Source organism: Kitasatospora sp. NPDC093550 (assembly GCF_044764985.1).
In the GTDB taxonomy this organism is placed as follows: Bacteria; Actinomycetota; Actinomycetes; order Streptomycetales; family Streptomycetaceae; genus Kitasatospora.
Genome location: NZ_JBIWJF010000003.1, coordinates 396,515 through 447,466 on the forward strand (window position 1 = coordinate 396,515; position 50,952 = coordinate 447,466).

42 protein-coding genes, 3 pseudogenes and 1 riboswitch (1 of these 46 running past the window's edge) are annotated in these 50,952 nt (G+C 73.4%); of the genes and pseudogenes, 22 read left to right on the forward strand and 23 right to left on the reverse strand.

Translation table 11 applies throughout. From position 1 onward, the window contains the following. Positions 1 to 470, reverse strand: partial view of an ATP-binding protein gene (locus tag ACIRD3_RS07115; RefSeq protein WP_402212778.1) — the 5' end (the start) only. 1,930 nt of this gene lie to the left of the window's left edge; the window shows 470 of its 2,400 coding nt (coding positions 1-470); the start codon lies at positions 468 to 470; its stop codon lies beyond the left edge, outside the window. Positions 471 to 865: 395 nt separating this feature from the next. Here ACIRD3_RS07115 and ACIRD3_RS07120 point away from each other — a divergent pair, with 395 nt between their 5' ends. The 3 genes from ACIRD3_RS07120 to ACIRD3_RS07130 all read left to right on the forward strand — a co-directional run bounded on the left by ACIRD3_RS07120 (position 866) and on the right by ACIRD3_RS07130 (position 5,160). Beyond that, positions 866 to 2,926: a phosphocholine-specific phospholipase C gene (locus ACIRD3_RS07120; RefSeq protein WP_402212780.1), complete on the forward strand. Its 2,061-nt coding sequence runs from the start codon at positions 866 to 868 to the stop codon at positions 2,924 to 2,926. 197 nt (positions 2,927 to 3,123) lie between these two features. Continuing rightward, positions 3,124 to 4,326 carry an MFS transporter gene (locus tag ACIRD3_RS07125; RefSeq protein WP_402212781.1) on the forward strand — a complete coding sequence of 401 codons (1,203 nt, stop codon included), beginning with the start codon at positions 3,124 to 3,126 and terminating at the stop codon, positions 4,324 to 4,326. Positions 4,327 to 4,440: 114 nt separating this feature from the next. Beyond that, the gene (locus ACIRD3_RS07130) at positions 4,441 to 5,160 is read left to right on the forward strand and encodes a class I SAM-dependent methyltransferase (protein ID WP_402212783.1); all 720 of its coding nucleotides are present in this window, start codon (positions 4,441 to 4,443) and stop codon (positions 5,158 to 5,160) included. Between the two features lie 100 nt (positions 5,161 to 5,260). Here ACIRD3_RS07130 and ACIRD3_RS07135 read toward each other — a convergent pair whose 3' ends face one another. From ACIRD3_RS07135 to ACIRD3_RS07145, 3 genes are all read right to left on the reverse strand, one after another. Beyond that, a complete protein-coding gene (locus tag ACIRD3_RS07135) occupies positions 5,261 to 5,662 on the reverse strand; it encodes a pyridoxamine 5'-phosphate oxidase family protein (RefSeq protein WP_402212785.1) in 402 nt (133 codons plus the stop codon). Positions 5,663 to 5,740: 78 nt separating this feature from the next. After that, positions 5,741 to 6,376 carry an MBL fold metallo-hydrolase gene (locus ACIRD3_RS07140; RefSeq protein ID WP_402212786.1) on the reverse strand — a complete coding sequence of 212 codons (636 nt, stop codon included), beginning with the start codon at positions 6,374 to 6,376 and terminating at the stop codon, positions 5,741 to 5,743. Beyond that, the gene (locus ACIRD3_RS07145; protein ID WP_402212788.1) at positions 6,373 to 7,458 is read right to left on the reverse strand and encodes an S-(hydroxymethyl)mycothiol dehydrogenase; all 1,086 of its coding nucleotides are present in this window, start codon (positions 7,456 to 7,458) and stop codon (positions 6,373 to 6,375) included. The genes ACIRD3_RS07140 and ACIRD3_RS07145 overlap by 4 nt, the downstream gene beginning before the upstream one ends. Positions 7,459 to 8,059: 601 nt before the next feature. Between ACIRD3_RS07145 and ACIRD3_RS07150 the strand changes: the two genes are divergently transcribed. The 3 genes from ACIRD3_RS07150 to ACIRD3_RS07160 all read left to right on the forward strand — a co-directional run bounded on the left by ACIRD3_RS07150 (position 8,060) and on the right by ACIRD3_RS07160 (position 10,931). Next, positions 8,060 to 9,280: a cytochrome P450 gene (locus ACIRD3_RS07150; protein WP_402212790.1), complete on the forward strand. Its 1,221-nt coding sequence runs from the start codon at positions 8,060 to 8,062 to the stop codon at positions 9,278 to 9,280. Further along, positions 9,277 to 9,534 (forward strand): ferredoxin, encoded by a 258-nt coding sequence (locus tag ACIRD3_RS07155; protein ID WP_402212792.1) that lies wholly within the window; start codon positions 9,277 to 9,279, stop codon positions 9,532 to 9,534. Before ACIRD3_RS07150 ends, ACIRD3_RS07155 begins: the two co-directional genes overlap by 4 nt. 140 nt (positions 9,535 to 9,674) lie before the next feature. Further along, entirely contained in the window at positions 9,675 to 10,931 is a 1,257-nt protein-coding gene (locus ACIRD3_RS07160; protein ID WP_402212793.1) for an MFS transporter, read from the forward strand. A gap of 6 nt (positions 10,932 to 10,937) precedes the next feature. Here ACIRD3_RS07160 and ACIRD3_RS07165 read toward each other — a convergent pair whose 3' ends face one another. Next, positions 10,938 to 11,849 (reverse strand): LysR family transcriptional regulator, encoded by a 912-nt coding sequence (locus ACIRD3_RS07165; protein WP_402212795.1) that lies wholly within the window; start codon positions 11,847 to 11,849, stop codon positions 10,938 to 10,940. A gap of 22 nt (positions 11,850 to 11,871) precedes the next feature. Next, positions 11,872 to 13,434, reverse strand: a complete 1,563-nt coding sequence (locus ACIRD3_RS07170; protein ID WP_402212797.1) for a phosphotransferase — start codon at positions 13,432 to 13,434, stop codon at positions 11,872 to 11,874. 63 nt (positions 13,435 to 13,497) lie between these two features. Here ACIRD3_RS07170 and ACIRD3_RS07175 point away from each other — a divergent pair, with 63 nt between their 5' ends. Next, positions 13,498 to 14,010, forward strand: coding sequence for an AAA family ATPase (locus tag ACIRD3_RS07175; RefSeq protein WP_402212799.1), 513 nt, complete (start codon positions 13,498 to 13,500; stop codon positions 14,008 to 14,010). A gap of 24 nt (positions 14,011 to 14,034) precedes the next feature. On the opposite strand, the gene ACIRD3_RS07180 is transcribed toward ACIRD3_RS07175, so the two are convergent. After that, positions 14,035 to 14,961 carry a PhzF family phenazine biosynthesis protein gene (locus tag ACIRD3_RS07180; RefSeq protein ID WP_402212801.1) on the reverse strand — a complete coding sequence of 309 codons (927 nt, stop codon included), beginning with the start codon at positions 14,959 to 14,961 and terminating at the stop codon, positions 14,035 to 14,037. A gap of 50 nt (positions 14,962 to 15,011) precedes the next feature. Further along, positions 15,012 to 16,106 carry a DUF5937 family protein gene (locus ACIRD3_RS07185; protein ID WP_402212803.1) on the reverse strand — a complete coding sequence of 365 codons (1,095 nt, stop codon included), beginning with the start codon at positions 16,104 to 16,106 and terminating at the stop codon, positions 15,012 to 15,014. A 205-nt stretch (positions 16,107 to 16,311) separates the two neighbouring features. On the opposite strand from ACIRD3_RS07185, the gene ACIRD3_RS07190 reads away from it, so the two are divergent. The 5 genes from ACIRD3_RS07190 to ACIRD3_RS07210 all read left to right on the forward strand — a co-directional run bounded on the left by ACIRD3_RS07190 (position 16,312) and on the right by ACIRD3_RS07210 (position 21,118). After that, positions 16,312 to 17,598, forward strand: coding sequence for an MFS transporter (locus tag ACIRD3_RS07190; protein ID WP_402212805.1), 1,287 nt, complete (start codon positions 16,312 to 16,314; stop codon positions 17,596 to 17,598). Positions 17,599 to 17,664: 66 nt separating this feature from the next. Continuing rightward, the gene (locus ACIRD3_RS07195; protein WP_402212807.1) at positions 17,665 to 18,234 is read left to right on the forward strand and encodes a hypothetical protein; all 570 of its coding nucleotides are present in this window, start codon (positions 17,665 to 17,667) and stop codon (positions 18,232 to 18,234) included. Between the two features lie 186 nt (positions 18,235 to 18,420). Next, entirely contained in the window at positions 18,421 to 19,224 is an 804-nt protein-coding gene (locus ACIRD3_RS07200; protein ID WP_402212809.1) for an MBL fold metallo-hydrolase, read from the forward strand. A gap of 7 nt (positions 19,225 to 19,231) precedes the next feature. Beyond that, positions 19,232 to 19,663, forward strand: coding sequence for a nuclear transport factor 2 family protein (locus ACIRD3_RS07205; protein ID WP_402212810.1), 432 nt, complete (start codon positions 19,232 to 19,234; stop codon positions 19,661 to 19,663). 147 nt (positions 19,664 to 19,810) lie between these two features. Further along, the gene (locus ACIRD3_RS07210; protein WP_402212811.1) at positions 19,811 to 21,118 is read left to right on the forward strand and encodes an NAD(P)/FAD-dependent oxidoreductase; all 1,308 of its coding nucleotides are present in this window, start codon (positions 19,811 to 19,813) and stop codon (positions 21,116 to 21,118) included. Between the two features lie 177 nt (positions 21,119 to 21,295). Here ACIRD3_RS07210 and ACIRD3_RS07215 read toward each other — a convergent pair. The 9 genes and pseudogenes from ACIRD3_RS07215 to ACIRD3_RS07255 all read right to left on the reverse strand — a co-directional run. Further along, positions 21,296 to 21,550: pseudogene (locus ACIRD3_RS07215) on the reverse strand (restriction endonuclease); the annotation flags it as partial. Between the two features lie 209 nt (positions 21,551 to 21,759). Then, complete coding sequence (locus tag ACIRD3_RS07220; protein ID WP_402212813.1) at positions 21,760 to 22,827, reverse strand: acyl-CoA dehydrogenase family protein; 1,068 nt, start codon at positions 22,825 to 22,827, stop codon at positions 21,760 to 21,762. Further along, positions 22,824 to 23,972, reverse strand: coding sequence for an acyl-CoA dehydrogenase family protein (locus tag ACIRD3_RS07225; protein WP_402212814.1), 1,149 nt, complete (start codon positions 23,970 to 23,972; stop codon positions 22,824 to 22,826). Before ACIRD3_RS07225 ends, ACIRD3_RS07220 begins: the two co-directional genes overlap by 4 nt. A 79-nt stretch (positions 23,973 to 24,051) precedes the next feature. Further along, positions 24,052 to 25,245, reverse strand: coding sequence for a CaiB/BaiF CoA transferase family protein (locus ACIRD3_RS07230; protein ID WP_402212816.1), 1,194 nt, complete (start codon positions 25,243 to 25,245; stop codon positions 24,052 to 24,054). 161 nt (positions 25,246 to 25,406) lie between these two features. Further along, positions 25,407 to 26,852: a CoA transferase gene (locus tag ACIRD3_RS07235; protein WP_402212817.1), complete on the reverse strand. Its 1,446-nt coding sequence runs from the start codon at positions 26,850 to 26,852 to the stop codon at positions 25,407 to 25,409. 69 nt (positions 26,853 to 26,921) lie between these two features. Further along, on the reverse strand, positions 26,922 to 27,659 hold the full coding sequence (locus ACIRD3_RS07240) for a helix-turn-helix domain-containing protein (protein ID WP_402212819.1): 738 nt from the start codon (positions 27,657 to 27,659) through the stop codon (positions 26,922 to 26,924). Positions 27,660 to 27,808: 149 nt separating this feature from the next. Next, positions 27,809 to 28,540 (reverse strand): DUF4232 domain-containing protein, encoded by a 732-nt coding sequence (locus tag ACIRD3_RS07245; RefSeq protein WP_402212821.1) that lies wholly within the window; start codon positions 28,538 to 28,540, stop codon positions 27,809 to 27,811. 127 nt (positions 28,541 to 28,667) lie between these two features. Then, entirely contained in the window at positions 28,668 to 29,474 is an 807-nt protein-coding gene (locus ACIRD3_RS07250; protein ID WP_402212823.1) for a hypothetical protein, read from the reverse strand. Then, positions 29,405 to 31,336 (reverse strand): BTAD domain-containing putative transcriptional regulator, encoded by a 1,932-nt coding sequence (locus ACIRD3_RS07255; protein WP_402212825.1) that lies wholly within the window; start codon positions 31,334 to 31,336, stop codon positions 29,405 to 29,407. The genes ACIRD3_RS07250 and ACIRD3_RS07255 overlap by 70 nt, the downstream gene beginning before the upstream one ends. Before the next feature lie 930 nt (positions 31,337 to 32,266). On the opposite strand from ACIRD3_RS07255, the pseudogene ACIRD3_RS07260 reads away from it, so the two are divergent. Then, a pseudogene (locus ACIRD3_RS07260) lies at positions 32,267 to 32,503 on the forward strand (oxidoreductase C-terminal domain-containing protein); the annotation flags it as partial. A 225-nt stretch (positions 32,504 to 32,728) separates the two neighbouring features. Here ACIRD3_RS07260 and ACIRD3_RS07265 read toward each other — a convergent pair. The 4 genes from ACIRD3_RS07265 to ACIRD3_RS07280 form a co-directional block, all read right to left on the reverse strand. Further along, positions 32,729 to 33,574, reverse strand: a complete 846-nt coding sequence (locus ACIRD3_RS07265) for a hypothetical protein (protein ID WP_402212827.1) — start codon at positions 33,572 to 33,574, stop codon at positions 32,729 to 32,731. Between the two features lie 6 nt (positions 33,575 to 33,580). Then, positions 33,581 to 34,099, reverse strand: coding sequence for a papain-like cysteine protease family protein (locus tag ACIRD3_RS07270; protein WP_402212829.1), 519 nt, complete (start codon positions 34,097 to 34,099; stop codon positions 33,581 to 33,583). Positions 34,100 to 34,616: 517 nt separating this feature from the next. After that, entirely contained in the window at positions 34,617 to 35,564 is a 948-nt protein-coding gene (locus ACIRD3_RS07275) for a hypothetical protein (protein ID WP_402212830.1), read from the reverse strand. Between the two features lie 143 nt (positions 35,565 to 35,707). Further along, a complete protein-coding gene (locus tag ACIRD3_RS07280) occupies positions 35,708 to 37,198 on the reverse strand; it encodes a long-chain fatty acid--CoA ligase (RefSeq protein ID WP_402212832.1) in 1,491 nt (496 codons plus the stop codon). Positions 37,199 to 37,620: 422 nt separating this feature from the next. On the opposite strand from ACIRD3_RS07280, the gene ACIRD3_RS07285 reads away from it, so the two are divergent. The 4 genes from ACIRD3_RS07285 to ACIRD3_RS07300 all read left to right on the forward strand — a co-directional run bounded on the left by ACIRD3_RS07285 (position 37,621) and on the right by ACIRD3_RS07300 (position 42,277). Next, entirely contained in the window at positions 37,621 to 38,283 is a 663-nt protein-coding gene (locus ACIRD3_RS07285) for a TetR/AcrR family transcriptional regulator C-terminal domain-containing protein (RefSeq protein ID WP_402212834.1), read from the forward strand. A gap of 555 nt (positions 38,284 to 38,838) precedes the next feature. Further along, entirely contained in the window at positions 38,839 to 40,299 is a 1,461-nt protein-coding gene (locus ACIRD3_RS07290; RefSeq protein WP_402212836.1) for an APC family permease, read from the forward strand. A 254-nt stretch (positions 40,300 to 40,553) separates the two neighbouring features. After that, a complete protein-coding gene (locus ACIRD3_RS07295; RefSeq protein WP_402212838.1) occupies positions 40,554 to 41,486 on the forward strand; it encodes a hypothetical protein in 933 nt (310 codons plus the stop codon). A gap of 70 nt (positions 41,487 to 41,556) precedes the next feature. Beyond that, positions 41,557 to 41,628, forward strand: a riboswitch (guanidine-III (ykkC-III) riboswitch). Between the two features lie 250 nt (positions 41,629 to 41,878). Then, positions 41,879 to 42,277 (forward strand): ACT domain-containing protein, encoded by a 399-nt coding sequence (locus tag ACIRD3_RS07300; RefSeq protein ID WP_402212839.1) that lies wholly within the window; start codon positions 41,879 to 41,881, stop codon positions 42,275 to 42,277. A gap of 136 nt (positions 42,278 to 42,413) precedes the next feature. Here ACIRD3_RS07300 and ACIRD3_RS07305 read toward each other — a convergent pair whose 3' ends face one another. Both ACIRD3_RS07305 and ACIRD3_RS07310 read right to left on the reverse strand, forming a co-directional pair. Then, the gene (locus ACIRD3_RS07305; RefSeq protein WP_402212841.1) at positions 42,414 to 43,670 is read right to left on the reverse strand and encodes a cytochrome P450; all 1,257 of its coding nucleotides are present in this window, start codon (positions 43,668 to 43,670) and stop codon (positions 42,414 to 42,416) included. Continuing rightward, a complete protein-coding gene (locus ACIRD3_RS07310) occupies positions 43,667 to 44,089 on the reverse strand; it encodes a recombinase family protein (RefSeq protein WP_402212843.1) in 423 nt (140 codons plus the stop codon). The genes ACIRD3_RS07305 and ACIRD3_RS07310 overlap by 4 nt, the downstream gene beginning before the upstream one ends. A gap of 217 nt (positions 44,090 to 44,306) precedes the next feature. Here ACIRD3_RS07310 and ACIRD3_RS07315 point away from each other — a divergent pair, with 217 nt between their 5' ends. From ACIRD3_RS07315 to speB, 5 genes and pseudogenes are all read left to right on the forward strand, one after another. After that, positions 44,307 to 45,353: a LacI family DNA-binding transcriptional regulator gene (locus ACIRD3_RS07315; RefSeq protein ID WP_402212844.1), complete on the forward strand. Its 1,047-nt coding sequence runs from the start codon at positions 44,307 to 44,309 to the stop codon at positions 45,351 to 45,353. 727 nt (positions 45,354 to 46,080) lie between these two features. Continuing rightward, a complete protein-coding gene (locus ACIRD3_RS07320; RefSeq protein ID WP_402212846.1) occupies positions 46,081 to 47,586 on the forward strand; it encodes an APC family permease in 1,506 nt (501 codons plus the stop codon). Positions 47,587 to 47,652: 66 nt separating this feature from the next. After that, positions 47,653 to 49,254, forward strand: coding sequence for a N,N-dimethylformamidase beta subunit family domain-containing protein (locus tag ACIRD3_RS07325; protein ID WP_402212847.1), 1,602 nt, complete (start codon positions 47,653 to 47,655; stop codon positions 49,252 to 49,254). After that, positions 49,251 to 49,610, forward strand: a complete 360-nt coding sequence (locus tag ACIRD3_RS07330; protein WP_402212848.1) for a cupin domain-containing protein — start codon at positions 49,251 to 49,253, stop codon at positions 49,608 to 49,610. The genes ACIRD3_RS07325 and ACIRD3_RS07330 overlap by 4 nt, the downstream gene beginning before the upstream one ends. A 99-nt stretch (positions 49,611 to 49,709) precedes the next feature. After that, a pseudogene (speB, locus tag ACIRD3_RS07335) lies at positions 49,710 to 50,656 on the forward strand (agmatinase). The last annotated feature ends 296 nt before the right edge of the window (positions 50,657 to 50,952 follow it).

The following is a 50,952-nucleotide window of genomic DNA, read 5'->3' on the forward strand; positions in this document are numbered from 1 at the left end:
GTGCCGGCGATCGCCGAGATCACGACCGCGCCGCAGCCGGGTGCCCGGTCCGACAGCAGTCCGTCCAGGGTCCGGAGCTCCGCGGTACGTCCGGTGAAGTGCCGCACCGCCATGGGGAGTTGCCGGGGAACGGCGGGCTCCGCAGGCGCCGCGGGCCGACCGGGGGCGCGGGGCGGGGCGTCGGCCCCGGCAGCGCCGGATTCCCGGACGCCGGGCGGCTCCTGCGCCGCTCCCGGCTGCTCCCGGTCCTCGCCCCGGACGGCGGCCAGCCACCCGGCCCGGGTGTCCGGATCGACGCCGAGGGCCTCGGCGAGCCGGACCACCGAGGACATCCTCGGCCGTCGCCCGCCCGCCTCCAGTGCGCTGATCGACCGGGCCGACACCCCGGAGCGCTCCGCGAGTTCGTCCTGGCTCCACCCCGCCGACAGGCGTCGCTCCCGCAGCAGCGCGGCGAACACAGCAGCCCCCACACATCCCCCCGGTGCCCCGGCCCCACCTGCCACCGCCCGCCCGTCCGGTGCGGACCGCGAACGAGCGTAGCCCCGGACGGGCCGGGTGTCAGGTCAACGTCAGGTCAACGTCGGGCCGCGGCGGGACCACGTCGGGCCCGGGGCGGGTCTGCGGCGGGACCACGTCGGGCCCGGGCCGGGTCTGCGGGGGTCCGGGGTCGCGACCGGACGGCAGCACGGTCCTCGAAGCGGAGCCGCCCCCCGAGCGATGACCGAACGTGTTCAGACAACTCGAGGCGTTCGCCCGGCGTACAGCGGGCAGTCATGAATGGTCCGCCGGGAGGTACCCCTCAGGCGCTGTCCTTGGGGCACCGTCCCGTCCGCCGCCCCCATGACACCCAGAGGTCATCCCACCCATGGCAGAGCTGAACCGCCGTCGTTTCCTCCGACTCGCCGGCGCCACCGCCGCGTTCACCACGCTGTCGCAGAGCATCGCCCGGGCCGCGGCGATCGCCCCGCAGGGCTCCACCGGCACCCTCCAGGACATCGAGCACATCGTCGTCCTGATGCAGGAGAACCGTTCCTTCGACCACTACTTCGGCGCGATGAAGGGCGTCCGCGGCTTCGGCGACCCCCGCCCGGTCACCCTGCCCAGCGGCAAGTCCGTGTGGCACCAGACGGACAGCAGCAAGAAGGAGGTGCTGCCCTTCCGCCCCCAGGTGAACGACCTCGGGATGCAGTTCGTCCAGGACCTCAACCACGACTGGGCCGGCGGCCACAAGGCGTTCAACAACGGCAAGTACGACCAGTGGGTGCCCGCCAAGACGGCCACCACCATGGCCTACCTGACCCGCCAGGACATCCCGTTCCACTACGCGCTCGCCGACGCCTTCACCCTCTGCGACGCCTACCACTGCTCGTTCATCGGCTCGACCGACCCGAACCGCTACTACATGTGGACCGGCTTCACCGGCAACAACGGCACCGGCGGCGGCCCCGTCCTCGGCAACCAGGAGGCCGGCTACGGCTGGACCACCTACCCCGAGCGGCTGGAGCAGGCCGGGGTCTCCTGGAAGATCTACCAGGACATCGGCGACGGCCTGGACGCGGCCGGCTCCTGGGGCTGGATCGGTGACGCCTACCGCGGCAACTACGGCGACAACTCGCTGCTCTACTTCACCAACTACCGCAACGCCCAGCCCGGCCAGCCGCTCTACGACAAGGCCCGCACCGGGACCGACGCCAAGGCGGGCGACGGCCTGTTCGACGTCCTGCGCCGTGACGTCCAGGCCGGCACCCTGCCGCAGATCTCCTGGATCGCCGCCCCCGAGGCCTTCACCGAGCACCCCAACTGGCCCGCCAACTACGGCGCCTGGTACGTCTCCCAGGTGCTCGACGCGCTCACCTCCAACCCCGACGTGTGGGCCCGCACCGCGCTGTTCATCACGTACGACGAGAACGACGGCTTCTTCGACCACGTCGTGCCGCCGTTCCCGCCCTCCTCGGCCTCCCAGGGCCTGTCCACCGTGTCCACCACGGCCGACTACTTCGCCGGCAACGCGAGCTACGCGGCCGGGCCGTACGGCCTCGGCCAGCGGGTGCCGATGCTGGTGGTCTCGCCCTGGAGCACCGGCGGCTACACCTGCTCCGAGACCTTCGACCACACCTCGATCATCCGCTTCATGGAGCGCCGCTTCGGCGTGCTGGAGCCCGACATCTCGCCCTGGCGGCGCGCCATCTGCGGCGACCTCACCTCCGCCTTCGACTTCACCGCCTCGAACACCACCCCGGCCGCGCTGCCCTCCACGGCCGGCTACCTCCCGCCGGACCGCAACCGGCACCCCGACTACGTGCCCGCTCCGCCCGCCACCGGCACCATGCCGAAGCAGGAGCCGGGCGCCAAGCCCACCCGCCCGCTGAAGTACGCCCCGGTCGTGGACGGCGCCGCGGACACCGCCACCGGCAAGTACCGCCTCACCTTCGGCGGCGGCGCGGCGGCCGGCGCCCAGTTCCTGGTGACCTCGGCCAACCGCACCGACGGCCCGTGGACGTACACCGCCGAGGCGGGCAAGACGATCACGGACACCTGGAACACCACCTACTCCAAGGGCGTCACCGACCTGACCGTGCACGGCCCCAACGGCTTCCTGCGCCGCTTCCGCAACCCCGGCAGGACCGCCGGTCCCGAGGTCGCCGCCCGGCACGACGCGACCACCGGCAGCCTGGACCTCACCCTCACCAACGCCGGCACCTCGGACGTCGTCCTCACCGTGAGCAACGCCTACGCCGGCACCCCGCAGACCGTCACCGTCCGCCGCGGCGCCACCGTCTCCCACACCGTCGACCTGCGCACCTGCCGCAACTGGTACGACGTGACCGTCACCTCCAACTCCAGCGCCGACTTCGTCCGCCGCCTGGCCGGCCACGTCGAGACCGGCGCCCCGGGCCTCTCCGACCCGGGCATCCTCACCTACTGACACCACCCGCACCCGCACCGCCGGTACCCGCACCACTGACACCCGCAGCACTGACACCGGCGACCCGCCCCGGGCCCCTCACCTGCCCGGGGCGGGTCGCCGGGCCCTCCCGGCCCGCCGGAAGGGGCCCCGCCATTCGGCCCAGCGCACCCCCGCACGGCACCGGCCCGGCCCGGAGCCGCGCCTATCGTGGGCGGATGACCGACCGTCGGACCGCCCGGCCGGCCACGGGCAGCCCCGGCTACCTCGTGGCCGCCGCCGCCTTCGCCGTCTGCATGACGGGCACCACCCTGCCCACCCCCCTCTACGGGCTGTACCAGGACGAGCTCGGCTTCTCCGAACTGACCGTGACGGTCGTCTTCGCCGTCTACGCCTTCGGGGTCATCGGCGTCCTGCTGCTCGTCGGCAACGTCTCCGACACCGTCGGACGCCGCCCCGTCCTGCTCGGCGGACTGGCCTTCGCGGCCGGCAGCGACGCCGTCTTCCTCGGCGCGGACTCCGTACCGCTGCTCCTCCTCGGCCGGCTGCTCTCCGGCCTCTCGGCGGGCCTGTTCACCGGCACCGGCACCGCGTACGTGCTGGAGCTCGCCGCGCCCGGGCAACGGGCCCGCGCCGGCTTCGTCGCGACCGCCGCCAACATGGGCGGGCTCGGCTGCGGGCCACTGCTCGCCGGCGTGCTCGCCGAGTACGCGCCCGCCCCGCTGGTCCTGCCGTTCGTCGTGCACCTGGTGCTGCTCGCCGTCTCCTTCGCCCTCACCCGGCGCCTGCCGGAGACGGTCGCCGGCGCCCGCCCGCTGCGCACCGCGCGACCGAACCTGCCGTCCCTGCCGCCGGAGGTCCGCCCGGTGTTCGTCCCGGCCGGGATCGCCGCCTTCGCGGGCTTCTCCCTGCTGGGCGTGTTCACCTCGGTCAGCCCGGCGTTCCTGGCCGGCGAGCTCGGCGTCGACAACCACGCCGTGGTCGGCCTGATCGTCTTCACCGCCTTCTTCGCCTCCACCCTCGGCCAGCTGCTGGTGCCCCGGCTGGGCACCGCGCGGGCGATCCCGCTGGGCTGTCTGGTACTGATCGCCGGGCTCGCCCTGCTGGCCGCCTCGCTCGCCTGGACGGTCCTCCCACCGCTGGTGCTCAGCGCCCTGGTGGGCGGGGCGGGCCAGGGCATGGCGCTGCGCGGCGCGGTCGGCGAGGTGGCCGCCGCGAGCCCCGCCGAGCACCGCGGCGGGGCCCTCTCCGCCCTGTTCGTGGTCGCCTACTTCGGGATCTCGATCCCGGTCATCGGCGTCGGCCTGCTCACCGGCCCGGTCGGCCTGGCCCACGCCGGTCTGGTCTTCGCCGCCTGCATGGCCGTCCTGGCCGCCGCCTCCGGCACCTACCTGCTGCGCCGGGCGACCACCGGGGGCTGAGGCTGCGGCGCTGCGGCCGCCTGCTCGCAGCCGGGTGGCGGTGCTTGCCGCCCGGGCCCCGGTACCGGTAGACACGACCCGGACACTGTGCGTGATACCCGGAGGTCAACCGCCATGAGCGTGACGAGTCGGTACAGGGACGCCTGGGAGGGCTTCTGGCGCGAGGCGCCGGAGGAGCCGGGCGCGGTGATCTGGGACGCGGAGCCGGCCCTCACCGCCGAACGCCACCTCACGCTGTTCGCCCCGCACCTCACCGACCCCGGACTGCCGCTCGTCGACCTCGGCTGCGGCAACGGCACCCAGACCCGCTTCCTGGCCGAGCGGTTCGACCGGGTCCTCGGGGTCGACCTGTCCGCCGCCGCCCTGGAGCTCGCCCGGCGCCGGGATCCCACCGGGCCGGCCGAGTTCGCCCGGCTGGACGCGACCGACACCGAAGCCGTCCGGGCCCTCCACGACCGTCTCGGCGACGCCAACGTGTACGTGCGCGGGGTGATCCACCAGAGCGAGCCGGCCGACCGCCGACCGGTCGCCGAGGCCGTCGCCACCCTGCTCGGCGCGCGCGGCCGGGCCTTCGTGGTCGAGCTCTCCGAGACCGCCAAGCAGGTCCTGGCCGACCTCGCCCAGGACCCGTCCGGGCCACCGCCGAAGCTGCGCCCGGTGTTCGCCCACGGCCTCGCCCCCGCCGAGGTCGCCGACGCGGACTTCGGCGGCTTCTTCCGCGCGGCCGGCCTCACCGTCCTCGCCTCCGGCGACCTGCCGCTGGCCACCACGGAGTCCACCCCGGACGGCGCCCGGATCGAACTCCCGGCCCAGTGGCTCGTCGTGGGCGCCTGAGCCCCGATGAGGCGTGTCCGACGAACAGCGCGGAACGGCCGTTCTCGACATCGAGAACGGCCGTTCCGGTGAAGCGGGACGCTCCGGTGAAGCGGGCCGCTCAGCCGCGGCCGAGGACGCGGTCCACGGCGATCTCGATGACCACCCGGTCCGGGTTGACCCGCGGCTGGCGGTAGCGCTCGGCGTAGCGCCGCTCCGCGTCCGCGACCTGCTCGGGCTCGTCGCGGACGACCGCCACGCCCTCCAGGGTCGCCCAGCGGGCCCGGTCGACCTGGCAGACGGCGACCCGCAGTCCCCGCGCCCCGGCGGCCGCGACGTTGAGCGCCTTGCGGCTGGTGCGGCTGGTGATCACCCGGGCGGTCGCCGTCCGCGGCTCGAACGTCACACCGACCGGCACCACGTGCGGCGTGCCGTCCGGCCGGGTGGTGGTCAGGGTGGAGATGTGCCGCTCGCGCCAGAAGGCGAGCATGGCGTCGTCGAGGTCGCGCGGGTCATGGGCCATGGTCGGGATCGTACGGCCCCCGGGGAACGACCGGTCCCCGGGGGCCGTACGGACGCGACGTCACGGTCCGCGGGACCGTCAGTGGCCGCGGGCGATCCACTCCGGCAGGGCCGGGGCCTCGGCGCCGATGGTGGTCGGGTCGCCGTGGCCGGTGCGCACCACCGTGTCGGCCGGGAGGGTCAGCAGGCGCTCCCGGATCGAGTCGATGATGGTCGGGAAGTGCGAGAAGGACCGGCCGGTCGCGCCCGGGCCGCCCTGGAAGAGGGTGTCGCCGGTGAAGACGGTGCCCAGCGCGGGGGCGTACAGGCAGACCGAGCCGGGGGCGTGGCCCGGGGTGTGCAGGACGGTCAGTTCGACGCCGGCCACCTCGATCCGCTGGCCGTCCGCCAGTTCGCCGTCCGGGAGGCGGTCGGGGTGGGTCTGCTTCCACAGCGGCAGGTCGTCCGGGTGCAGCAGGATCGGCGCGCCGGTCCTGGCGGCGAGGGCCGGGGCGGCGTCGATGTGGTCGTTGTGCGCGTGGGTGGAGACGATGGCCCGCAGCCGGCGGCCGCCGAGCGCCGCCTCGATCGCCTCGGCGTCGTGGGCGGCGTCGATCACCACCGCCTCCCGGTCGTCGCCGACGATCCAGACGTTGTTCTCCACCTCCCAGCTGCCGCCGTCGAGTTCGAAGGTCCCGGCGGTCACCAGCCGGTCGACACGGGCGGAGGTGCTCACAGGACCACCACCGAACGCAGGACGTCGCCGCGGTGCATGCGCTCGAAGGCCTTCTCCACCGCGTCGAGTTCGATGGTCTCGGTGACGAAGGCGCGCAGGTCCAGGCGGCCCTGGAGGTAGAGGTCGATGAGCATCGGGAAGTCCCGCGAGGGCAGGCAGTCGCCGTACCAGGAGGACTTGAGGGCGCCGCCGCGGCCGAACACGTCGAGCAGCGGGAGTTCCAGCCGCATCTCGGGGGTGGGCACGCCGACCAGGACGACGGTGCCGGCCAGGTCGCGGGCGTAGAAGGCCTGCCGGTAGGTCTCGGGCCGGCCGACCGCCTCGACCACCACGTCGGCGCCGTTGCCGCCGGTGAGCTCGCGGATGGCCTCGACCGGGTCGGTGGTGGTGGAGTTGACGGTGTGGGTGGCGCCGAGGGCGCGGGCGGTCTCCAGCTTGCGGTCGTCGATGTCGACGGCGATGATCTTCGCCGCGCCCGCCAGCCGGGAGCCCATCACGGCCGCGCCGCCGACGCCGCCGCACCCGATGACGGCGACCGAGTCGCCGCGGCCCACGTTGCCGGTGTTGATGGCCGCGCCGATGCCCGCCATCACGCCGCAGCCGAGCAGGCCGGCCACGGCCGGCTCGGCGGCCGGGTCGACCTTGGTGCACTGGCCGGCCGCGACCAGGGTCTTCTCGGCGAACGCGCCGATGCCCAGCGCCGGGGACAGCTCGGTGCCGTCCAGCAGCGTCATCCGCTGCTTCGCGTTGTGGGTGGCGAAGCAGTACTGCGGGCGCCCGCGCCGACAGGCCCGGCACTGCCCGCACACCGCACGCCAGTTGAGGATCACGAAGTCACCGGGCTCGACCTCGGTGACGCCCTCGCCGACCGACTCCACGACGCCCGCGGCCTCGTGGCCGAGCAGGAACGGGAACTCGTCGTTGATGCCGCCCTCGCGGTAGTGGAGGTCGGTGTGGCAGACGCCGCAAGCCTGGATCCGGACCACCGCCTCACCCGGACCCGGGTCCGGCACCACGATCGTGGTCACCTCCACGGGCGCGCCCTTGGCGCGCGCGATCACTGCCTTGACCTGCTGGGGCATCCGATTCCACCTCCGACGGCCGGTGCCGCTCTGCACCGGCGTGACCTGCGACGAAACGACTGCGGTAACACCGCCCACGAAGCGTAACGCCCGTTCCGCCGGCCGCCACCGGCCCGGGCGCGGCGATCGGGGCCGCCCCCGGTCCGCCCGGCGGTGGTCCGCCCGCGGCACGTGTCGGCGGCATATCCCACGGTGGGCCGCGCCCGACCAGGCGATTGCCCGGAGCGGGCCCCGCCGCGGGGGCGCACGGACGGCGCTGAGCGCCCGTCAACGCGCCTCGAACTGCCCGGAAAGCACCGGTGTTGGCTGGAAGTGCCGCTGACGGGCGCACGGCGGCCCACGTACGGTCGTAGCAGAGACGGTCCACGCGACCACGCTCAGCACACCCGCCCCACCTGACGGCGCGCCACCGCACGCCGCCCGTGCCAGGCGCGTACCGACCGTACGCCCCCGCACATTTCGCGCCACCCCGCAGCAGCCGCTCGAAGCCCCGGCCCGTGTCGAGCCGCCAGCCGGCCGTACCACCCGTCCCCGCACCATCCTCGGATCCACCCCCGTCGGGCCGCCCCCGCGGCCCATCGCCCTGGAGTCTGGAGTACGGATGTCCACCGAGAACAGTGCGACCGGTGCCGGCACCGGCACCGCCCCGCTCCCCCCGCTGCACTGCCTGCGCCACCTGGAACCCGGCCCGCCCCGGCTGGCCGCGCTGCCCACCGGCACGCCGGTCTGGCTGGTCAGCCGGCACGCCGACGTGCGCCAGGTGCTGACGGACCCGCGCCTGGGCCGCGCCCCGCTCTACGCGCCGGACGCGCCGCCGATCACGGTCACTCCCAACATCCTGGACAACCCGCAGAGCATGCTGAACATCGACGGCACCGAGCACCAGCGGCTGCGCCGCACCGTGCAGCGGGCCTTCACCCCGCGCGCGATCGCCCGCTGGAAGCCGTGGGTGGCCTCGGTCGTCGAGTCCCTGATCGACGAACTGATGGACCACGGCTCCCCCGCCGACATCGTCGCCGCCTACACCCGGCCGCTGCCGGTCACGGTGATCAGCCGGCTGATGGGCCTGGACAACCTGGACACCAAGCGCCTCGCGCACTGGAGCGACCACGCGCTCTCGGCCACCGCCTACTCCGCCGAGGCGATCGTCACGGCCATGGACGAGTTCGCCGCCTTCGGCGCCGGGGTGATCGCCGAGCGTCGCGCCGAGCCCGGCGACGACCTGGTCAGCAGCCTGCTGGCGGCCGCCGCCGAGGACGGCTCGATCACCGAGGCGCAGCTGGTCTCGCTGGTCATCGGCCTGGTCGTGGCCGGCCACGAGACCACCATGACCAGCCTCGGCAACGCTCTGGTCTACCTGCTCGCCGACGGCCGGGAGGCCTGGCAGCAGCTCGCCTCCGACGAGGCCAGCGCCGCCGCCGCGACCGAGCAGCTGCTGCGCGCCGTGCCGCTCGGCGACGCCCACGAGCACATGCCCGGGCTGATGCGCCGCACCGTCGAGGACGTGGAGATCGGCGGGGTGGTCATCCCGGCCGGCAGCGTGGTCGCCGCCGACACCGCCGCCGCCAACCGGGACCCGGAGGTGTTCACCGGCGACCTGCTCACCGAGCTGTTCTCCCCGCCGGCCGCACCGATGATGACCTTCGGCGCCGGGCCGCACCACTGCCTGGGAGCCTGGCTGGCCCGGATGGAGCTGGAACTCGCCCTGCACCGCCTCGCCCGCCGGCTGCCCGCCCTGCGGCTGACCGAGCCGGTCGAGCGGATCGACTGGCGGCGGGGCCTGCTCACCCGCAGCCCGAACTCCCTCCAGGTGGCCTGGTGACGGGCCGGGCGGACACCGAGCCGGTGATCGTCCGGGTCGACCGGGACCGCTGCATCGGCTCCGGGATGTGCGCCCGCAGCGCCCCCGACTCGCTGGCGCTCGGCGCCGACGGACTCGCCGCTCCGCTGGCCGAGTACGCCCACGGCGGGGCGGAGTTGACGGACCGGCTGACCGAGGCGGTGGACTTCTGCCCGGTCGAGGCGCTCACCCTCCACTCGGCCCGCGGCGGCCACCGGATCGACCCGGCGGAGTGACCCTTCTCTCCCGGTGGTGCCCGACGACCCCGACCACATTGGCGGGCACCACCGGGGCAGCCCAATCGATGAGCCGGGCTCATCGGTCGATGAGCTGATCGATCTTGTTCGGCCCTCCGGACGGCTGGTCAGCTGGCCGTATGACGCACACGGAAACGACGAACGCGGATCCGACGCACGCGGATCCGGCGAACCCGCAGACGTCGGCCGCGGAACCGACCGCCCCGCCCGCCGCCCACCGCTGGTCACCGGTGCTCGCCGTGGCCCTCGCCACCTTCACCCTGGTCTCCTCGGAGATGATGCCGGTCGGCCTGCTCACCCCCATGTCCGACAGCCTCGGCATCTCCGACGGCGCCACCGGGCTCTCCCTCACCATCACCGGCCTCATCGCGGCCGTCCTCTCCCCCCTCACCCCCGCGCTGATCGGGCCGCGCGACCGCCGTACCGTCCTGGTCGCCTTCCTGCTGCTGCTCGGCGCCGCCGACGCGCTGACCGCCCTCGCGCCCGATCTCGCGGTGCTGGCCGTCGGCCGCGTGCTGCTCGGCGTCGCGATGGGCGTCGTCTGGGGCCTCGCGGCGAGCCTCGGCCCGCGCCTGGCCGACGGCCGGCGCCTCGCGACGGCGATGACGCTGATCTTCTCCGGCGTCTCCATCGCCTCCGTCCTCGGCGTCCCGCTGGGCACCTACCTCGCCGCGCTGCTCGACTGGCGCGCCGCGTTCTGGGCGCTCGCCCTGCTCGGCGCCGCCTCCGCCGCCGTCCTCGCCGCCACCCTGCCGGCGCTGCCGCCGCTGCCCGTCCCGCCGGGACCGGAGCGCGGGCGGCTGGGCGGCCTGGGCGGCGCGCTGCGCGACCGGGGCGTCGCCACCGGAGCCGCGGTCACCGCCCTGGTCGTGCTCGGCCACTTCGCCGGCTACACCTACGTCCGCCCGCTCCTCGAAGCCGACGCCGGCCTGAGCAGCGGCGTCATCGCCGGCTGCCTGCTGGTGTACGGGCTGGCGGGCGTGGCCGGGAACTTCACCCTCGGGCCGCTCTCCGGGCGCCGCCCGAGGACCGCCGTCGGCCTCGCCCTCGCCGGTGTCACCCTGGCCACCGTCCTGCTGCCGGGCGCCACCGGCGGCGTCGGCACCGTCCTGCTCGTCCTGGTGGTCTGGGGCGTCTCGTACGGCGGGGTGTCGGTCTCCACCCAGACCTGGATCCGCACCGCCGCCCCAGCCCGGATCGAGGCCTCGGCGGCCCTGTGGGCGGGCGTGTTCAACGCGAGCATCGCGCTGGGCTCGCTGGCCGGCGGGCTGGTCGTCGACCGGGCCGGCCACCACGCCGTCCTGTTCACCGCGGCGGCGCTGGCGGGCACCGGACTGCTGCTCACCCTGCTCTCCCGGCCGGCCCCGCGCACCTGAGCGGCTTCAGTCGACGTGCCGGACCAGCAGCTCGACGAAGTCCGCCGCCATCCGGTGCGGCCGCCGCTCGTGCTGCACCACCGCCAGCGAGGTCGAGGCCAGTTCGGGCACCGGCAGGAAGCGGATGTCCGGCCGCTGGAGGTACGCGGTGCTGCGCTCGCACAGCAGCAGCCCCCGGCCGGTGCCGGCCACCATGGACAGGCCCTCCTGGATGGTGGCGGCGCCCGCCGGGTACACCAGCTCCCGCCCGTCCGGCGTCCACCGGGGCGCGTTGACCTCGCGCCAGTACGCGGGCGCCGGGCCGCGCGGCTCGATCAGCGGCAGCGCGGCCAGCTCGTCGGCGCCGACACCGGCCGCCCCGCCCACGCGCCGCGCGGCGGAGACGGCCACGCACACGGGCTGCCGGGAGAACTCCAGCAGCACCTCGAGCCCCGGCTCCCGGCAGGGGGCGAGCACGATCACCAGGTCGACGTCACCCCGGGCGAGCTGCGAGAACGGGTCCGCCCAGGGCAGTTCGACCAGACGGGCGGCACCCTCCGGCAGGCACCCGATCGCCCGGGCGACCGGCTCGTACACGGCGCACTGGAAGCCCAGCCGCAGCGGGCGGGCGGTCCCGGCACGGGCCCGGGCGGCGGCGTAGCCGTCCCGGAGCCGCTCGAAGGCGGGCACGGTCTGCTCGGCGAGGGCGCGCCCCAGGTCGGTCAACTCGACGCGGCGGCTGGTGCGTCGGAACAGCGGTGCGCCGACCCGGGCCTCCAGCCGCTTGATCAGCTGGGAGACCCGGCTCTGGGAGAGGCCCAGGCGCTCCGCCGTCCGCCCGAAGTGCAGCTGGTGGACGAGGACGGAGAAGCACTCCAGCTCCTGCAATGGCAGCTCGGGGAGCACGGCGGGCCCGGTCGCCGTCGTCGGTCGTTCCACTCCGGCAGTCTACGATCCGTCGTCAGACGACCGCCCGTACGGCCGGCAGCCGGCGCAGCTCACCCGCCGGATCGCCTTCGTGGTACGGGCGTTCGCTCGGCTCGATGTGGTCGAGGAACTCCTGGTACCGCAGCGCGTACGCGAGGTGGTGGAACGGCTCGGCCAGCTCCAGGGCGCGCGCCGGGTCCGAGCCGGGGGCGTGCCGCAGCCAGGCCTCGGTCCAGACCCGGACGTGGTGCTGCCAGGCCTCGGGCGAGACGAAGTCGCGCGGGCGCAGCCCGTCCAGGGCGGGGTGGCCGAAGCAGGCGTCGGCGAAGTCGATCACGGTGGCCGGGTCGCCGTCCTCGGCGCGCCAGTTGCCGGGGTGGAAGTCGCCGTGCAGCACGGTCTCCGGCAGTCCGCAGGCCGTCAACTCGATCACTCTGCCGGGGAGTTCGTCGAGCAGTGCGCGCAGGGCGGCCAGTTCGGCGGGGGTCAGGTCGGTCTCCTCGGGGAGCCGGTCCAGCCGGGCCTCCAGCTGGGCCAGCAGGGCCCGCGGCGTGCGGTCGCGCAGTCCGGCCGCGGCGGCCCGGCCGTCCGCCAGGGCCGCCTGGGCGGCCACCAGGCGGGGCACCAGATCGGCGACGGTCTCGGGCTCGGGGCCCCAGCAGTCCTCCCCGGGCACGTGGTCGAGCAGCACCCGGCCGCCGTCCCGGTCGGCGGCGAGGACGGTCGGGACGAGCGTCGGATCGACGCCGCCGAGCAGGGCGACGACCTCGCCCTCGGCGGCGTTGAACGCGGGCGTGGTGGTCTTCAGCCAGACGTCGACGCCGGTCGCGGTGGGGATCCGGAACAGGCCGGACAGGTTCCAGGTCCGGATCTGCCGGGCGGGCCCGGACCGCGGGCGCCCGATCCGGGCGAGCTCCGCCTCCGCCCAGGCCAGCGCCTGCCGCAGCCCGTCGGGCGTGGCCCAGGCGGCACGGCGCTCGGCGGGCCCGATCCGGGCCGCGGTGTCGCCGGCCGGCGGGCGGGGGTCGAGCCCCTCCGGCCGCTCCAGCGCCTCGGCGTGGTAGCGCACCCGCCCGCCGCTCCCGGTCTCCTCGCCCTCGCCCCCGATCAACCGCAGCACCAGCACCGGCACCCCGGCGAGCCGGGTGGCACCCGCCACGACCTCGTCCACGGAGGACCACCACGGGCTCTCCACCTCGAAGGGGCCCAAGGCCCCGAAGTACTCGTCGCCGTGGGTGAGATCGACCGTGACGGTCCGGTGGTTCGCGTGTCGCATCCGGGCAGCTTCGTCCACCGGCGCGGCCGGGCGCCACCGGTTTTCGCGGCGGACCGAACGCCGCCCCACCGCCCGGACCACCACCGCCCGGGCGCGCGCCCGCGCCGCCTCCGCCGCGGCCTGCTCCCGGTCGGACGCGAACACCAGGCGGACGGACAACTCGGCCGGCGCGTCGCCCAGCGCGTCGCACCAGTCGGCGAGGCGGCCCGGATCGCCGCCGTCGGGCCTGCCGGACCGCACCGAACGGAACCGCCGCAGCGCCTGTTTCAGCGCGAGGTCGGGCGTGGCACCGGGCGTGGCGTCGGGCGCGGGATCGGGCAACCGGGGCCTTCTGCCGTCGAGGCGTTCCCACCGGGCACGATACCGGGCGCCTAACCTGACGGCATGACAGAGCGATCGAGCACCGTGGTGCTGATGTGCGGTCTGCCCGGGGCGGGCAAGACCACCTATGCGATGGGCCTGGTGCGGCGCGGCTACGTCCGGCTGTCGATCGACGAGGCGGTGTGGCGGCGCCTGGGCGGGCAGGACGCCGGGGTGGCGCTCGCGGAGGCGGCCTTCGACCGGCTGAAGGACGAGGTGCGCGCCGAACAGCGCCTGGAGCTGGTCGAATTGATGCGAGCCGGGCGCGACGTGGTGGTCGACTACAGCTTCTGGAGCCGGGCCGCCCGCGACGACTACAAGGCGTTGGTGGAGAGCCACGGGGGCCGCTGGGAGCTGGTCCACCTCAAGGCCGACCGGGCGACGCTGGAGCGCCGCCTCGCCGTGCGGAACGGGGAGCGGGGCGCCGACGCCGTGACCGTCGGCGAGGCACTGTTCGCCCGCTACCTGGCCGACTTCGAGGAGCCGCGGGGCGAGGGCGAGCAGGTCCTCCTGCAGCCCTCGCCCGCCCGGGACTGATCCGCTCCGGGCCGTCGGGCCCGCCTACCGGATCGCCACCGCCGCACCCGAGACGCGCACCCGCGCGTCCTCCGCCCGCAGTCCGACCGTCAGCACGCCCGGGCGGCCCAGGTCCTCGCCCTGGTGCAGCGTGAGCACCGTCGGGGCCGTCACCGCTCCCAGCTCCCGCAGGTACGCACCGAAGGCGGCCGCGGCGGCGCCGGTGGCCGGGTCCTCGACCACGCCGCCGACCGGGAAGGGGTCGCGGACGTGGAAGACCTCGGGGGCCTCGCGCCAGACGAGCTGGAGGGTCGTCAGGTCACGGGCCCGCATGAACGCCGCCAGGCCGTCGAAGTCGTAGTCGAGACGGGCCAGTCGGGCGCGGGTGCCGGCGGCCAGGACGAGGTGCCGGGCACCGGCGTAGCCGAACCGCGGCGGCAGGGCCGGGTCCAGGTCGGCGGCGGACCAGCCGAGCAGCGCGAGCGCCTCCTCGACGTCGGCGGCCGGGACCTCCTCGACCTTCGGCTCGACGCTGGTGAGGGTGGCCCGCAGCTGCCCGTCGGCGCCGAGCGCGACCTCGACCGGGACGTCCCCGGCCGCCGTCGCGAAGACGTACCGCCCGGGTCCGGTGCGCTCGGCGAGGGCGACGGCGGAGGCCACCGTCGCGTGCCCGCAGAACGACACCTCGGCGAGCGGGCTGAAGTACCGGACGCGGTAAGCCCCTTCACCCTGGCCGGCGGCCAGGAAGGCGGTCTCGGAGTAGCCCAACTCGGCGGCGATGGCGAGCATCCGCCGGTCGGTCAGCCCGCCGGCGTCGAGCACCACGCCCGCCGGGTTTCCGCCCTCGGGGCGGGTGGTGAACGCGGCGTAGCGGAGCACCTCGGGCTCGGACGAGGGCGAGGCAGCGGAGGCGGCGGGGGCACCGGAGGCGGGAGCGGCGGTGGCGGCGGTAACGGCGGCGTCGTCGGTCATGCCCGGACGAACGCGTTCCGCCCGCCCACTGTTCCCACCCTCGGCGCCGCTCACCGCAGCACCGCCTCCAGGAAGTCCGAGCCCAGCCGGGCACTGCCCGACAGGTCGAGCTGGTAGAGCATGTACCGCCCGCGGCGCTGGGTGGTGAGCAGCCCGGCCTTGCGCAGCACGGCGAGGTGGCGCGACACCTCGGGCGCGCTGAGCTCCCAGGCGGAGGCCAGTTCGCCGGTGGTGTGCGGGCCGCGGGCCATCGTCCGGGCCAGCCGCAGCCGGACGGGGTGGGCGAGCGCCTCCAGGCGCTGCTGGACGAGGGCGAGCGAGACCGGCTCGGGCAGTCCGGCCTCGGCGACCGGGTACTGGAGGACGGGCCGCCAGCCGGGGGCGTACACGACCAGCAGGTGCGGGCGGCCGAAGGCGGTGGGGATGAAGGTGACGCCCCCGTTGTCGACGGCGCTGGTGGTGCTGTCCTGCAGCTTGTCGATGACGATCCGCCGCCGGCCGCCGCCCTGGTCGAGCGACACGGACGGCGAGACGGCGGACAGCGTCTCGCCGAGGCCCCGGCGGGCCAGCAGGTCGGTCTTGCGCCGGGCGTCGGCGGCCAGGTCGGGCAGCACGCGCTGCCAGGCGTCGGCGAAGAACGCGGACACGCAGTCCTCCAGCATCCGCCGCACCAGCGCCCGGACGGCGGGCGGGTCGGCGAGCAGCCGGTCGGCGAAGGCGGCCTGCCGGGGGCCGCGGGCCAGGGCGAGTTCCCGGGCGCGCTCGTTGGCGACGGGGTCGGTCAGCGGGGAGGCCGTGCGAGGGGTGAGCCGGGAGGAGCCGCAGGTGGTGATGAGGGCTCCGGCGACGAACAGCTCGTCGTCGATCCGGTCGACGGCGTCGAGTTCCTCGGCGAGGGTCGCCCCGGGCAGGCCGGGGACCAGGAAGTCGGCGCGCGAGGAGCGCCAGAGGAAGTCGGCCTCCAGCAGCCGCTCGGCAAGCTCGGGCGGGATCGACGCCGTGGTGCTGCTCGCCCAGCCGTGCAGCGCCGGGTGGTGCTCGGGCTCGGCGAGGACGTGCAGCATGGCGTTCAGCTCGGCCAGCGGGGAGGGCGTGAAGAGCAGACGCTCGTCGGACAGCCCGGTGATGTCGATGGTCACACTCATGCGCCCGCCTCTCCCCCGGCCTCCGGCCGGGGGTACCCCCACCGCTCGACAGGGGCGTGCGCCCGCACGCGGCGCTTGACGGTTCGCTCGCTTCGCTCACTCACGCCGGAGATCCTTTCACCCGTTCCGCCGCACGCTCCCGTCGATTGACGGGAACCGTCAATCGACGTGCTCAAGGCCCCGACCAGGGCGGACGGTACCGGTCATGAGCCTCGTCCAGGAGAAGTCCGTCCATGACCACGCCGCCGTCCGCGCCGACCAGCCGCCCGCCCTGCCGGTCGGCGTCGGCCGCCGCGGCCCGTCCGCCCTCCTGAGCCTGCTGACCGCCGCCGGCGGGCCCCGGTACGCCGTCGCGCTGGCGGTGGACGCGGTGGGCGGCGGTCTGCTGCGGCCGTTCCTGCTGCTGTACGGGATCGGGCTGCTGCACCTGGGCGCGGGCGCGGTCGGGCTGGCGCTGTCGGCCGGGATGGTGGCGGGCCTGCTGGTGGTGCCACTGACCGGCCGGTGGATCGACCGCGGCGCCCGGACCCTGCCCGCCGCCGTCACCCTGCTGCTGCGGGCGGCGGGCGCGCTGGCACTGCTGCTCGCGGACGGCCTGCCGGGGTTCACGGCGGCGGCGGTGCTGTTCGGGGTGGGCAGCCAGTCCTGGCCGACCACGCACGCCGCGGTGGTGAGCACGCTCACCGGGGGACGGCTGCGGGACGCGGCGCTCGCCGCCGGGCGGTCGGTGCGCAACGCCGGGCTGGGCCTGGGCGCGCTGCTGGCGACCGTGGCGGTGAGCGGCGGGGCGGGCGCGATCCGGCTGCTGGCCGGGGTGACGGGTGTGGCCTGCCTGGGCGCGGCGGTGCTGGTGGGCTCGCTGCGGGTGCGGGCCGACCGGGACGCGCCGCGCGAGGACCCGCAGGGCCGCCCGCAGGTGCGGCGCGAGCCGCTGCGCCGGATCACCCTGCTGAGCTTCGCGAACCTGCCGTACGCGTTCTGCTTCGACGTGCTGGAGGTGGCGCTGCCCGCGCTGCTGGTGCTCCGGCTGCACGCCTCGGCGGCCTGGTCCTCGGGCCTGTTCGTCGGCAACACGGTGCTCGTGATCGCCCTGCAGCTGGCCCTGGTGCTGCGGCTGGCGCACCGGTCCCGGCGCGCCGTCCTCGCCGCCTCGGGAGCGCTGCTGGCGGTCTCGTACCTGGGCTTCTGGGGCGCCGGGGCGCTCGGCGGCACGCCGGGCGCGGTGGGCGTCACGGTGGTCTCGGCGGTGTACACGCTGGGCGAGATCCTCTACACCGGTTCGGGAACGGCTCTGGTGGCGGCCGTGGCCCCGCCGCACCTGCTCGGGCGGGCCCTGGCGCGCTGGGAGCTGTCGATGGGCGTGGGCCGGGCGGCGGCGCCGGCCGTGGTGACGGCGCTGCTGGCGACCGGGCCCGGCGCGCTGTGGGTGCCGCTCGCCGCGGCGACCGCGCTGGGGGCACTGGCGGTGCTGCGGCTGGGCCCGGCGCAGTAGGGCCCGGTCCGCCCGGCACCGACGGCCCCCGGGCCTCGCCCCCGACCCGGTGGGATGATCGGCCTCATGGCCCTGACCCCGCACCAGCAGCGCCTCCGCGACCGGATCCTGGCCGCCCCGGTGACCGCCCCGCCGGAGCCGTGGCGGCCCGTCGGCCGGGGGACGATCGCCGTCGGCGGGCTGCTCGGCATCGGTTTCGCCGTCCACCCGGAGAGCGGGCACGACCTGGTGCTGACGGTCTCGACCGGCGGGCACGGCCTGTTCGACGCGGTGACGGGCCTCAAGCTGGCCCGCGACCACGACCCGGCGGAGGACCCGGACGGCCCGGACCTCTGCTGCCCCGGCCTCGGCCAGGTCGCGGACGTGCGGATCCCGGTGGCCGGGTCCTGGGGCGGCGGTCTGCACACCGACGCCGAGGGCGGTTGGCACGTCGAGGTCGCCGCGCCGGAGTGGCCGCACCACCGGGTGCTGCTGGCGACCGGCCGGGGACCGTGGCAGGGCGAGCACGGCGAGAACTGGTGGCAGGTCTTCGACTCCAGCCGGTCCACCCTGCGCGCGGCCGGCTTCTCCCCCACCGGTCGTACCCTCGCGGTGGCCACCAGCAGCGACCTCGCGCTCTGGACGCGGGCCGGCTGACGCCTTCCGGACTCGGGGGGCTTTCCGGACGCGGGCCGGCTGACCCCTCCCGGACGCGGGCGGCGCCTTCCGGACCCGAGCCGGCTGCCCCCTTCCGGACGCGGGCGGCGCCTTCCGGATGCGGGCGCCGCGCCCAACCCCGATGCTGACGGCGAGGCGTGCCCGGCCCGAGGAAGGACACCGATCGTGAGTGCTCTCGACTTCGAGATCATCGACAGCCCCGACAGCTCGCTCAACAAGACGTCCGTCCTGGTCACCGGCCCGCACGACGCCCTGCTGGTGGACGCCGGGTTCACCCGCTCCGACGGCCGCCGCCTGGTCGAGCGGATCGCGGCCACCGGCAAGCGGCTGACGACCGTCTTCGTCAGCCACGGGGACCCGGACTTCTACTTCGGCGCCCAGGAGGTCCAGGACGCCTTCCCGCAGGCCCGGTTCCTGGCCACCGCCTCCACCGTCGAGCACATCCAGGACACCTACGAGGACAAGCTGCACGCCTGGTCCCACCTGGGCCCCGAACTGCCCACCCGGCTGGTGCGGCCCGAGGTACTGCCCGGCGACGAGATCGTCTTCGAGGGCCACCGCTTCGAGGTGCGCGGCGCCGACTTCCACCTGCCGGACCGGCACTACCTGTGGCAGCACCACCACCGCGCCGTGCTCGGCGGGGTGCTGCTCTTCGAGGGCCTGCACGTGTGGACCGCCGACACCCCGACCCCCGCCCAACGGGCCGCCTGGATCGACCTGCTGGACGGCATCGAGGCCCTCCACCCGGCCTGGGTGGCGGCCGGCCACCGGGTCGCGGACGCACCCACGGACCTGAACGCCGTCGACCACACCCGCGCCTACCTGCGCGCCTTCGAGACCGAGATCGGCCGCGCCGCCGACGCCGCCGCCGCCAAGGAGGCCCTGGAGCGGCGCTTCCCCGAACTGGGGCTGCGGATCGCGGTGGACATCGGCACCAAGGTCGTCATGGGCGAGATGGCCTGGGGGTGAGCGGGCGGTGATCGAGATCCCCAGGGACGTCTCCGGCTTCGCCGAGTCCGCCGCCCCCGCCGACGTGGTCCGCCGCCAGTACCTGGCCTCCGCCCGGGGCGACCTGGCCGCGCTGCGCGCCACGCTCGCCGACGACGTCGAGTGGACCGAGATGGCCGGCTTCCCGCTGGCCGGCACCTACCGCACCCCCAAGGGCGTCACCAGCCACGTGATGGAGCGGCTGGCCGCCGAGTGGGAGGACTGGACGGCGCACGACGACACCTACGTGGTGGACGGCGAGGACGTCGTGGTGCTGGCCCGCTACACGGCCGTCCACAAGAGCACTGGAAAACCGCTCGCGGTCCGGGTCGCCCACCACTTCACCGTGCGCGGCGGCCGGATCGTCCGCTTCGAGCAGTTCACCGACACCGCGCTGGTCAGGGACGCGATGACGCCGTAGCGCCGCCGGTCCGCCCGGACCCGCGCCCGCCCCGGCGTTCACCCGTACGGGCGAGCGCGGCGCGGCGCGCCCGGCACGGCCTCGACACACCACCCGGACGGCGGCAGGCTGGCCCCGATTCACGGCCGGAGAACGAGGAGTCGGGACATGGCGGGCACGGACAGCGGCACCACCGGAGCGGGCGGCGGCCAGGACCGCCCGATCGTGATCGTCGGGGCGTCCCTCGGCGGCGCGAAGGCGGCCGAGGCGCTACGCGAGGCCGGGTACCGGGGCGGCATCGTCCTGATCGGCGAGGAGCACGAGCGGCCGTACGAGCGGCCGCCGCTGTCCAAGGGCTACCTGCTGGGCAAGACGCCCCGGGAGAAGATCTACGTCCACCCGCCGCAGTGGTACGCCGAGCACGACGTCACGCTGCGCCTGGGCACGGCGGTGTCCTCGATCGACCCGGCCGCGCACACCGTCACGCTCGCCGACGACGGCCGGGTGGAGTACGCCAAGCTGCTGCTGACCACCGGCTCGGTGCCGCGCCGGCTGCCGGTGCCGGGCGCGGACCAGGGCGGCGTGCTCTACCTGCGCCGGGTCGAGGACAGCGAGCGGATCAAGGCGGCGCTGCGGCCGGGCGCCCGGATCGCGGTGGTCGGCGCGGGCTGGATCGGGCTGGAGGTGGCGGCCGCGGCCCGTGCGGCCGGCGCCGAGGTGACGGTGCTGGAGGCGCTCGAACTGCCGCTGCTGCGGGTGCTCGGCCGGGAGGTCGCCCAGGTCTTCGCCGACCTGCACCGGGAGCACGGCGTGGACCTGCGCTTCGGCGCCGAGGTGGCCGAACTGACCGGCGACGGCGGCACGGTGAGCGGCGTGCGGCTCGGCGACGGGACGACGGTGGCGGCCGACGCGGTGGTCGTCGGGATCGGCATCTCCCCCGCCACCGGCCTCGCCGAGGCCGCCGGGCTGGAGGTCGACAACGGCATCAAGACCGACCGGCACCTGCGCACCTCCGACCCGGACGTCTACGCGGCCGGCGACGTCGCCAACGCCTACCACCCGCTGTTCGGCAAGCACGTCCGGGTCGAGCACTGGGCCAACGCCGTCAACCAGCCGCAGACCGCCGCCCGCGCCCTGCTCGGAGAGCCGGACGCGGTGTACGACCGGGTCCCGTACTTCTTCACCGATGCCGAGTGGACACCCCGGCATCCTGACGAGCCGGTGGCCTCACGGGACAAGCTGAGCATGGAATACCTCGGCTACGTCGAGCCCGACGGCTACGACCGGGTCGTGTTCCGCGGGGACGTGAAGGCCAACGAGTTCATCGCGTTCTGGCTCAAGGACGGCCGGGTGCTCGCCGGGATGAACATGAACATCTGGGACGTCACCGACCCGATCCGCAACCTGATCGTCTCCAAGCGCGTAGTGGACGCCGACCGCCTGGCCGACCCGAACGTCCCCCTCGGCGAGGTCTGAGACACAGCAAGAGCGCTGGTCGGCGAGCAGCCAACCAAGGCCCCGTCCGTTCACCGCTGAGGGATGCATACGGACGAGGCCGGTTCGGCGGTCAGGGCTCCATCCGGCGGGACCGCGCGGACCGGAGTTGGACAGCACGCGGTCGACACCGACCGGTCAGCGGACGGGCAGCCTCTCTCAACCAACATGCGCCGGAGTCAGGGGCTCCCGGGGCTCGCCCCGGAAGACCTGCTCGGCGTGCCACTGCCGGTGCCGGCCCGCGACCGACAGAATCCCCGCCTGCGGGCCGATGACCTGCCGTCCGGCCAACGTGAGCACATACTGCCTGCTGGCCTCGCCGCGTCCGACGAAGCGCTGGGAGACGAGTATCCGCCGCCCCTCCCCCAGGCCCAGGACGCCCTTGTCGAAGAGCTTGTGGTGCAGGGAACACAGAACTCGACGACCCCCGCTCCCTCGCCCTCGCCGACTGGGAAGCCCTCGACGAAGTCGCCAACGCCCTGGTCGAACGCTCCCACAACCACTACCGCGGCTGGGGCGACAGTCCGCCCAGTCGATGCCCGTTGAGGCCGCTTACTGGACGAGACGCCCTCGTGGCGCCTGCCGCCATTCGGTCGATAGACGACAGGCGCGGGGGCGAGCGGTCAGGGTGTGGCGGTGAGGGCGGGCCAGAGGGTGGCGGCGGTGACGGACCGGGCCAGGGCGGGCGCCCAGGCGGCTTCGTCGCCGTCCTCGTCACGCCAGGACCACAGACGGGTGGTGGCGAGGTGGAGCGGGTTGAGCCGGGTGATGCCTATGGCGCCGTGCAGTTGGTGGGCGATGCGGGCGATCTCGGCGGCCGAGGCGGATGCCTGGGTCTTGGCGGCGGCGACGGCGAAGTGGGCGGCCATCCCGCCGGTGTCCAGGGGGGTGGCGGCGGCCTGGACCACGGCGCGGACCAGGGCGACCTCCTCGATGAGCCGTGCCTCCTCCTGCTTGACGGCCTGGAAGCGGCTGAGCGGACGGCCGAACTGGGTACGGGCGGTGGTGTGGGCGACCGTCAGTTCCACGCAGCGTTCGGCGGCCCCGGCGATCAGGGCGGCCCGGGCCAGGGCCGCGCGGAGCCGGGCCTCGTCGAGCAGTTCCGGGGAGATCCGACGGACCTGCGAGGCGGGGATCTTGAGGGCGGCGAGGTGCAGGTCGTCGCGGGGTTCCTCGGCGAGGTTGCCGCCGGGGGTGAGGACGGCCTGGTCCGGGGTGAGGGAGAACACGACAGGGCCGGAGGGGGCGGTGGCCAGGACGACGACGGCGGTGGCGGTGCGGGCCCAGGGGACGCGGCGCAGGGTGCCGGTGACCAGCATGGTGTCGTCGTCGCCCAGACAGCCGGCCGAACCGACGTGGGAGGCAGCTGGACGGACGTAGCGGACCGTCAGCTCAGGGGCGATGGCATAGCTGAGCGGGCCGCCGGGGACGGGGAGGCCGACGCGGCGCAGCAGCGGGCGGGCGACCAGGGCGGTCTCGGCAAGAGGTGTGGGGACGGCGCGGCGTCCTGCCTCCTGGGCGGCGGCGAGGAGTTCGGCGGTCGAGGCGTCCGGGGAGGGGAGGGCCACGGCGTCCGGGTCGGTCGTGTTGGTGACGACGGCGATGGAGTCCGCATCGGCGTAGAAGGCGGTGGTGTCGTAGGCGTCGGCGGAGATGACGGGGGCGCTGGTGTCGATCGTGTGGGTGTTCATCGGTGCTGCTCCAGACCGCGAGTGATGATGCCGCGAAGGATTTCGTTGGTGCCGCCGCGCAGCGTGTAGCCGGGGCTGTGCAGCAGGGCGAAGGCGAGCAGTTCCGGGTGGGTACCGGGGGTGGCGTGCGGGTCGGCGGGGGTCGGCAGGACGCTGCGGACGGTGTCGACCAGGGTGCCCTCCAGACGGGTGCCGAGGTCCTTGACCAGGGCGGCCTGGGTGTCGGGCGAGGCTTCGGCGTCCAGGGCGGCGGCCACACCGAGGGACAGTTGGCGGATGCCGTGCAGACGCGCCGCCAGAAGGCCGACCTGGGTGAGCTGTTCGGCTGTCGCGCAGCGCTGCTCCAGTTCGCGGAGCAGGGAGACCAGCAGGGGGAAGGTGGACAGATAGCGTTCGGGGCCGCTGCGTTCGAAGGCGAGTTCGCCGGTGACCTGCTTCCAGCCGTCGCCCCGCTGCCCGAGCATCATGCCGTCAGGGACGTCGACTCCTTCGAGGTGGAGGGCGTTGAAGCGGTGCTCGCCGCTCATAAGCCGGATCGGCTCGACCCGCACGCCCGGGGCACGCAGGTCGACGATGAACTGGCTGAGGCCGGTGTGCCTGTCCTCGGCCTCATCGGTGCGGGCGAGGACGATGGCGTAGTCGTTGACGTGAGCGCCGCCGGTCCACATCTTGGTGCCGGTCAACCGCCAGCCGTCGGCAATCCGTTCGGCGCGGGTGGCGACCGAGGCGAGATCGGAGCCGCTGCTCTTCTCACTCATGCCGATGGAGAAGAAGCACTGCCCGGCGACGATCCGGGGGAGGAAGAGGCGGCGTTGCTCCTCGGTGCCGTGCTGGAGGATGGAGGGGCCGGCCTGCCGGTCGGAGACCCAGTGGGCGCTGACCGGGGCGCCGGCGGCGAGCAGTTCCTCGATCACGACGTAGCGCTCCAGGAAGCCGCGGCCGGCTCCGCCGTACTCGACGGGCAGGGCCATGCCGACCCAGCCGCGTTCCGCCAGGCGGCGGCTGAAGTCGGGGTCCCAGCCGGCCAGCCAGGAGTCGGGGCGGCCGAGTACGGTGCCGCGGGCGCGCTCCTCGTCGAGGAAGGCGCGGACCTCGGTACGGAGTCGGCAGGCCGATTCGGGAAGGACGACGTCGGGGAATGCCATCGGTGAAAGCGTTGAAGGCGCCATGGTTCATTCGCTCCTGGGCTGGTGGATGAGCGTTCTCTTCGGTAGGGGAATCCGGTCAGCCGGTGGGGTGCAGTAGAGAAGGGTCGAAGCCGGCTTCGCGGAGGACCTCGTCGGTGTGCTGGCCGATGGCCGGGCAGGGCCGTAGCTCCGGATCCGGGTCGGCCGAGTAGCGCACCGGGAGGCCGATGACCTGGTAGCGGCCCTCGGTGGGGTGGTGGGCCTCGCGCAGCAGGCCGCCCTCGCGGGCGTAGGCGGTAGTGGCGGCGGAGGCCAGGTCGAGCACGGGGGCGGCTGCGATGCCCGCCCGGTCGCAGAACTCCTGCCACTTGGCGCTGGTGTGCTGCGGTGTCAGCTCCGCGAGCAGCGGATAGAACGCGTCGGCGTTGCGGGCCCGGTCGGGGCCGGTGGCGAAGCGCGGGTCGGCGGCCAGTTCGGGGCGGCCCACGAAGGCGGTGAAGTCCCGCCAGTTGCGGTCGCTCTGCGGCAGGATGCACATCCAGCCGTCGGCGGTGCGCAGGGCGCGGCGCTGCGGGCTGAGCGAGCGCGGTGAGCCGAACGCCCCGTCGGTCTCCAGGCTGGCCGCGCCCAGGTGCTCGACCAGGTTGAAGGCGAGCATGGTGTCGGCCATCGGGACCTCGATGTGTTGTCCGGTGCCGCCGTGCTCCCGGTAGTGCAGCGCGGCCAGTACCGACTGGGCGATCTGCATGCCGCAGATCTTGTCGGCCAGCACGGTGGGAACGTAGTGGGGTTGGCCGGAGACCTGGTGGTTGAGCCAGACCAGGCCGCTGGCCGCCTGGATGATGTCGTCGTACGCGGCGCGGGCACCGTAGCGGCTGTCGCTGCGGAAGCCCTGGGCGTTGGCGTAGATCAGGCCGGGGTTGACGGCCGCGACGTCGTGGTAGCCGAGGCGGAGCTTCTCCAGGGCCTGCGGGCGCAGGTTGGTGATGAGGACATCGGCGGTGCGCAGCAGGGCGAGCAGGGCGTCGCGGCCGTGCGGGGCCTTGAGGTCGATGGCGGCGCTGCGCTTGTTGCGGTTCAGGTTGAGTGCCGCGCCGCCCATGCCGGGGTGGCGCTGTGGCGGGTAGTGGCGAGTCATGTCACCGGTGGGCGGCTCGACTTTGATCACGTCGGCGCCCAGGTCTCCGAGTTGCTGGGCGGCGTACGGAGCCATGATCACGCTGGCCAGTTCGATGACGCGGACTCCGGCGAGGAGTCCTCGGCCGGACGGGCCGCTCGGCTTCTCGGACATCTTCCTGTACCTCCTGGGGTATCGGGTGGGGTGGATGAACAGTGGCGCGGTACGGGCGGCGGCGGGCACGTGGTGCCGAGAGGCAGATGCGGTAGAACTCGCTGCATTGGTCGGCGTGGGGCAGCGGTTTCAGTTGCCAGGGCTGGTTGCCTGGAAGTGGCCTAGCTCCACTGGAGCGCAGCAGACCCGAGCGGGGACCGCCAGCCAGGCTGGGGGACCGTACGCCCGCTGTACGCGAACGGTGTCGCCGGTTCGGTGAGCGGGCCGAAGTCGGTCCCCGTGGTCGACAGCGCGGCGAACGGCGCGCGCCCCGGCCGGGGCAGGCCGAGTACGTCCTCCCGGGCAAGCAGACCGAGTTCCTGCACCCAGTGACACACCCCGGCCAAGGTCACGCGGATCCGCCACGAGCCGCCCTCCGCCGCACGTCGGCGCAGGACCGTTGCGACGGCGGCAGCCCCGAGGTAGGCGGCGAGGTAGTCATTGAGCAGGTACGTCGGCGGCAGCGACGGCCGGTCGGTCCACTCCTCGATGGCGAATCCGGTCGCCGAGCAGGCGAGTTGGTCGAACCCGCCGCGTTCGCCCCAGGGGCCGTCGGCGCCCCAGGCGTGGTATTCGAGGGTGATGAGTCCGGGGCGGCGCCGGACGAGCTCCTCGGTCGACGCCCCGTGCCGGGCAAGTCCCCGGTAGGCGTGGACGAAGACGTCCGCGTCCTTGAGCGCGTCGTGGAAGGCCGCACGGTCGTGATCGTCGCGCAGGTCGCAGTAGGCGTTGCGCTTGCCGCCGCCGGTCATCGCGATCATCGGGATCGGGTCGGGGCGGTCGGGACGCGACAGGTGCAGCACGTCGGCGCCGAACTGGGCGAGGAGCCGCGTCGCGACGGGACCTGCGATGACATGGGTGAGATCGAGCACCCGTACGCCCGCAAGCGCCTCATCGGCCGCGCCGATCGGCTGCAGTGGCAGGGCCGGTCCGTCCCCGACGCGTTCGATCTCGACGACCGGACGCTGGGCCACGTACCGCCCGGCGGGGTGCGCGAGCCACTCGTCCCGGCTGCGCACCACGCAGGCGACACCGCCCCGAGCGCAGACGGCCTCCTCCAGCGTGAAGGCGTCCCAGCCGGCCGCGGCCTGCGCGATCCCCACCTTGTCGAGGCCGCACCTCAGCACGGAGTGGACCGCGTCCCGCAGATGCGGATAGGTGGTGATGATGAAAATCCACCGGCCGTCGCGGGCTCGGTAGAAGTCGCTGTTGCCGAGCAGGGTCGGATCGTCGAGGAGAGCAGCGAGCGGGCGTCCCGAGAGCGTCGTGTGATACGTCGCCATGAGCTGGTCGATCGCGGCCCCGGCCTGCACCTGAACCCTCTCGTGCGGGTGGCCGCGCTGTTCGCCGACCGCCGCTGTCTGCCGCCCGAAGACACCGATCGCGGCGGACATGGCATCGGCGAGGCGGTGCACCGAGGGCACCAGGGGATCCGCCCCGACGACGGTGATGTCCGCGGCTCCCCGAGCCGGATCGGGGTCGCCGAGAGTGTGCAGCAGCCGGGAGACCATCTCGCCGGTGGACGGCGGAGGCGTCGGCCCGGTCATGCCGAGCGTGTTCGAAGTCATGCCGGGATGTTCGTTCCCCGCACCGTACGAGCGCCCGCATTCACGGATATCCGTGAACCGATGCGGACGTCACATCCGCCCCTCCTGGAGGTGCGCGAGGAGCCGGGCCGCCGCCCGGTCCAGACTCAGCCGCTCCGAGCGGCCACGACGCCGGTGCGTCAGAACGAGGGCACCCGTGACGACGGGACCGTCGGTGACGGGGATCGCGAGCGCGCTGACCTCGGGATCGGCCAGACCCTCGCTGCGGCTGATCCGCGACGCACGGATCCCCGGAAGAGCGCGGCGGAACTCGGCGACCGCCTCGGAGTCGCGGCGGGCGAGCTCGTCGAGCAGCCCGCTGCGCTCCGCCTCGTCGGTGAAGGCCAGCAGCAGGCGGCCCGCGGCGGTACGCAGGAGCGGCCGGGCCATGTGCTCGTCGGCGAGCGGCAGGAGGCGGGGTATCTCGTCCTCGCCGCCGCGAGCGAGGTGCACGGCGTCGAGCCCGACCCGCACCGTGAGCAACACGGGGGTGCCCGCGACGCGGCTCAGCTCGTTGAGCTCGGGCTGGCTGATCCGCGGGACGACCCGGCCGGCGATGAGGTTGAGGACGTGCGGGGCGGGCCCGAGCCGGAACCGCCGGTGCTGTTCCAGCAGAAAACCGGTCGCGACAAGTCCGTTGACCAGATCCTGCACCGAACTCGCCGGGGCCTCGGCCGCCCGCGCCAACTCGGCCACGGTCACCCCGCCCGGCGCCCGCGCGGCGGCCTCCAGGATCCATACGACCCGGTCCACCGTACGGTGACGCCGCCGTCGGCCGTGCTCGCTCATCCCGCCCGCCTTGTCCCCGTCGAACGTCGCCGGCCCATCGCGCCGGCACGACCCGCCGATTCTCCCCCACCACCCGACGAGCCTGAACCCGCTCCTGGTCCACGCCGTCACGTCCAGGATCGTGCGAACGCACGGGGCCGCGCCAAGCTCTACCGTGCCGCGAAGGCTCCGACCTTGAAGTCGGTGCCGCAGACGCTGAAGACGCCGCCCGGCGAGCCGTTCGCCTTCATCACGTTCACCGTGGTGCCCACGTCCTTGGACAGCGCGACCTTGACGTGGGATGCCTGCACCGGGCAGGTGTAACGGGCCGACGTGGTGCCCTCGCTGTTCACGTCGTTGTACAGCACGTCCGCCACCACCGCAGCCCCCGCCGGGACGTCGACCGCTCCCGAGCCGTCCTTGGAGTTGTCCCCCGAGACAGGGCTCGCCTTGCCCTGGTCGTCGTCGGCGACCACGGTCGTCGGGCCGACGATGGTGCAGGGGGCACCCGAGCTGTTGGTGATCTTGAGGGTAGCTGCGGCGGCCTGCGCGTCACTGGCGTGACCCGAGGACTGGAGGAACGTCACCGAGGTGTTCTTGGTCGTACAGGCCGCGGTGACGCCGCCCCCGCCGGTGCGGGAGGACGGGCTGCCTCCACCGCTCGTGCTCGTCCTGTTCCCGGACGGCGCCGAGGCCGAGGCCGAGGTGGGGGCCGAGGCGGAGGCGGAGGTGGGGGCCGAGGCGGAGGCGGAGGTGGCCCCCGACGGGGCGGCTGATGATGCGCTGGTGCCGGCGGCGCCGCTGTCCTGTGTGCCGCTGCCGTCGTTGCAGGCGGTCAGGGACAGGGCGAGCGTGGCGACGGCGCCGACGGCGAGCAAGGCGGGACGGGTGGTGGTGCGCATGGCTGGTTCCCCCGGTTCTCTCGTTCGTGGGTCGCGATCCTGCGAGTTCGTTTCCCCTTACCCGAACGAGGGTGTTGCGGCGCGCTGGCAGATCACTAACGAGCGCGGCGGCGGCGCTAATGCCCCGCTAACGCTCCCGGATCCTGGCATGTGCCGCCGCGTGCCGGCGCCGCAGTGCGGGCAGTGCGTCCTGGTCGGCGATGTGCAGCAGGGCATCGAGCGCGGTGACGGCGCCCGCGTCGTAGCCGGTCTGCTCGGCCTCAAGCGCGGCCTGCGCGAGGCAGCGCCGCCCGGCCATGGTGTCGCCGAGCCCGGCCAGCGCCTCGCCCTGCCAGGTACGCAGGAGCACGCGCCGGGCGACCGCCTCGTGCTCGGGTCCGAGGCCGAGCGCCACCTCGGCCGCCTCGTACGCCTGCCGGTGGCGCCCCGCGCCGAGGTGGATTCGGGCCAGGTGCTGGAGCGCGAGCATCCGGGTGTGCGCGTCGTCGGCCTCGGTGGCGAGGGCGAGGGCTCGGGTGCAGGCTGACTCGGCGGCGCCGGGTTCGTCGTCGGGGAGGGCTGCGGCGAGGTTGACCAGGGCGGTGGCCTCGCCGAGTATGTCGCCTGCGCGGGCCGCGAGTTCGGGCGCGACGCGCAGGTGCCGGAGGGCCTCGGCGGTGCGGCCCTCCTCGGCGAGCACCCAGCCGAGCAGGGTCAGGACGCGGGCCTCCGCATAGGGGTCGGCGCAGGCGCGGGCGTCGGCGAGGGCGGCCTCCAGGGTGGGCGCCCAGTCGGCGAGGACCCGCCAGACCACGAACGGCCACTGGGTCACGGCGATCCGCCAGGCCCGCTCGGGCCGGTCCTCGGCGCGGGCCGCAGCTGCGATCAGGGCGAGGTCGTCGCGTTCGGCGGCGAACCAGCCGAGCGCCTCCTCGCGGCTGGTGAAGTCCCGCACGGCGGGCGGCTGCCGAAAATCGTCGGGTTGTAGGAAGGCGGGCTCCCCGCCGGGTTCCGCGGCCTCGGATGCGGACAGCGCGGTCGCCACGCAGTGGTCGTACAGGCGCAGCCGGGCCGCGGTACGGGCGGTCGGGTCCTGGCTCTGGCCACGCGCGTAGAGCCGGACCAGATCGTGCAGGACGTAGCAGCCGGGGGCGGTCTCGGTGAGTAGGTGCGCGGCGACCAGGCGATCGAGGGCGCGGGCCGCATCCGGCGGGGTCGTGCCAGCGAGCGCAGCGGCGCTGAACCGGTCGACGTGTGTGCCGGGGTGATGGCCGAGCGCAGTGAACAGCCGCGCTGCGTCAGCGGGGAGGGGGCGGTGGTGAGCCGCAGCGCCGAGGCGACGCCGATGTCCTCGGCGGCGAGCAGCGCGAGCCGCTGGCGCTCGTCGGTGAGCCGGTCGGCGAGGGAGGCGAGGCCGAGGGCGGGGAGCTCCACGAGCCGAGCGGCGGCGACCCGCAGCGCGAGGGGCAGCCCGCCGCACAACTCGGCTGTACGGCGGGCCGCTTGGGGCTCGGCGGCGGTGCGGTGCTCGCCGAGGACACGGGCGAGCAGGGCCACGCTGTCGTCGGTGGCGAGGACGTCGAGGGCGACGACGCGGGCGGCGTCGGAGGCGACGAGACCGGTGAGGCGGGCACGGCTGGTGACTACGGTGACGCAGCCGGGTCCCGTGGGCAGCAGCGGGCGCACCTGGGCGGAGGTACGGGCGTTGTCGAGGACGACGAGCAGGTGCAGTTCGGCGGTGAGCGAGCGGAACAGGGCACCGGCAGCGTCCGCCGACTCGGGCATCCGGCACGGTGGAACGTCGAGAGCGACGAGGAACTCCCGCAGCAGCTCGGCCGGTTCGGGGTCCGAGGTGTCGCTGAACCCGCGCAGATCGGCGTAGAGCGTCCCATCGGGGAAGTCTGAGCGCCGACCGGCCGCCCAGTGCACGGCCAGTGCGGTCTTGCCGACCCCGGCCGGCCCGGTGACCACGACGACCGGCCCGTCAGGCCCGGCCGCAGCTGCGGTCAGCGCGGCGCTCTCAACGGTGCGGCCGTGGAATCCACGCGGGGTACGAGGCAGCAGATTAGGCCGGCCCTGCATCGGTTCCAGGGCGGGTCGGGGCGCATCGGCCCGGACCTCGGGGGCGCTGTCGGAGCCGAGGGCCAGGGTGAAGGCAGCGGTCAGCTCGGCGCCCGGACGGACACCGAGCTCGTCGGCGAGGACGTGGCGGGCGCGGTGGTAGGCGTCCAGGGCCTCCGAGGAACGCCCCGCGTGGTGCAGCGCCTCGACCAGCCGGGCGGCCAGCGGCTCGCGCAGCGGATGGGCCCCGGTCTCCGGCCGCAACAGCTGGACGGCGCGCTCGTGTTCACCGCCCACGACGTACGTGTCGGCGAGCAGCTCGACCGCGGCGAGCCGCGCCTCGTCCAAGGTGTGCGCGGCGGAGCGCAGCAGCGGCGACGGATAGGCGCCGGCCAGCGCGGGGCCCTGCCACAGGGCGAGCGCCTCGGTGAGCAGCGCGGCCCTGTCCCCGGGGTCGGTGGCGCGGCGGGCAAGCGCCACAAGACCCTCGAAGCGGTGGGCGTCGAGCAGCGTCTCCGGCAGTTCCAGGTGGTAGGCGGCGCCGCGCGTGCTCAGCTCGACGCCGTACGCCGACGCGTCGACGCCCGCCAACAGCGCCCGCAGGCGCGAGACATGCCCTTGGATGACAGTGCGTGCGCGCAACGGGGGTTCATCGTCCCACAGCGCCTCGGTGAGCGTGTCCACGGAGACCGCCACATTGGCCCGCAGCAACAGCATCGCGAGCAGGCTGCGCCGCTTGGCGGGCCCGAGCGGCAACGGCCCGTCGTTCCCGCTGACACCGAGGGCACCAGGAGATCCACCCGACGACGGTGACGTCCTCGGCCCCGGGCCGGACCGGGGTCGCCGAGAGTGCGCAGCAGCCGGAAGGCTGTCCCGCCGGTGGACGACCGAGGCATCGGCTCGGCCATGGTCAGCGTGCTCGAAGTCATCCCGGGATGCTCGTTCCCCGCACCGCACGAGCGCCCGCGTTCACGGATATCCGTGAACCGATGCGGACGTCACGTCCACCCCTCCTGCTCGAAGAGACAGAGCCCGACCTGGCAAGGGCCCGTGCCGCTATCGCACCAATGGTGCGACAGCGGAACACGTAGACGGCGAGTAGCGGCGGCTGCCATCTTTGGGGGCGGCTGGCACATGGGACTGTCTCAGCCCGCTTCCGTAGACAGCAACGCCCTTCCGAGCGATCGGGGCCGGGAATCCGCGACGGCCATCGAACGTGTTCATCCGGGCGCTGCACGTGAGCCCGGCAAGACGCGCTAGCCCGCCAGTACCGGGACTCCCCGGCCAAGACGGCACACGACGGTTGGATCGTTACTATGCGTCCTCGTCCTCCCCCGCCTCGCCCCGCCAGCGGGCGAGGTTGGAGCGGGTGGTGAGCGTGTCCGGGTGATCGGGGCCCAACACCCGAAGCTGGTCGGACAGCAGCTCCGCAAAGGCGGCCGCTGCCCGGCCGTACCTCCGGCCTCGCCCCGCCGGCCGGCGAGATCGTTGAGGGAGGTGGCGAGGTCGGGCAGGTAGGCGTCGGGGTTCGCGTCCGCCAGCGTGCGGCGGATCACAGTGGCCTCCTGGATCGCCGCCAGGGCCTCCATGCGACGGCCCACCTCACCCAACTGGGTGGCGAGGTTGTTGAGGGATGCCGAGTGGACACCCCGGCATCCTGACGAGCCGGTGGCTTCCCGGGACAAGCTGAGCATGGAATACCTCGGCTACGTCGAGCCCGACGGCTACGACCGGGTCGTGTCCCGCGGGGACGTGAAGGCCAACGAGTTCATCGCGTTCTGGCTCAAGGACGGCCGGGTGCTCGCCGGGATGAACATGAACATCTGGGACGTCACCGACCCGATCCGCAACCTGATCGTCTCCAAGCGCATGGTGGACGCCGACCGGCTGGCGAACCCGAACATCCCCCTCGGCGAGGTCTGACTGATCGTTTCAGAATGAGTCGAACTGCACTCTTGGGCTCGACGATCTTGGTCGGCAGGCTGGTCCCGGGCGGTGATCGACTCCAGCCACGTCCGGGCCGCCCGACGCGGCCCCAAGCGGACCGAGCCCGGTCGACAGAGCACTCCCACGGCCGCAGCCCCGGCGAGCGGGACCTGGGCCCGGACGGGCGGATTCGCGCAGGCCATGCCGATGAGCGGCCAGGTACTACGCGCGGCGTGCGCGTCGGCGGACGAGCAGGGACGCCAGGAGGACCGTTGCGAGGGCCGCCGTGCCGGCGCCGGCGGGACCGACGGCGCCGACGGGCGCTGGAGAGGCGGTGGCGAAGCGCGCGGCCGGTCGGTCGTCGGGTGAGAACCCGCCCCCTATGCCCGCCCGGTCGTAGGCCGAGCCAGGGAGCTTGTCGGCATACCGGTGCCGGACCAAGCGCTGGTAGAAGGCCAGGGTGGTGCCGTCGGCGCCGATTGACCGGGCGGCTTCGGCGTTCAACGGCAGGACGTGGTCGCCGTGGACGGCGTACGTGGCGTGGATCTGCGGTTCGGTGAACACCGTTGCGCCGTCGGCGCGGGCGGCGTAGTCCTCCTCCTCGCTTCCGGAAGCAATGTTGACGACGCGCCAGCTGCCGTCGCGCGGTGCCGTCCAGACGGTGGCGGCCTGCCCGTCGGCCGAGACGGCCTTGGTGGCGAGATACACCAGCTTCGCCGGCTGGGTGCCGGGTGTTCCGGTGACGAACGCCGGGTCCAGGTGGTAGACCGGGATGGTGGCTCCGGTCAGAGCCGGGGCTGCGGCCTTGGCGGCGAGGACTTCCTCGTCGGTGGCGGGGCCGGTGGGCGGCACGCCTTTGCGGGCGAAGAACCGGCCGAGGGTGTCGAGGAGTTGCGGGTCCTGGGCGGCTTGGCGGGCTGCGCTCAGATCCGCGGCCGATGCTGTGGCCGGGACGGGGGTGCTCTGGGCGTGGGCTGGGGCGGCCGCCGCGAGCGCGAAGGCGGGCGCGAGGATGGGCAGGACCAGGGGGGCGAGGGTGCGGGCCGCGCCCGAGGGCGACATCGTCATGGCGGATCAGGCTCCGATCCGGTAGAGCGACTCGGTCCACCGGAAGTCGTCGTTGGACCGGTAGTAGTCGTAGGGCTGCCAGTTGTACCGGTAGGGGGCGGTGGGCCACGGGTCAGCCCAGTACACCCAGTTCTTCTCCCGGTCATAGCCGTACAGCAGCTGCATGTGGCCGCCTCCGGCCGCCCACTGGATCCGGGTCTCGACGGGACGGTTGGCGTCGACCTCCTGCGCCAGCGTCTCGTAGGGAAGCTGGCCGTCGACGCGGCGGCCTGGGTTGAGACCGATGGTGTTCAAAGCCGTCTGGACGTTGCCGAGATTGGCCTGCCGGTTGGGGCAGTCGGCGGTGAGCGGCTGGCGGAACGCCATGTTGCAGAACTGGTTCTGCGTGTAGCTGTAGCCGTACCAGGCGGCGATCGTGTTGCCGGAGGCGGCCCAGCACCACTGGTCGTGCTCCTGGACCTGCATCTCGATACCGAGCGTACGGGGCTGCGCCGCGGCCGGGGCGGCGGCTGCGAACGTCAGCACCGGTATGAGGCATGCCGCGGATGCGGCACGGGCGGCCTTCGCCAGCCAGGCGTGGCTGGGCAAGGAAGTGAACACGGGAACGCTCCAGAACGGATGCGGGACAGATGAGAGGAGAGGCGGGTGTGCCGAGCGGGGGGCCGGCTCACCCGCGTGCGCGGACCCGGGGGGGTGAAGTCCGCGAACATTCACAGCATCCAGCTGGTGATCCCTCATCAGCAACGGCGGCCGAGCCGGGTGGGCGAAGCGATGTGAAAACCGCTTCGGCTAGCGTGAACGCCTCCGCCGGACCGGACTCCGGCTGCCCGCCGGGCCCAGGCGGCCACTGGATCAGCGGGCAGGAGCCCGAGTCCTTTCCGCTCGCTTGGGATGTGGAATTCCACACGGCCGCGTCCATGGCAGCTATGGACCAGCGCCGGGTCACGCCTCGTGGCGGCGCGCAGCCCCAGGCGTCGGTCGCGGGGATCTGCGGGACGTGGCGAGCCGGCAGTGAGCCGGGGCCTCCTCACACCGGGCGGGCCTATTCCCATTGCCAGGCCAGTCCCACGGTTCCCGGCTCGACACCTGACAACGACAGGTGGACGCTGTGGCGGCCGTCGAGCGTCAACTCTTCCGCAGCGCGCGGGGGGACAGAACCGGCGCCCGACACGGTCCGGCACCGGACGGGCAGAGCGGCGTCGTGAAACGTCGCCTGCAGGACGTACTGGTGGACCGGCGTGGGAAAGCGGCGCTGGAAGCCATCGCTGGGTCCGCTGGTTTCCGGCTCGCCGAAGCCGTAGGCGAACAGATGCGTCTCCGCCCGGCGCAGCCGCCGGTCGAACAGCAGCTCGGCGACGAGCAGGCGCGCTACGGGGTCGCGTCGTATGCGGCCGAGCCGGCAGTTCTCCTCGGCTCGCACGGTCACCTGGTCGATGTCGGTGCCGTGTTCGCCCTGGTAGATGGCGAGGTAGCGGTCGGGGCCATCCTGCTGAGCGCGAACGACGTGTTGCGAGTCGCGGCGCACGAGGCCACGTCCGGCACCGACATGCAGCCGTTCCAGATGGCATACGGTCTGCACACCGGAGTCCGGGGGTATGCCGAGGGTTCTGAAGACTGGTACGAGGACGCCGTACCAGGAGTTCAGGCGCCGGCGGGCGGTCAGTGACAGCGGGGGGTCGTCAGTCGGCAGGGGCCTGTGCTGGGGGGTCAGGAGCCTGGTGAGGGATTGCGGGGGCAGTTCGAGGATCTGTTCCAGTGCGTGGACCGCCCGCAGTGACTGAGTGCTGGCGGGGTGCCGCTCGCCTCGCTGCCAGTAGCTGAGGGTGGCGACCGCCACGGGTATCCCGCGGCGTGCCAGGCGGGTCTGCAGATTCTGCAGAGTCAGGCCACGTGCCGCGACAGCCGCCTGCAGGGCTTCGTGGAACGGCCCGGTGCGTAAGGTGGCCTCGAGCTGCGGCGCACCCTGTGCGGGCCGGCGGCCGGCGGTCATCGACGGGTCCTTCCTCTCCTGGTCGGCGGGTCTGGGCCCGCTTGTGGAACGTGTCCCCGGCTGTTCGCGAGCATCGACAGGCTGCGGGGAGCGCCGCCGGGCGGCCACCGACCAGTGGGCGTGGACCGTCAGTGCAAGCGGGGTCAGGGGGCGGGCGGGATGATCTCGCGCTTGAGGATCTTGCCTGTGGGGCCCTTCGGCAGTGCCTGGGACAGCCACACGCGGCGCGGATACTTGTACGGGGCGACGCGGCCTTGGACGAAGGCGATCAGTTCGTCGGCGGTGGCTTCCGCCCCGGGGCGGAGGACGACGCAGGCTGCCACTTCCTCACCGAGGTAGTCGTCCGGTATGCCGATGACTGCGGCTTCGGCGACCGCGGGGTGTTCGTAGAGGACTTCTTCGATCTCGCGGGGGTAGATGTTGTAGCCGCCACGGATGATCATGTCTTTCTTGCGGTCGACGATGTAGTAGTAGCCGTCCTCGTCCTTGCGTGCGAGGTCGCCGGTACGCAGCCAGCCGTCAGGGATCGCGGCCTTCGTCTCCTCGGGGAGGTTCCAGTAGCCCTTCATGAGGTTCGGGCCGCGGACGGCGAGTTCGCCCACCTCGCCGTCGGGGGCGTCGTTTCCGTCGGTGGCGAGCACTCGCATCTCGACGTGGCGGACGGGGGTGCCGATGGAGCCGGGCTTGGCGGGCCGGTCGGGGTGGTTGAAGGAGACCACCGGTGAGGTCTCCGACATGCCGAAACCTTCCAGGATCGGGCACCCCAGGGCCTTCTCGGCGCCACGGAGGATTTCGACCGGCAGGGCCGCGCCGCCGGTGACGGCCAAGCGCAGGGTGTTGGGGCCGCCGGTCGAGAGGTGGGGGCGGTGCAGTAGCGCCGCGTACATGGTGGGCACGCCCTCGAAAACGGTGACGTCTTCGGTCGTGAGGACGTCAAGGATGTGGTCCGGTGCGAAGCGCGGTACGAGGCGCAGGGTGGCGCCGGTGAAGACGGCGGCGTTCATGGCGCAGGACTGGCCGAAGATGTGGAACAGCGGCAAGCAGCCCAGGACCACGTCGTCGGGTGTGAGGCGCAGCAGCGTCTCGGCGACGGTGACCACGTTGGAAGCCAGTGCCGTGTGGCTGAGTTCAGCGCCCTTGGGACGGCCGCTGGTCCCGGAGGTGTAGATGATGACGGCGGTGTCGTCGCCCTTCCGGGCGTCGGGTTCGGCCAAGGGTTCGGAGATGGTGGCGGGCAGCACAGCGGGGTCGGCGTCCAGGGCGATATGGCGGGTGCCGCAGGCCGCGGCGGCCGCGGCGGCTTCCTCGCCGGGCCCCCAGGTGTAGACGAGGGCGGCGCCCGAGTCGTTCAGGTAGTGGCGGACCTCGCGTTCCTTCAGCAGGGGATTGACCGGGACCACGATGCCGCCCGCGCGCAGGACGCCGTAGTAGAGCGCGACGAAAGCCGGGGTGTTGGGCAGCATGAGGGCGATGCGCTGCCCGGGCTGGAGGCCTGCGGCCCGCAGGTCTCCGGCGATGCGGGCCGAGACGTCGTCCAGTTGCCCGTACGTCACCGTGCTGGATCCCAGGGAAAGGGCGACCTGATGCGGATCTCTCCGGGCGGAGCGGGTCAGGAAGTGCGTCAGATTCGTCATGCGGTCGTCCTTCGTCGGGGTGCGTTCCGGCGGGGTGTTCGTGGTGGCGTGCTGCGCGTGGCGCTGGCGCCCCCACCGGTCTGCGGACAGAGGGGGCCGCCGCGGTACTCGGCATCTGCCGGCCGCCCACGGCAAGAGGAGGGCCAGGGACGGGCAGGGCTTCGCCCCGTAGAGTCGGCCGACCCGCGACGCCTTCTGCACTCGGCGGTCCGGGCAGAGCGAGGGGCGCTTGCCGCAGCGTCTCATCGCCGCCACACCGGAGTCAACGGCGTTGACAACTACGTTTTCCCACTTCGGCTCCTCCGGCGGGAAGTGCAGGCCGACCGCGTCACAATGGACTGATCCACACAAGGGGAGGCACGATGGCGCCAGGAACGGCCGGCGGAAGGCAGGACACAGGGGTGAGGCGGGGGAAGGGCGGCGTGTCAAAGCGGCCAAGGCCCTCGCTCAGCGCGGCGGCGATCATCGATTCCTGCTTGGAGCTGCTGGACACCGAGGGCGCGAACGCCCTGACGTTCCGCCGTATCGGTGGCCACCTGGGCGCGGACCCGACAGCGCTCTACCGGCACTTCCGCAACAAGGACGAGCTGCTGCTCGCGGTGGCCGACCGCCTGCTGGAGGAAAGCATCGAGGGATTCGAGCCGACCGGCGACTGGCGCCACACCCTGCGCACCCTGGCCGTGCGCCATCGCAAGGTCTATCTCGCCCACCCGCACGCCGCCGTTCTGGCCGCCATCCGCGTCACCAGGCGGCCGGCGGAGATGAGAGTGATCGAGATCATCCTCGCCGCACTCGGCGAAGCCGGCTTCGCTCCCGATGAGGCCGTCCGCCACTACCGCGCCCTGGCCGACTTCGTCCTGGCCTGGTCGTGCATGGACGCCACCTACCGCACCCTCGACGAGCGGATGCGGCAGAAGGACCAGTCCGCCTGGGCCGACGCGTACGCGGCGGTCCCGGCCGCCAGCTACCCGCACCTGGCCGCCGCCGCGCCGTACCTGGTCGCAGTCGACAACGAAGCGAGCTTCCTGTTCGCCCTGGACCTGATGCTCGACGCCGTCGCCGCGCAGGCACCCTCCCCGTCATAGCGAACGGCCACCAGCAGGCGGTCTGCGGCACGGGGAGCCTGTCGCGCCGCCGATGATCTCCATCACGGCGCCGACGATCCGTCCACCCTTCGGCGGTGCGGCACGGGCCGCACCGCCTCCCCTGAACAGTTCGCCGCACGACCGGACCGACGCCCCGGCGGGCCCCCGGGGCACGGTCGCCCGCTCGACCGTTCGGCACCTGTCCGTTCTCGCAGCGGCGGAGTGCGCCTGTCGCCAGGGCGGCTCCGGGCCGGGGAACCGCCAACAGCCGAACCAGGCCTCGAAGCCACCACAGGTGTCAACACCGTTGACTTCGGAGTGGTCGCAGTGCGACGCTGCTGCCGCGCAGGGCCGGGGCAGTGCCGGATCCGCTGCTCCTGCGGCACCGGCGCTCCCGGTTTCCGATACCGGCGGGCCGCTCCCGGGGCGGCTCTCCTCCGACCGAGGAGAGCCGCGGAACGCAAGGGCCCGCGCCGCCCTCGCCGGCAGGCCGCCTTCCGCGAACCGCCGCCAAGCGATTCCCCGTCGCGTCTCCTTCGATTCCTGTGAGTTCTCATGCCCTCCCGCCTCTCCGCCGACAGGAGTGCACCGGCCCATGCGGAGCCGGTCACCGTAGCGAAGGTCCTCGGCGTCGGCGACGGTGTCGCCATCGCCCTGTCCAACATCAGCCCCTCCCTGTCGATCGGGGTGGGTCTGGGCATCATCGGGTCGGCGATCGCCGCTCCCGGACTGCCCGCCGCGTTCCTCCTGGCGTTCCTGCCGATCATCGGCATCGCCGTGGCCTATGCCCGGCTCAACGAGTACGAACCGAACTGCGGAGCGGCCTACATCTGGGTCGGCAGGGTGCTGGGGCCGTGGTGGGGCTACCTCATCGGCTGGGTGATCGTCGCCTCCAACGTGATCCTGCTGTCCTACACCACCTCTCTGCTGGGGACCTACGGCATGCGGGCGTTGGACGCGCTGGGCCTCGCGAGTGCCGCGGGGGCTTCCCGCGCAGCGGCGGTCACCTTCGGCGTCCTCGCGCTGGGTGCTCTCGCGTGGCTGGCGGCGTACGGGGTGGAGGCCGCAGCTCGGTTCCAGAAGGTGCTCGTGGTGGTCGAGGCCGCTACCGTCACGCTGTTCTGCGGCTGGGCCCTCGTAGCGGCGGACACGACGCCGTTCAGCTGGACCTGGTTCTCCCCGGCCGTCTTCGGATCGCCGGCCGCACTGGCCACCGGCGTCGTCCTCTCGGTCTTCCTTTACTGGGGCTGGGAGGCCGCCTTCCTCGTCACCGAGGAGACCGTCGACCGGCGCACCTCCTCGCGGGTGGGCTTCATCGCGCTGCTGGTGGTCCTGGCGATGTTCCTGCTGGCGTCCGTGGCCTTCCAGAAGGCCACCACTCCGCAGGAACTGGTGGAGCACGGCGGCGCCGCCCTGCCCTACATCGGTGGTCAGCTGGCCGGTACGACGGGCAAGGTGGTCGCCAGCGTGGTGCTGTTCCTCTGCACGGTTTCCGTCATCCTGGCGGTACTCATCGCCACAGCGCGCCAGACGCTGGCGATGGCACGCGAGGGTGTGCTGAGCCCGGTGTGGGCGAAGCTGCACCCCACGCACCTGACCCCTGCGCACGGCACCGCGCTGATCACCGCGTTCGCGGCCGCCCTGACCGTGCTCTCCCTGGCGCTGGGGCCCGTAGCCACCGTCGTCGTCGGTGCGGTGACAGCCGTGGGCATCCTGATTTCCGGTTACTACGCGCTGACCGGGATCGCGTGCGCCGTCCTCTTCGCGCGCGCCGGGCGACGGGACCTGCGCACGCTGCTGGGCTCGGTCGCCGTACCGCTGCTGTCAGGGCTCGTCCTCGCAGCGCTCGGCGTCTACCTGGCCTATCTCAACTGGACCAGCACCCCGAGTTTCGCCTTCGACGCCTCCAACGGCCGCTTCCGCACCCTGCTGCCGGTCGCCATCATCCTTCTCGGCCTCCCCCTGGGCGTGTGGAGGCAACACATCCGCAAAGCCCCCCGGTTGACCGCCGGGTAAGGCGCCGGCCGGTACGGATACCGCAAACACGCCGTGGTCGCCCTCACTCGGCGGCGAGGCCCACGCACCGGCCGAGAAGCAGGCGAAAGCCGATCCGGCACTGCCCGATCCGGGCACACCAAGCACCGGCTCGCCCATCAGGGCGGTCCAGGACCTCTCCTCCACCGCCCCGGTGCCGGCGGTCGAACCGGCAGCTCATTCGAGGCCCTGCCTGTCCCAGGACTGCAAGGAAGAAGGAAGAAGGCGACCCACCCATGCCCCTGTTCACATCCCGGGTGAGGCCTCGGCTGGCGCCCGAGCTCGACGACAGAGCCCTCGGAGTCGTCCTGCAGCGGCTGTCCGGTGTGCAGGCCCGCACCCAGCACGATCTCGTGGTGCCCCTCCTGGAGCACGTGATCCACGGCGCCCGCCAGGACTGGGACCGCAAGATGCACCGCATCAAGGTCCTGGCCGAAACCCTGGGCCAGGGCGCCACGAGGACCTGGATGCGGTACCGGCCCGACGACCCGGGAGCGCTGCTCCTGCAGGGCTGGTCGGATCTCGTCACCCTGCAGGCGGCCCCCTCGTTCACCGACAGCACCGGCATCCGCGCACTGGGCCGCCGCGCGGCCGAACTCCTCCCTGAGGACCCCCTGCCCTGGGTCCTGCTGCTCGGCGTCCTGCGGCTGGAGCGCCGCCCTCCCCGGGAGGTGGACGTCGTGTGGCGCGAGATCAGGGCGAGGGATCCGTGGAACCGCGAAGCCCACCTCCAGATCCTGGCCTACTCGTCACCGCAGGAGTGCGGATCGACCGCCCGGATGATGGACCTTCTCGACGAGATGCGCGCGGCCATGCCCGCCGGGGCGCCCACCACCGGTCTGGAGGTGACCGTTCTGGTCCAGCGCTACCAGCGCGCCCTGGCCGCCGAGGGGCTCACCGCGCTCAGCAGCCGCGACCTCCTCAACCAACCGGCCGCCGCCCGGGCCCTCGCCCGGTCAGCCGCGCTCTGGCCCCAGAAGGGCTTCCTCACCCACGCAGCCGCTCTGGCCGATCTCAACACTCTGGCCTACGCGCTCGTCAAAGCGGCCCGAGCTGAGGAGGCCGCAGCCGTCGTGCGCGCCACCAAAGGCCTTGCGACCCGGTGGCCCTGGCACCTCGACGGCGACCCACTGGAACGCTTCACCCGCGCCTACCGCACCTCGACCTGAGCACCGCCCCCGGCTCCCCGAGCGCGTGACGTTCGCACAGGCTCGGACGGCACACCGGGGGTAGGCTCCCGGCGGCGGATCAATCGTGTCTCCGCCCCGGACGAGCGCGCAGCCGTACCCGGCCGAGCGAAGACGGCGCGCATCACCTCATGTCCCTGCTTCGCCCTGCCGCCCCTCACGGACGGCGGGCCTTCCTCACGATTGCCGCGGCTGCCGCGTCACGTCCCGTTGCGGGAACGGCGCCTGCCGGCCAGGACCTCTGGCCCGATCGCCGCTGACTGCGGCTGTCCGCCTGTCCCTCACCGCTGCGGTGGCGGCCGATCGCGTCGCGTGCCGGCGTCCGGCCCCGCGAACGCACGGTCACACCCTTCTCGAACCGATGGAGAATACCCATGTCCGGAGAGACCGACCTGCACGCCCTACTGAGGGGCATGCGGCCTGAACTGCACAGTGGCGCATACGTGTTCAGCACGGTCGCCGACCACGTCGTGCCCGCGGGAGTCGTCCCGGTGGTGACGGCCGTGGAGGACGAGGGGCTGACGATCGTCGCCCGCCAGGAGGAGGCGGACCGCAGCGGTCTGGCATACGACTACGTCGCCGGGTGGATCACCCTGCGCATCCACTCCTCGCTCGCCGCGGTGGGGCTCACGGCAGCCGTCTCGCGGGCGCTGGCCGACGCGGGGATCAGCTGCAACGTGGTCGCGGCCTTCCACCACGACCACCTGTTCGTGCCGTACGAGAACGCCGAGCGGGCCGTCGAGGTCCTCGAGCAGCTCACCCGGCCCGCCTAGGATCCCTCCAGCCGCCGTGCCGGAGGCCCCCAGGGGCTCCGGCACGGCGGAGCCCCTGGGGCCCGCCCGGGCGGGCCCCAGGGACGATGGGAAGCCGTGCGGGTGCGGGTGCCTTCCCCTGCGGGAGTCCCGGGCGTCAGGCGAGCCGCACCGGGAGCGTAAGGGGACCACGGACGAGCAGGCCGGGCCGCCACGGCAGGACGGCGGGGGCGGTGGCCAGGCGCAGGGAGGGCAGAGCGGCGAAGAGCCGCGGCAGGGCGATGCCGGCCTCCAGACGGGCCAGGCGCGCGCCCAGGCACACGTGGGGGCCGTGTCCGAAGGCCAGATGCGCAGGAGCCGTCCGGTTGCCCGGAGCGTAGCGGCGGGGCCGGAAGGTGTGAGGGGCGGCGAACACGCGCGGGTCGCGGTTGGCGGCGGCCAGCACCGCCAGGACGGAGGCGCCGGCGGGGATGACGGTCCCGCCGAGGTCCACCGGCTCCGTGGTCCTTCGCCAGGTCGCGCCCTCCAGGGGGCTGGCGTGGCGCAGTGTCTCCTCGATCACGGCGCTCCAGCCGGGGTCGCCCGCGGTGCGGGCGGCGAGGAGTTCCTCGGAGTGGGTGAGCAGGAGCAGCGTGGCCGAGGCGAGGAGGTTCATGGTCGTCTCGTAGCCGGCGAACAGCAGGAGGAAGGCCATGGCGAGCAGTTCGCCGTCGTCGGGCGCCTGGGGGGTGCGGTCGTGGGTGAGCAGGCTGAGCAGGTCGTCGCCGGGGTGGCGTCGTTTGCGGGCGATGAGGTGGGTGAAGTAGCCGTGCAGGCTCTGCCAGGCGCGGGCGGCCTGGCCGGAGGGCAGGGTCGCGGCGGGTGAGCCCACCCGGTAGGTCCAGGCGCGCAGGTCGAGGCGGTCCGCTTCGGGCACGCCCAGGATGTCGCTGATCACCAGGACGGGCAGTGGGAAGGCGAAGTCGTCGACGAGGTCGGCGTCGGCCTTTTGGCGCAGCTTGGCGGTGAGGCCGCCGATCACGGTGTCGGCGAGGTGGCCGATCCGTGCAGCGACGGCATCGACGCGCCGGGGTGTGAAGGCGGGCGCGGCCAGACGGCGCAGGCGGCGGTGCTCGTCGGCGTCGGCGTTGAGCATGTGGCGCTCCAGCACGGACCGCTGCGCGGAGCGTGCCTGCGGCGGGCTTTCCGTCGACGGGGCCGCGGATGTGTGCCGGGCCGTCTGCGGAGCCGGGACATTGGACAACCGCGGGTCGGTGAGGACGGCGCGCGCCTGGTGGTAGCCGGTCACCAGCCAGGCGTCGGTCCCGTTGGCCAGGGTCACCCGGGTAGCGGGGCCGAGCTCGCGCACGGCGGCGTAGAAGGCATGGGGGTCGCGGGCGAACGCGGGGTCGGCGGGGTCCAGGTGGAGCGTCACCCGGCCATCGTCCCCGCCAGTACCGGCAGGAAGGGCTCGGCGGTGCGCGCGGTGGCGGGCGGCCGGGCCTGGGTGTAGGTGCGGGAGGGTCCGTCGCCCGGCCAGATGTGAATGAGCACGCCCTGTTCCTGCAGGGCCGCGGCGATGGTGGCGGCCCGCTGGTCGTCGAGGTCGAAGACGAACAGGCCGGGCACCAGGACGTGGCGGATCCAGCCCAGGCGGGCCGCCTCCAGCAGGTCGCGCAGGCGCGGCTTGGCGCTGCGGGAGGGGACGCCGTTGTCGCAGAAGTACGCCGGCTCGGCCAGACCGTCCTCCAGCGCCCAGGCGCGCAGGCGGCGCTGCTGCGTGTCCAAGGTCCAGTGGTCGGCCGGGTAGCAGCGCAGGTACACCGCGCAGGGAGCGGGGCCGGTGGTGTGCATGGCGCGTCCTTCGGGTGCGGTGCGGTGAAGCGGGGTCGCGGTCCGAGGTGAGGTGCCTCGGAGGGCGGACGGTGGGCTCCGGGACTCGCTACTGGCTCGCGGAGCGCCTTCCCTTCCACGGTGCACAAACGTTTAAGCGCTGTCAATAGCCTCGCCTAAACGTTTGTGCGTTAGCCTGTATCCATCCGATCCGGACCGGCAGGCAGCGAGGGGACCGATGGTGGGGCGACGGCCGACATTGAAGGACGTGGCAGCCGCGTGCGGGGTTTCCGTGGGCACGGTGTCCTACGCGCTCAACGGCAAGGGCCGCGTCGACGCCACCACACGTGCGCGGATCCGCGAGACCGCCGACCGCCTCGGCTACACGGCCAATCAGGCCGCCCGCCGCCTGAAGTCCGGCCGCAGCGCCACCCTGGGCCTGCTCATGCCGAGTCCACCGCAGACCTCACCCGGCGAACTGCTGTCCCTCGACTGGCACAGTCAGGTCGCCATCGCCGCCGCCGACGCCGCCTTCCGCGCCGACCACGCCCTGCTGCTGCTCCCGGCCCCGAGCGACCCGGCCCAGCTGGCCAAGCTGCCGGTCGACGGGATCATCGTCATGGACCCGGAAGGCGGCGACCCCCGGCTCCCGGTCCTCGCCTCACTCGGCATCCCCCTGGTCGCCCTGGGCCAGAGCACCGGCGGGCTCGTGCCGCACTACGTCGCACCCGACCCCGGCAGCACCGTGCGGCAGCTGCTGGACCACCTCGCCCACCAGGGCGCCACCCGCATCCACCTCCTGGTCCCTGACGCCGCGTGGGAATGGACCCGGTTGTCCGTCGACGCCTACCGGCACTGGTGCGCCGAACACGGCATGACCCCCGGCACCGCCCAGGTCCCCCTGGCGGGCGCCAGCACGGCGGCGGGCCTCGCCGACGCCGCCTGCCGGGTCGCCCGCCGCGAGCTCACCGCCCCGGACCGGCCCGACGCGATCCTCGGCCTCGGCCTCGGCTTCGGCGCCGGCACCCGGCGCGCCGCCCGCGACCTCGGCCTGCGCACCCCCGAGGACCTGCTCATCGCCCAAGACCTCGACGAACCGTCCCTCCAGGCGATCGACCCGCCGATCACGGCCGTCGAGATGTACCCGCGCCTGCAGGCCAGGGCCGCCGTGGAACTGCTCCTCGCGCTCCTGGGCGGCGAACAGCCGCAAGCGCCCGTCATCACCCCGGTCGACCTGCGCATCCGCGCCAGCACCCAGCGCACGCCCGCACAGCAGGAAGCGTGATCCACACCCGCCCGCAGCCCGGGTCGGCACCCGGGGCCCAGCGTGGCGCGGGCCGAGCCGCACTACCGCGGCTCGTACGGGCGGACGACGGGGTGCCGAGCAGTTGCTGACCGGCCGCACAGCCCCAATGCGGCACCGCCGGACCCTGCTCGAAGCCAGGCGCCCGCCCTCCCCGCCAGGCCTGGCCTAACGCGGCCAGCGGGCCTCGGGACCGCCCCGCAGTGCCGCGCGCCCCTCCGCCACAGCGCTGCGGAACGCTGCCCTTCCCGCCCCGAGTCCGCAGCCCCGCCCACGGAGGGAAATCCGGCACACGGCCGAAGGTCGCCTTCTTCCAGCGGCCACGCCGCCGCCCGGGATCGGCCGCGCGCCGGCAATGCGGCGCTGGTCGGCGGCCCAGCACCGGAACACGCACCCGACAACTTCCACCGCCGGCGCACGCGCCCCCGCTTGCCGGACGAGCGAGCGCCAGGCCCGGCCAGGGCGCCAGCGCGGGGAGTCAAGGCCTAACTCTCGACCCTTTCAGGCCACGGATGGATACACCGCGGACGCGGTGCGCAAACGTTTAGGCAACGGTCTATTGACGCTGCTTAAACGTTTGTGCATTGTGGGGGGACAGGCATTTCCGGCACGTCGCCCCGCCGCGGGGCCGCCCCCCGCCTGATGCTCGCTCGGGAAGAGCCCAGTCGTGCTTCCTGGATCTCTTCCGCGCCTCGACAGGGAGAACAGCGTGAATCCTCCGAACCCGCCCACCGGGCCCTCCGTCCCGCCGGGCCCCGCCGGCGGCCACCGCGACACCGCGTTGCGCGCGGACGCGGTCGGCGTGCGGGACCTGGTGTTCTTCGTCCTGTCGGCCGCCGCCCCACTGACGGTGATGGCCGGGTTCTCCGCGCTGGCGTTCCTGCTGGGCGGGGTCGCCGCCCCTACCGGGTATCTGATCGCCGGGGCGGTGTTCGCCCTGTTCGCCGTGGGGTTCACCGCCATGAGCAGACACATGCGCAACAGCGGAGCGTTCTACGCCTACATCAGCCGCGGCCTGGGCCCCGTCGCCGGTGCGGGCGCGGCGCTGATCGCCTACCTGGCCTACGCGCTCGGGCAGATCGGCTTCGGCGCGGTGGCCGGGCTGTTCGCGGCCGACGTGCTGCGCGTTCTGACCGGGTTCACCGTGCCCTGGCAGATGTGCGCGGTCGCGCTGCTGCTGCTGATCGCCCTGCTTTCCTACCTGAAGGTCGACATCGGTGCGCGGGTCCTGGCCCTGCTGCTGGTCGCCGAGATCGGGGTGCTGCTCGTCCTGGCAGTCGCCGTGCTCGCCCAAGGCGGCCACGAGGGCCTGACCGCGCAGAGCTTCAACCCCGCCCACCTGATGACGCCGGGCGTCGCCGGCCTGTTCGTGATCACGTTCGTGGTCTACATCGGCTTCGAGCAGACCGCGATCTACAGCGAGGAGGCCCGCGACGCGCCCCGCACCGTCCCGCGCGCCACCTATCTCGCGGTCGCAATCCTGGCCGTGCTCTACACCTTCGTCTCCTGGATCATCCTGATGGCCGCCGGCCCGCACCGCCTGACCGCACTGCTGGCCCAGGATCCCGCCGACCTGGTGTTCGACCTCAACACCGAATACGTCGGCGGCGCGATGACCTCCGTCATGCGGCTGCTCATCGTGACCAGCTTCCTCGCCGGAGTCCTCGCACTGCAGAACGCCGGCTGCCGCTACCTGTTCTCACTGGGGCGTGACGGCATCCTGCCCGCCGCCTTCGCCCGCACCAACCCGCGCACCCGGACCCCCAGCACCGCCGGCCTCGTCCACACCGGCCTGGTGGTCGCCGCGGTGACCGGCTTCGGCCTGACCTCACTCGACCCCTACACCCAGATCGTGGTGTGGACCAACACCCCGACCCTGGTGGGCGTCCTGCTCCTGGAGATCGCCACCAGCATCGCGGTCATCCGCTACCTGGGACGGCTGCGCTCCGGCGAGTCGCTGTGGCAGCGCCTGGTGGCGCCGGCCCTGTCCGCCGTCCTGCTCACCGCCGTCGCCGTGCTGGTCGTCACGAAGATGTCCCTGCTCACCGGCCTGACCGGGGCCGGTGGCAACGCCCTGGTCCTCAGCCCGCTGATGGCCGGCCTGATCGCCGGCTGCGCCCGAGCGCTGTGGCTGCGCGCCAACCGCCCGGACGTCTACCGAAGACTGAGCGACCCCGACCCACAGTCCGACGCCGGGCCGGTCGCGCCCGCGTAGACACACGTGCCCTGCGCCCCGTCGGATCCACGACAGCCCCGACAGCCCCGACCACAAGAGGACCCGATGCCCCCCGCACCCCGAGCCGCCTGGTCGATCCCCGGCTGGCAGCCCGAACGGCCGCTGAACGACCCCGCCCTCACGGAGATCTGGTGTTACACCGACCGCTTCTCCTACGACCCCGGCCAGGAGGTGGCCCTGCACGTCCACACCACCGCCGACCACTACGACCTGCGCGTCGTGCGCGACGGCGCCGAACCGACGACCGTCCTGCACCTCGACAACCTGCCCGGGAAGGCGCACCCCACCCCCGCCGACGCCTATGCGGCCGGCTGCGGCTGGCCCGTCGCCCTCACCATCCCGGTCGGCCCCGCCTGGTCCTCCGGCTTCTACCTCGTCATCGTCGGCATCACGGACGAGCAGGGCCGCCGCCACGAACGCGAGCACTTCTTCGTCGTCCGCTCCCCGCAGCCGAGCGCCCGCACCGCACTGATCCTCACCACCAGCACCATGCTCGCCTACAACGACTGGGGCGGTGCCAACGCCTACCGGGGCCTGGGTGACGACCCGTACACCGACCTCCCCACCCCCCGCCAGTCCGCGCTGCGCCCGATCGCCCGGGGCATGCTCCGCAAGCCCGAAGGAGCCCCCCGCAACCGCCACACCGGCCGCCCGCCCATCGGCTGGCAGCCGCGCCACCAGTCCTACGAATGGGCCCACGCCCAGGGCTACTCACGCCACCACGCCGACGCCCTGTGGGCGACCTACGAACGGCCGTTCGTCGTCTGGGCCGAGCAGCACGGCCACCGACTCGACTACCTCACCCAGCACGACGTGCACTTCGAGCCCGAACGACTGGACGGCTACGACTGCCTCGTCATCGTCGGCCACGACGAGTACTGGACCCGCCCGATGCGCGACGCCGTCGACGCCTTCGTGGACCGCGGCGGCAACCTGGCCCGTTTCGGCGGCAACTACATCTGGCAGGTCCGCCTGGAGGACGACGGCGCCACCCAGGTCTGCTACAAGATCCCCGGCGTCGACCCCGTCAGCGCCACCGAACCACACCTGGACACCACCGCCTGGGACCACCCCAAGCTCGACCGCCCCGCCGCGGCGACCATGGGCCTGACCGGCCTCGGCGGCGTCTACGCCCGCTACGGCTCGGCCACCCCCCGCTCCAGCGGCGGCTACACCGTCTACCGCCCCGACCACTGGGCCTTCGAGGGCACCGACCTCTACTACGGCGACGTGTTCGGCGACGGAGACGCCTGCATCGTCGCCTTCGAGGTCGACGGCGTCGACTACACCTTCCGCAAGGGCCTGCCCTACCCCACCGGCGAGGACGGCGCCCCCGACACCCTGGAGATCCTCGCCATGGCGCCCGCCGTGGCCGGCGAGACCGACCGCTGGGGCGGCCACGTCCCCCTCGGCGCCTCCGAAACCGAAGCGAAGCTGCTGCTGGAGGCCATGTACGACGGCAACCCTCCGGAGTTCCGCCGCGACGCCCGCTACGGCGCCGCGATGATCGGCGTCTTCACCCGCGGCGCCGGCACCGTCTTCAACGCCGGCACCTGCGAATGGGTCAGCGGCCTCATCCACCGCGACCCCTTCACCGAACGCATCACCCACAACGTCCTGCACCGCTTCCAGAAGGAGAGCCGATGACCACCATCGACACCGTCACCACCATCGAACTCGGCGCGGGTGACCCCGTCCGCCCCCAGTGGCCCGACGGCACCGCCTCGCCCGGCTGGACCGAGACCGAATGGCGCGCCTTCGCCGACGACACCGGCACCTTCTTCGGCGGCAGCTGGGAAGGCGAACCCGGCGAACTGCTCCTCGACCCCTACCCCTACGACGAGATCTGCGTCATGGTCTCCGGCCGCGTCGCCCTCACCGACCTCCACGGCGGCCGCAAGGAATTCGGCCCCGGCCAGGTCTTCCACGTCCCCAAAGGCTTCCGCGGCACCTGGACCACCCTCGAACCCTCCAAGAAGTTCTTCTTCGCCAGCACCCCCTGACCCGACACCTCGAAGGCGGCGCCGCTCACCTCCGCCACCGTGCGGCACGCGCGGTGCCAGCCCCCACCCATCCCCACACACGATCGAGGAACAGCCACCATGACCGAGCCCCGAGGCCCCGTGGACTCCTCGCGGATCCCGCGCTTCGCCGGCCCCGCCACCTTCGCCCGCCTGCCCCGCCTCGACGAGGTCGGCCGCTGCGACGTCGCCGTGGTCGGGGTCCCCTTCGACAGCGGCGTCTCCTACCGGCCCGGCGCCCGGTTCGGGCCCTCCGCCGTCCGCGAGGCCAGCCGCCTGCTGCGCCCCTACCACCCGGCCCTGGACGTCTCGCCCTTCGCCGAGCAACAAGTCGCCGACGCCGGCGACATCGCCGTCAACCCCTTCGACATCCACGAGGCGATCGAGACCATCGAGCACGCCGCCGGGGAACTGATCACCGCCGGCGCCCGGCCCGTCACCATCGGCGGCGACCACACCATCGCCCTGCCCCTGCTACGCGCACTGGCCAGGAAGCACGGACCGATCGCCGTCCTGCACTTCGACGCGCACCTGGACACCTGGGACACCTACTTCGGTGCCGAATACACCCACGGCACACCGTTCCGCCGCGCCGTGGAGGAAGGCATCGTCGACACCGAGGCGCTCAGCCACGTCGGCACCCGGGGCCCGCTCTACGGCAAACGCGACCTGGAGGAGGACCGCCGCCTCGGGTTCGGCATCGTCACCGCCGGGGACGTCCTGCGCCGGGGCGTGGCCGAGCGGTCGAAGCGCTCCGCCAGCGCATCGGCGACCGCCCGCTCTACGTGTCCGTCGACATCGACGTGCTCGACCCCGCACACGCCCCCGGCACCGGCACCCCCGAGGCCGGCGGCCTGACCTCCCGCGAACTGCTGGAGATCCTGCGCGGCCTGGCCGGCAGCGACCTCGTCGGCGCGGACGTCGTCGAGGTAGCCCCCGCCTACGACCACGCCGAGATCACCTCCGTCGCAGCCTCCCACGTCGCCTACGACCTGGTCAGCCTGCTCGCCCTGAACAAAAGCGCCTGACCCCGCCCACGCACCCACCGCGACCGCCAGAGGCGAAAGCCCGGCGAAGCCCACCATCGAAGGGCCATGCGCGAGCGCGAGACCACCGTGGTCGGGCGCAACGAGGACGGGCACCGGCTCGCCCTCCACCCACACCTGTCCATCACCAGCGCGTGAGAGCTGAGGAAACCGTGACACCCGTGCTTCGCACACTGCGCAACCACATCAACGGTGAGTTCGTCGACGCGGCCGACGGCCGCACCCTCGACATCGTCGACCCGACCACCGGCGAGGTGTACGCGACGTCGCCGCTGTCC

Excerpts from the sequence above, each read along its gene's own strand:
- ACIRD3_RS07120 (WP_402212780.1), top strand. The coding sequence starts at position 866 with ATGGCAGAGCTGAACCGCCGTCGTTTCCTCCGACTCGCCGGCGCCACC.
- ACIRD3_RS07125 (WP_402212781.1), top strand. The coding sequence starts at position 3,124 with ATGACCGACCGTCGGACCGCCCGGCCGGCCACGGGCAGCCCCGGCTAC.
- ACIRD3_RS07130 (WP_402212783.1), top strand. The coding sequence starts at position 4,441 with ATGAGCGTGACGAGTCGGTACAGGGACGCCTGGGAGGGCTTCTGGCGC.
- ACIRD3_RS07135 (WP_402212785.1), bottom strand. The coding sequence starts at position 5,662 with ATGGCCCATGACCCGCGCGACCTCGACGACGCCATGCTCGCCTTCTGG.
- ACIRD3_RS07145 (WP_402212788.1), bottom strand. The coding sequence starts at position 7,458 with ATGCCCCAGCAGGTCAAGGCAGTGATCGCGCGCGCCAAGGGCGCGCCC.
- ACIRD3_RS07150 (WP_402212790.1), top strand. The coding sequence starts at position 8,060 with ATGTCCACCGAGAACAGTGCGACCGGTGCCGGCACCGGCACCGCCCCG.
- ACIRD3_RS07160 (WP_402212793.1), top strand. The coding sequence starts at position 9,675 with ATGACGCACACGGAAACGACGAACGCGGATCCGACGCACGCGGATCCG.
- ACIRD3_RS07175 (WP_402212799.1), top strand. The coding sequence starts at position 13,498 with ATGACAGAGCGATCGAGCACCGTGGTGCTGATGTGCGGTCTGCCCGGG.
- ACIRD3_RS07180 (WP_402212801.1), bottom strand. The coding sequence starts at position 14,961 with ATGACCGACGACGCCGCCGTTACCGCCGCCACCGCCGCTCCCGCCTCC.
- ACIRD3_RS07185 (WP_402212803.1), bottom strand. The coding sequence starts at position 16,106 with ATGAGTGTGACCATCGACATCACCGGGCTGTCCGACGAGCGTCTGCTC.
- ACIRD3_RS07190 (WP_402212805.1), top strand. The coding sequence starts at position 16,312 with ATGAGCCTCGTCCAGGAGAAGTCCGTCCATGACCACGCCGCCGTCCGC.
- ACIRD3_RS07195 (WP_402212807.1), top strand. The coding sequence starts at position 17,665 with ATGGCCCTGACCCCGCACCAGCAGCGCCTCCGCGACCGGATCCTGGCC.
- ACIRD3_RS07210 (WP_402212811.1), top strand. The coding sequence starts at position 19,811 with ATGGCGGGCACGGACAGCGGCACCACCGGAGCGGGCGGCGGCCAGGAC.
- ACIRD3_RS07220 (WP_402212813.1), bottom strand. The coding sequence starts at position 22,827 with ATGAACACCCACACGATCGACACCAGCGCCCCCGTCATCTCCGCCGAC.
- ACIRD3_RS07225 (WP_402212814.1), bottom strand. The coding sequence starts at position 23,972 with ATGGCATTCCCCGACGTCGTCCTTCCCGAATCGGCCTGCCGACTCCGT.
- ACIRD3_RS07230 (WP_402212816.1), bottom strand. The coding sequence starts at position 25,245 with ATGTCCGAGAAGCCGAGCGGCCCGTCCGGCCGAGGACTCCTCGCCGGA.
- ACIRD3_RS07235 (WP_402212817.1), bottom strand. The coding sequence starts at position 26,852 with ATGACTTCGAACACGCTCGGCATGACCGGGCCGACGCCTCCGCCGTCC.
- ACIRD3_RS07240 (WP_402212819.1), bottom strand. The coding sequence starts at position 27,659 with ATGAGCGAGCACGGCCGACGGCGGCGTCACCGTACGGTGGACCGGGTC.
- ACIRD3_RS07245 (WP_402212821.1), bottom strand. The coding sequence starts at position 28,540 with ATGCGCACCACCACCCGTCCCGCCTTGCTCGCCGTCGGCGCCGTCGCC.
- ACIRD3_RS07265 (WP_402212827.1), bottom strand. The coding sequence starts at position 33,574 with ATGACGATGTCGCCCTCGGGCGCGGCCCGCACCCTCGCCCCCCTGGTC.
- ACIRD3_RS07275 (WP_402212830.1), bottom strand. The coding sequence starts at position 35,564 with ATGACCGCCGGCCGCCGGCCCGCACAGGGTGCGCCGCAGCTCGAGGCC.
- ACIRD3_RS07280 (WP_402212832.1), bottom strand. The coding sequence starts at position 37,198 with ATGACGAATCTGACGCACTTCCTGACCCGCTCCGCCCGGAGAGATCCG.
- ACIRD3_RS07290 (WP_402212836.1), top strand. The coding sequence starts at position 38,839 with ATGCCCTCCCGCCTCTCCGCCGACAGGAGTGCACCGGCCCATGCGGAG.
- ACIRD3_RS07295 (WP_402212838.1), top strand. The coding sequence starts at position 40,554 with ATGCCCCTGTTCACATCCCGGGTGAGGCCTCGGCTGGCGCCCGAGCTC.
- ACIRD3_RS07300 (WP_402212839.1), top strand. The coding sequence starts at position 41,879 with ATGTCCGGAGAGACCGACCTGCACGCCCTACTGAGGGGCATGCGGCCT.
- ACIRD3_RS07310 (WP_402212843.1), bottom strand. The coding sequence starts at position 44,089 with ATGCACACCACCGGCCCCGCTCCCTGCGCGGTGTACCTGCGCTGCTAC.
- ACIRD3_RS07315 (WP_402212844.1), top strand. The coding sequence starts at position 44,307 with ATGGTGGGGCGACGGCCGACATTGAAGGACGTGGCAGCCGCGTGCGGG.
- ACIRD3_RS07325 (WP_402212847.1), top strand. The coding sequence starts at position 47,653 with ATGCCCCCCGCACCCCGAGCCGCCTGGTCGATCCCCGGCTGGCAGCCC.
- ACIRD3_RS07330 (WP_402212848.1), top strand. The coding sequence starts at position 49,251 with ATGACCACCATCGACACCGTCACCACCATCGAACTCGGCGCGGGTGAC.